This window comes from Candidatus Limnocylindrales bacterium (assembly GCA_035559535.1).
In the GTDB taxonomy this organism is placed as follows: domain Bacteria; phylum Moduliflexota; class Moduliflexia; order Moduliflexales; family JAUQPW01; genus JAUQPW01.
This window is the reverse complement of the sequence record DATMBG010000043.1, coordinates 115,343-173,013: the sequence shown is the minus strand read 5'-3', so window position 1 is coordinate 173,013 and position 57,671 is coordinate 115,343. Positions and strand designations below refer to the sequence as shown.

45 protein-coding genes and 1 tRNA gene (2 of these 46 running past the window's edge) are annotated in these 57,671 nt (G+C 45.8%); 10 read left to right on the top strand and 36 right to left on the bottom strand.

The features are described 5' to 3' along the window. The 3 genes from VNM22_16365 to VNM22_16355 form a co-directional block, all read right to left on the bottom strand. Window positions 1-868, bottom strand: the 5' portion of a protein-coding gene (locus VNM22_16365) for a TonB family protein (protein ID HWP48731.1). Its footprint begins 1,403 nt before the window's first position; the window shows 868 of its 2,271 coding nt (coding positions 1-868); the start codon lies at window positions 866-868; the stop codon falls past the left edge of the window. 250 nt (window positions 869-1,118) lie between these two features. Next, a complete protein-coding gene (locus VNM22_16360; GenBank protein HWP48730.1) occupies window positions 1,119-2,267 on the bottom strand; it encodes a hypothetical protein in 1,149 nt (382 codons plus the stop codon). Further along, complete coding sequence (locus tag VNM22_16355) at window positions 2,268-2,822, bottom strand: hypothetical protein (GenBank protein HWP48729.1); 555 nt, start codon at window positions 2,820-2,822, stop codon at window positions 2,268-2,270. 186 nt (window positions 2,823-3,008) lie between these two features. On the opposite strand from VNM22_16355, the gene VNM22_16350 reads away from it, so the two are divergent. Beyond that, window positions 3,009-4,412 carry a hypothetical protein gene (locus tag VNM22_16350; GenBank protein ID HWP48728.1) on the top strand — a complete coding sequence of 468 codons (1,404 nt, stop codon included), beginning with the start codon at window positions 3,009-3,011 and terminating at the stop codon, window positions 4,410-4,412. A gap of 213 nt (window positions 4,413-4,625) precedes the next feature. Further along, complete coding sequence (locus VNM22_16345; protein ID HWP48727.1) at window positions 4,626-5,411, top strand: prolipoprotein diacylglyceryl transferase; 786 nt, start codon at window positions 4,626-4,628, stop codon at window positions 5,409-5,411. On the opposite strand, the gene VNM22_16340 is transcribed toward VNM22_16345, so the two are convergent. The 8 genes from VNM22_16340 to VNM22_16305 all read right to left on the bottom strand — a co-directional run bounded on the left by VNM22_16340 (window position 5,336) and on the right by VNM22_16305 (window position 16,509). Beyond that, a complete protein-coding gene (locus VNM22_16340; protein HWP48726.1) occupies window positions 5,336-6,862 on the bottom strand; it encodes a S8 family peptidase in 1,527 nt (508 codons plus the stop codon). The genes VNM22_16345 and VNM22_16340 overlap by 76 nt on opposite strands. Before the next feature lie 170 nt (window positions 6,863-7,032). Then, a complete protein-coding gene (locus VNM22_16335) occupies window positions 7,033-7,656 on the bottom strand; it encodes an amino acid synthesis family protein (GenBank protein ID HWP48725.1) in 624 nt (207 codons plus the stop codon). Window positions 7,657-7,718: 62 nt separating this feature from the next. Next, entirely contained in the window at window positions 7,719-8,645 is a 927-nt protein-coding gene (locus VNM22_16330; protein HWP48724.1) for a hypothetical protein, read from the bottom strand. A gap of 35 nt (window positions 8,646-8,680) precedes the next feature. Beyond that, complete coding sequence (locus VNM22_16325) at window positions 8,681-10,051, bottom strand: hypothetical protein (protein ID HWP48723.1); 1,371 nt, start codon at window positions 10,049-10,051, stop codon at window positions 8,681-8,683. Between the two features lie 108 nt (window positions 10,052-10,159). After that, a complete protein-coding gene (locus tag VNM22_16320; protein HWP48722.1) occupies window positions 10,160-12,955 on the bottom strand; it encodes a molybdopterin cofactor-binding domain-containing protein in 2,796 nt (931 codons plus the stop codon). Between the two features lie 35 nt (window positions 12,956-12,990). Beyond that, window positions 12,991-13,878, bottom strand: a complete 888-nt coding sequence (locus VNM22_16315; protein ID HWP48721.1) for an FAD binding domain-containing protein — start codon at window positions 13,876-13,878, stop codon at window positions 12,991-12,993. Continuing rightward, window positions 13,879-15,039 carry an amidohydrolase family protein gene (locus VNM22_16310; GenBank protein ID HWP48720.1) on the bottom strand — a complete coding sequence of 387 codons (1,161 nt, stop codon included), beginning with the start codon at window positions 15,037-15,039 and terminating at the stop codon, window positions 13,879-13,881. It lies immediately after the preceding gene. Window positions 15,040-15,276: 237 nt separating this feature from the next. Further along, on the bottom strand, window positions 15,277-16,509 hold the full coding sequence (locus VNM22_16305; GenBank protein ID HWP48719.1) for an NAD(P)/FAD-dependent oxidoreductase: 1,233 nt from the start codon (window positions 16,507-16,509) through the stop codon (window positions 15,277-15,279). A 77-nt stretch (window positions 16,510-16,586) separates the two neighbouring features. Between VNM22_16305 and VNM22_16300 the strand changes: the two genes are divergently transcribed. Both VNM22_16300 and kdsA read left to right on the top strand, forming a co-directional pair. After that, window positions 16,587-17,186 carry a Maf family protein gene (locus VNM22_16300; GenBank protein ID HWP48718.1) on the top strand — a complete coding sequence of 200 codons (600 nt, stop codon included), beginning with the start codon at window positions 16,587-16,589 and terminating at the stop codon, window positions 17,184-17,186. Between the two features lie 93 nt (window positions 17,187-17,279). Next, complete coding sequence (gene kdsA, locus VNM22_16295) at window positions 17,280-18,122, top strand: 3-deoxy-8-phosphooctulonate synthase (GenBank protein ID HWP48717.1); 843 nt, start codon at window positions 17,280-17,282, stop codon at window positions 18,120-18,122. Window positions 18,123-18,167: 45 nt separating this feature from the next. On the opposite strand, the gene VNM22_16290 is transcribed toward kdsA, so the two are convergent. From VNM22_16290 to VNM22_16250, 9 genes are all read right to left on the bottom strand, one after another. Next, a tRNA-Ile gene (locus VNM22_16290) sits at window positions 18,168-18,241 on the bottom strand. A 52-nt stretch (window positions 18,242-18,293) separates the two neighbouring features. Continuing rightward, window positions 18,294-20,051, bottom strand: coding sequence for an RNA polymerase sigma factor RpoD (gene rpoD / locus VNM22_16285; protein HWP48716.1), 1,758 nt, complete (start codon window positions 20,049-20,051; stop codon window positions 18,294-18,296). 97 nt (window positions 20,052-20,148) lie between these two features. After that, entirely contained in the window at window positions 20,149-21,948 is a 1,800-nt protein-coding gene (gene dnaG / locus VNM22_16280; protein ID HWP48715.1) for a DNA primase, read from the bottom strand. After that, window positions 21,938-22,375 carry a YaiI/YqxD family protein gene (locus VNM22_16275; GenBank protein ID HWP48714.1) on the bottom strand — a complete coding sequence of 146 codons (438 nt, stop codon included), beginning with the start codon at window positions 22,373-22,375 and terminating at the stop codon, window positions 21,938-21,940. The genes dnaG and VNM22_16275 overlap by 11 nt, the downstream gene beginning before the upstream one ends. 95 nt (window positions 22,376-22,470) lie before the next feature. Next, on the bottom strand, window positions 22,471-24,852 hold the full coding sequence (locus tag VNM22_16270; protein HWP48713.1) for an endonuclease MutS2: 2,382 nt from the start codon (window positions 24,850-24,852) through the stop codon (window positions 22,471-22,473). Between the two features lie 429 nt (window positions 24,853-25,281). After that, on the bottom strand, window positions 25,282-26,076 hold the full coding sequence (locus tag VNM22_16265) for a hypothetical protein (protein ID HWP48712.1): 795 nt from the start codon (window positions 26,074-26,076) through the stop codon (window positions 25,282-25,284). A gap of 308 nt (window positions 26,077-26,384) precedes the next feature. Further along, a complete protein-coding gene (locus VNM22_16260) occupies window positions 26,385-26,840 on the bottom strand; it encodes a GatB/YqeY domain-containing protein (protein HWP48711.1) in 456 nt (151 codons plus the stop codon). A gap of 209 nt (window positions 26,841-27,049) precedes the next feature. Continuing rightward, window positions 27,050-28,099 (bottom strand): class I fructose-bisphosphate aldolase, encoded by a 1,050-nt coding sequence (locus tag VNM22_16255; protein ID HWP48710.1) that lies wholly within the window; start codon window positions 28,097-28,099, stop codon window positions 27,050-27,052. Between the two features lie 153 nt (window positions 28,100-28,252). After that, window positions 28,253-29,626: a sigma-54 dependent transcriptional regulator gene (locus VNM22_16250; GenBank protein ID HWP48709.1), complete on the bottom strand. Its 1,374-nt coding sequence runs from the start codon at window positions 29,624-29,626 to the stop codon at window positions 28,253-28,255. 532 nt (window positions 29,627-30,158) lie between these two features. Here VNM22_16250 and VNM22_16245 point away from each other — a divergent pair. Genes VNM22_16245 through VNM22_16235 form a run of 3 tightly spaced genes read left to right on the top strand, consistent with a single transcriptional unit; the run spans window position 30,159 to window position 34,703 of the window. Then, window positions 30,159-32,189, top strand: coding sequence for an MJ0042-type zinc finger domain-containing protein (locus tag VNM22_16245; GenBank protein HWP48708.1), 2,031 nt, complete (start codon window positions 30,159-30,161; stop codon window positions 32,187-32,189). Further along, a complete protein-coding gene (gene rsmA / locus VNM22_16240) occupies window positions 32,189-33,022 on the top strand; it encodes a 16S rRNA (adenine(1518)-N(6)/adenine(1519)-N(6))-dimethyltransferase RsmA (protein ID HWP48707.1) in 834 nt (277 codons plus the stop codon). Before VNM22_16245 ends, rsmA begins: the two co-directional genes overlap by 1 nt. Beyond that, window positions 33,009-34,703, top strand: coding sequence for a ribonuclease J (locus tag VNM22_16235; protein ID HWP48706.1), 1,695 nt, complete (start codon window positions 33,009-33,011; stop codon window positions 34,701-34,703). Before rsmA ends, VNM22_16235 begins: the two co-directional genes overlap by 14 nt. 22 nt (window positions 34,704-34,725) lie before the next feature. Here the strand turns inward: VNM22_16235 and accB are convergent, their stop codons facing one another. The 12 genes from accB to ligA form a co-directional block, all read right to left on the bottom strand. Next, on the bottom strand, window positions 34,726-35,226 hold the full coding sequence (gene accB / locus VNM22_16230; GenBank protein ID HWP48705.1) for an acetyl-CoA carboxylase biotin carboxyl carrier protein: 501 nt from the start codon (window positions 35,224-35,226) through the stop codon (window positions 34,726-34,728). Between the two features lie 60 nt (window positions 35,227-35,286). Beyond that, window positions 35,287-35,730 (bottom strand): type II 3-dehydroquinate dehydratase, encoded by a 444-nt coding sequence (aroQ, locus tag VNM22_16225; GenBank protein HWP48704.1) that lies wholly within the window; start codon window positions 35,728-35,730, stop codon window positions 35,287-35,289. Between the two features lie 2 nt (window positions 35,731-35,732). Next, window positions 35,733-37,514 carry a tetratricopeptide repeat protein gene (locus VNM22_16220; protein HWP48703.1) on the bottom strand — a complete coding sequence of 594 codons (1,782 nt, stop codon included), beginning with the start codon at window positions 37,512-37,514 and terminating at the stop codon, window positions 35,733-35,735. 243 nt (window positions 37,515-37,757) lie between these two features. Next, a complete protein-coding gene (locus VNM22_16215) occupies window positions 37,758-39,020 on the bottom strand; it encodes an Ig-like domain-containing protein (protein ID HWP48702.1) in 1,263 nt (420 codons plus the stop codon). A gap of 18 nt (window positions 39,021-39,038) precedes the next feature. Then, window positions 39,039-39,668 carry a hypothetical protein gene (locus tag VNM22_16210; protein HWP48701.1) on the bottom strand — a complete coding sequence of 210 codons (630 nt, stop codon included), beginning with the start codon at window positions 39,666-39,668 and terminating at the stop codon, window positions 39,039-39,041. 16 nt (window positions 39,669-39,684) lie between these two features. Further along, the gene (gene pilQ, locus VNM22_16205) at window positions 39,685-42,045 is read right to left on the bottom strand and encodes a type IV pilus secretin PilQ (GenBank protein ID HWP48700.1); all 2,361 of its coding nucleotides are present in this window, start codon (window positions 42,043-42,045) and stop codon (window positions 39,685-39,687) included. A gap of 137 nt (window positions 42,046-42,182) precedes the next feature. After that, the gene (locus VNM22_16200; GenBank protein ID HWP48699.1) at window positions 42,183-42,728 is read right to left on the bottom strand and encodes a pilus assembly protein PilP; all 546 of its coding nucleotides are present in this window, start codon (window positions 42,726-42,728) and stop codon (window positions 42,183-42,185) included. A 206-nt stretch (window positions 42,729-42,934) separates the two neighbouring features. Further along, complete coding sequence (pilO, locus tag VNM22_16195; protein HWP48698.1) at window positions 42,935-43,498, bottom strand: type 4a pilus biogenesis protein PilO; 564 nt, start codon at window positions 43,496-43,498, stop codon at window positions 42,935-42,937. Window positions 43,499-43,516: 18 nt separating this feature from the next. Then, a complete protein-coding gene (locus tag VNM22_16190; protein ID HWP48697.1) occupies window positions 43,517-44,086 on the bottom strand; it encodes a PilN domain-containing protein in 570 nt (189 codons plus the stop codon). Then, window positions 44,074-45,141, bottom strand: a complete 1,068-nt coding sequence (gene pilM, locus VNM22_16185; protein ID HWP48696.1) for a type IV pilus assembly protein PilM — start codon at window positions 45,139-45,141, stop codon at window positions 44,074-44,076. Before pilM ends, VNM22_16190 begins: the two co-directional genes overlap by 13 nt. Before the next feature lie 243 nt (window positions 45,142-45,384). Then, window positions 45,385-45,567 (bottom strand): hypothetical protein, encoded by a 183-nt coding sequence (locus tag VNM22_16180; protein ID HWP48695.1) that lies wholly within the window; start codon window positions 45,565-45,567, stop codon window positions 45,385-45,387. Window positions 45,568-45,924: 357 nt separating this feature from the next. Then, window positions 45,925-47,958 carry an NAD-dependent DNA ligase LigA gene (gene ligA, locus VNM22_16175; protein HWP48694.1) on the bottom strand — a complete coding sequence of 678 codons (2,034 nt, stop codon included), beginning with the start codon at window positions 47,956-47,958 and terminating at the stop codon, window positions 45,925-45,927. A gap of 156 nt (window positions 47,959-48,114) precedes the next feature. Between ligA and VNM22_16170 the strand changes: the two genes are divergently transcribed. Both VNM22_16170 and mtnP read left to right on the top strand, forming a co-directional pair. After that, window positions 48,115-48,258: a hypothetical protein gene (locus tag VNM22_16170; protein ID HWP48693.1), complete on the top strand. Its 144-nt coding sequence runs from the start codon at window positions 48,115-48,117 to the stop codon at window positions 48,256-48,258. Window positions 48,259-48,317: 59 nt separating this feature from the next. Next, entirely contained in the window at window positions 48,318-49,184 is an 867-nt protein-coding gene (gene mtnP, locus VNM22_16165) for an S-methyl-5'-thioadenosine phosphorylase (protein ID HWP48692.1), read from the top strand. Between the two features lie 28 nt (window positions 49,185-49,212). Here the strand turns inward: mtnP and VNM22_16160 are convergent, their stop codons facing one another. The 4 genes from VNM22_16160 to VNM22_16145 form a co-directional block, all read right to left on the bottom strand. Beyond that, on the bottom strand, window positions 49,213-50,685 hold the full coding sequence (locus VNM22_16160) for a hypothetical protein (GenBank protein HWP48691.1): 1,473 nt from the start codon (window positions 50,683-50,685) through the stop codon (window positions 49,213-49,215). 89 nt (window positions 50,686-50,774) lie between these two features. Beyond that, on the bottom strand, window positions 50,775-51,542 hold the full coding sequence (locus tag VNM22_16155) for a glycosyltransferase family 2 protein (GenBank protein HWP48690.1): 768 nt from the start codon (window positions 51,540-51,542) through the stop codon (window positions 50,775-50,777). Between the two features lie 196 nt (window positions 51,543-51,738). Beyond that, window positions 51,739-54,861: an efflux RND transporter permease subunit gene (locus tag VNM22_16150; GenBank protein HWP48689.1), complete on the bottom strand. Its 3,123-nt coding sequence runs from the start codon at window positions 54,859-54,861 to the stop codon at window positions 51,739-51,741. A gap of 34 nt (window positions 54,862-54,895) precedes the next feature. Continuing rightward, a complete protein-coding gene (locus tag VNM22_16145; protein HWP48688.1) occupies window positions 54,896-56,122 on the bottom strand; it encodes an efflux RND transporter periplasmic adaptor subunit in 1,227 nt (408 codons plus the stop codon). Between the two features lie 199 nt (window positions 56,123-56,321). Here VNM22_16145 and VNM22_16140 point away from each other — a divergent pair, with 199 nt between their 5' ends. Next, window positions 56,322-57,671: the 5' portion of a glycosyltransferase gene (locus VNM22_16140; protein HWP48687.1), read on the top strand. The gene runs 1,314 nt beyond the window's last position; only the first 1,350 of its 2,664 coding nucleotides appear in the window; its start codon is at window positions 56,322-56,324; its stop codon lies beyond the right edge, outside the window.

Genomic DNA, 57,671 nt, shown 5'->3' with positions numbered 1-57,671 from the left:
TATCCTCCAAACTCGACTCTGGTTTCGGAGATCTCAGGGTTTCTTGCTTCAAGGCCGTTTTTTCTAATTGGATCGAGGCCATGTCTTTGAGTTGAGGAATTTCTTTGTCCGATGCCTGACTCTGTAAGACTTCATCCCGGGTCACTTTACTTTCGGATTTTGATTGGGCCAACTCAGAGTTCGATACGGGATTGTCCGATATTTGTGCTTTAGCACCCTCTTCCTTTTGGGGTGTGGGTACCTTCTCCGCAAGATTCGTGATCAATTCTGGTGCCGAAACAGCCGGAACAGGATCTTGAGTAGGAAGGACTAAACCCGGCCGTTTGAGATCAGGCTTTAGGTTTTGTTCCGGTACTGTAGAAACAGAATCCTTCAAGGGAGGTATTTCTTTATCTGTGGATTCTTCCAGACCAGCTACAGAATCTTTTTGGGACTTTTGTGTAAACCTTTCAGATAGAGAGGGTTGTTCGGGTAAAGACTTCAATGGCAGAGAAGGAGAAAGTTGTTTTTCTCTCGGAGTATCTTCGGAAGCCCTTCGCTGGATATCTGGGGGCTGAGCTTCTTCAGTTTTAGCCAAAAGATCTGGTTTTCTAACAGGTACGGGCCCCTCCGGCTCTTTTACATCCAGATCGGTGGGTACCTCCCGGGTTATGGGACCAGTCACACCCTGAACACCTATTAACAGATCTTGCTGAGAAGAAGCAGGCTCCCGGACCTCTTCCGACTCTATCAACCGGACTTCTGTATATTCCTCCGAAGTGGAAGGAACTACCTGAACACTGGGAATAGCCAGGATAAAGGCGACATGTAGAGCCAGAGAGATGAGTAAAGCCACACCGAATAAGTGATTTTGAAGAAAAGACTTCAAACTATCAACTCCTGTCGATTCAATTAATAATGAAAAACCTTCCTTAACTCTGTATACACTAAAGTAATTTGACTGTCAAGGTGGTTTTAAAGATTGGTAACTGTAACCATTTAGTAGGTGTCACTTTTTCTGTCTGAACACCCCCTGGCTCCCCTCCAGGGGGGACTGACGTGGGGTGGCTGCTGCTGAATCCCCCCTGGAGGGGAGCCAGGGGATGTTTCTTCTTCCACCTACCAAATGGATACCGATACTAAAGCTCTGTTTGATCCGAAGAAACAAGATGAGAGGGATTCGTATAAGCCCGTTGACTCAGGGCATAATAACTCATCTGGGAACCTAAAGCAAAGAGCTGTATGAACGATTGGAAAAAGTTCCAGATCAGGTACGTCAGGATTAAAAAGATCACCTTAAATAACGGGTTTTTCTCTGAAAGAATGGATCCCACCACATAGGTTACCGTCACGTCTCCCAGTTCCAGCATCAACGTGAGTACTCCCAGAAGCCCTAAAAATATGAAAAATAATCCTAAAACCCCTTCCAGATGATCCATTACAAACCGGATACCCTGCCTGAGACCTCTAAAACTCCGGAGGTCTTTTAGAACAATAATAATGCTGGCGTAAGGCTGAGCCAGTATGATCCCTATGAACAGTAAAAAGAACAAAAATGAGGCAGATCCTAGAATCATCATCCCAACCCCTTGTTCAAATTCTGTGGATTGATTCAAAAGATAAAAGGCCAGAGAGGATGAAGCCAGCAGAATTCCCAATGAGAGAATTAAGATGAGACCTAACCAGGCTTGTAAGGCCAGCATCCGGAGGAGGAAATAAACTCCATATCTTATAAAGCGCCTCATTTTAAAGGCTGGCTGGCCAGATAACCGAATTTTTTCCAGGCCGTCTGAGGAATAGCCCGATAGAGACGACTCCGAACGTTCAAGCTCTTTTAAAAATGGAAAAACTTCCTGGCGGTTCTCCTGAATAAAGCCCTCCGGATAAGTAGGCGACTCACTTTTTGTAGAAAAGGGACTTAACCGATCCCGGGGATTCATTCCCATCCCCGCAAACAGGGCATCTTTAAGAATTCCTCGAATTCCACCTTGAATGAAAAATAACAAAATACTCCAGATTAAAAGCATGGAGAAAAGATAAAACCCCAGGGCAAGAAAGACATCTAAACGTTCTTTTAAGAATACCAGAAGTTCTTGTAGAGCCTTCAGCAAATTTATACTTGCCTGGTTAAAAACTTTCTCCCATTCATTAAGGAAATAAGCCTTACCCAGTTGAGCCGGGATCCCAATGGCTAAGGTTAGAGCGCCATTGAGAAGGATCTGAATTAAAATCAAAGGCCAATTTTGTAGAGTCAGGTTAAACCCTTTCTTTAAAGATTCAGGTATCATTTACTCAGGATACTGGATCTCTCCTTGCTTTTTAAGTTCCTCGATCCAGTTTTCAAAGAGTTCTAAAACCTTTTCGGGATCTTGAATATCCGCTGTAAAGCGATTTTTTCTTCGGATATACTCTATTCCACGGAGTTGAGGTTCCAGTAATTGCTTCAGTTCCTGGGTGGAAATGCCTTTTTCTTCTAAGGCTTTTTGGAATTCCTCCCGGGTAAGAAGAGAATGACCCGGCTGAATATAGGCTTTTATTATCCATCTCAAAGCAACCTCTAGCTCGATAGGTTCCACATTCCGATGGGAAAGATAACCAATTTCATGTAATATCAACCTATTTTCTATCAAATATTCAAGAACCTTCTTTTCATCGGGAGTTCCCTGAAGATCGAGTAAAAATCCTAAAGATTTAGAATTTGCCGCTTCTCTCAATTCACTCCAGGTGATAATGTCAGTATTTTGAACGATAGCTACAATTTTATCGACCAAAACCCTCTGAGAAAAGGGAATTTGCAAAAGAACACTCTGGAGAATTCCCAAGGTAAGCAGTAAGAAGGTCATATAGTTTCCGTGAGAAACAGGATAATATATAAAATTTTTACGCAAAATAAGGAGATTGTCAAACAATTTACAGTAATTTTTGCTTGACTTTAAGGTCTTTCATTGTTAAGTTATCGCCTCAACTTATCATAATATCTATAGTTTTGCTTATACTTTGCAACCTATTTAAAATAAAGGAGAAAGCGCATGAGGGCCTGCCATATAAAAATTTTTAAGCTATTCTCAATTAAAATTCCTGGTAGATTCCGCCATTGTTTTTACTTCGGTTTAACAGGTCTCCTGATAGGAATAACTTTACTCCCATCCCGGGCTCATGCTGTCATAGACTGGCATCTGGAATGGATCCGGGGGAATGACCATGCCCAGCTTTTTGTATTTAATCCGGAACCCAGGGAGCAATCTTTTGTTTTAGAAACCGGAGATCGGGTTAGATTAGATAATATTAATGCCCTCAATCTTGCCATTGAAGGGGTCATCCTGGATGATCTTGTAAAAACTTTTGATTTACTCATCGGAGAAGATGTGCGGTTTAAGTTACCCCCCCATAACCGAAGGTCCAAGATCGATGTAACAGTCTATGTGATCGACACTGCCGCTTTAGGGGGTACTTCTTCTTTACCTCCTCCTCCGGGGTCCTATCCAGGAGGAATTTATCAGCCTTATCCGGGTTATCAACCTTATCCCCCCGGAACTTATCCGTCTTCTCCCCCGGGATCCTATCCGGGGGGAACCTATCCACCCTATTCCGGTACCTATTCATCTTCCCCTCAAGTTCAGGGCGGAGTTACGACCCGAGATCTTGTGGTTACTCCGCGAGATTCGAGAATTCCTTCCCTTATCTACCGTAAGGTAATAGATCATGAGTACGATGCGGAGCAGTTAATTCGAACCGGACAAAAGTTAAATTCCCTTTACACCGATGTCCAGGATGCTCTGTTCTATCTCTTTCAGAGGGTATCTACCTTGAGTGCAGGTGCCCAACCTATTTGGGAAGCTTCTTTTCCTGAGCTCATTCCACCAAGTGCTACCCCACTCCCAGGCGGCGGCGGAGGTGCACTGATTGTCACCTTTTCTACCTCTAATCCAACGGTTGTACCGCGTGAAGTAACCCTGAGTGCCGGAGATATTTTAGAATCTTTGGACCGTCAGGCCCCCCAGGTTGTTATGGGTGAAGATATTTCCTTTTTTGTCGACCCTAACACAACCAATTTTACCCAATTTATTCGGGTTTACCGTACCCGTAGTGCCGGTCCCAATCCAACACAAAATACAGTTTATACCAACGTTGTGAATCATGACAGGCGTCTGGAGCGGGTTATTCGCGTAGGAAATGAAAAGGGTTTCTCGGAGTTTGCCATTCAAAGCTATATTTATCATATCACAGAAGGTGCTCCTTTAATAGGAGAGGCCAACGCTTTAGCCCAGGAGTTAGAAAGACCTGAAACCCGACCTTATCAAGGCTCTACCTGCTTCGGTCCATTTTTAAGCAGTAATACCACTTATTCTACCGGAGCCAATCTGATAGTACTGGCCGGTGTTTTAGTTCCCTTCCGGGTATTTATACGGCACCGAATCAAAAACAATAGGTAATGGATCGTGGGCAGTAGACAGTGACACGGGGGGTGGAAGACACGGGGGGGGGGGAACGCGGGGACGCGGGGACACGGAGATGTGGGGAGTGGGAGACACGGAGAGTGGGAGATATGGAGACAGAATTCTCTGTCTTACCATCTTACCATACCCCATTATCCCCCGCGTCTCCGCGTCCCCCTGTCCAAAAAAGTATAGTTCAGGATTCTCTTCATGTATCCTGTTTTATTCAACATAGGAGGCTTTGCTTTATATACCCAAACGGTATTGCTGGTCGTTGCTTGTCTGGCCGGACTCTGGTTGGCACTCCGGTATGCGAGGAGATTATCGATTCCTCGAGATGTGGTTGTGGATGCAACCTTCTGGGGATTTTTGATTGCCGTTTTAGGGGCTCGCTTGCTTTTTGTCCTTTTAAATTGGTCCTACTACCGCCTTTATCCCACCCAGATTTTAACCCTGGAGGGGGGAGGACTATCCTTTCAGGGCGGACTGATAGCTTCTGGAGTGACAGTTTTATACCTGGCTCGAAGGCGTGGTTTGGATATCTGGAAGGTAGGGGATACCCTGGCCCCGGGTCTGGCTTTAGCTTTACCCATTATGCGCATAGGATGCCTGATGAATGGGTGCGATTCCGGAATTATCACAACGGTTCCCTGGGGGATTACAATAAACGGCGCTGTTCGACATCCTATTCAACTTTATGAGGCAGGTCTTAACCTTCTCCTCCTTCCATTACTATCCTACATGGCAAGCAATTATCGGCAATTGTCCATCCCTTCCGGTTCCCTGCTTCTCACTTACCTCTTTTTATCTTCCCTCATCCGTTTCGGTGTAGATTTCTATAGACCTTCAGAGGAAAAACTTCCCCTAGGTTTTACAATCCCCCAATTGATCTCTCTGGGAATTATGATGATAGCCTTGTTTTACCTCTTACACCGACGGTCTCGATTCCAAAATTTCCAGCCGGCGATCAAAAAAAATATAGCCCCCAGGGTATGAAGAAAGGGCCCACAGATCCCAGGGGTCGTTTTACCGGGAGGTGGCGGAAGGGAAGAGGAAGGCGGTGTAGGAGTCGGAGAACCCCCCGAACCTGGTTTGGTAGCTTCTGTGAGGGCTCTAAAGGCATTGATTCGACCGAAGCCAAAAAAATCGTCTCTTCCCGGATCTCCCAGATCGTCTGCCGTGGAAGTTAAGATAGACCGTACCTGAGTATTAGATAAAGAGGGATTTTTGGAAAGAATCAAACCTACCAGGCCTGCAACGTGGGGGGTTGCCATGGAAGTCCCGCTCCAGGCCTGATATCTATTGTTGGGAAGAGAGCTATAAATGGCCTGACCGGGAGCGACTACGCTGAGATAAGCTCCGTAATTGGAAAAACCGGCCTTTATGCCTTGTTGATTGGTAGCTCCAACGGCAATAACCTCAGGAAATGCCGCCGGATATTCCACCGTATTTGAATTATCATTCCCACTTGCAGCTACAATCACGGCACCACGACGATAGGCATCTTGAATGGATAGCTCCATAGTCCTCGACGGATTGGATCCTCCTAAGCTTAGATTAATGACCCGGGCTCCGTGATCGACGGCATAAGTAATACCGTTGGCAATCCAGGTATTGGCACCTGAACCATCCATATCTACCGACTTGACTGCTAAAATCTTGCAATTCCAGCAAACCCCTGCAATTCCCTTATGATTATTGGAAATAGCCGCTGCAATCCCACTGACATGGGTTCCATGTCCGTTATCATCCATGGGATCTTCATCGTTATTTACAAAATCAGAACCTTTGAGGACTTTACCTGCCAGGTCTTCGTGATTATAATCCACACCGGAATCCACAATTCCGATAATTACGTTAGAACTTCCCCTTTCCAGATCCCAGGCTTCCACGGCATCAATTCCATTCTTATCAGTTGTTTGGAGACCATATTGGAGGGAAAAGAAGGCATCATCTGGAATAGCCGAAATAAAATAAAAATAGTTCGGCTCGGCATATTCTACCTCTTCCAATCCCGCATATTCCCGGGCAGCCGCTTCTACATCCTTGCTCTCATCAATTTTCAGTTTTAAAACATTGGAAAGTTCATCTGCTATCAGGGTTCTGGACTCCTGGGCTCTCTGCTTAAATACAGGTTCAACGGCACGTACCTGATACTTGCTATTGAGGAAATCTAACATTCTGTTCCCCGTTTCGGTTGGCCGTTCCATCATCTTTTGCTTTGAAACCACGGCCTCCGACTTCAATTTGATAATAACCTCACCGGGAACATACTTTGGCTTTTGGACCCGAGAAGTTGGAGACCTTTCCTGAGCCTGCGAAATAGAGGGTAAAAGAAAGACTTCCAAGGCAACAGGCAAAAGGGAGCAGGTGAAAGATCCAACGCAAATGATAAAAAACAAAACGTAAGATACTTTACTTCTTTTGTAAAATCTTTGCTTTTCCATCACAAATATCCCAGGTCGCTCCTCCAGAACTTGAAAAAATTCTGAATGACTGGATCCCCTGACTTACGTCAGGGGCTACCGACCGTTCGCCTCTGACGGGGCTTTTCAGCTTATCCTGGCAGCTATGGGGACCGGGGGGTAAGGGTCCATCCTTTTTTACCCATCCCTTTTTATCTCAGACCGTCTTCTTTCCTGGCCTCTTCTTTCCTTAAACCTCCAATTCGGGCCAGAGGTCTTCCTCCATCGGTCACAGCCAGGGCCACCAAAATTTCTGTAGGCCTTGGAGAATCCGCTACCCGCACCTCCATGGCATCGAAGTGGGAACGGACAAAGGCGGCATCTTTGTAATGGAGAGGAATATCAATAGGAGTAGCCGGAGGTCCGACCTTTTTGGCTGAAGGAATAATTGCCTTTCCTCCTCCTACCTGTTTTCGAAAAGGATCTCCAAACTTGGGATGGAGGATAGCTGCCGCATGCTCCAGTTCTCCAAATATTCCCACGACAGCTGCTTTACCATAGCTCTCTACCTTATCTGGAGAAATCCCCAGAGCCTCCACTGCGCGCTTCCCCAATAGATCTCCCAGTTCTGCCCCGATTTCAATGAGTTCGGTTAAATCTTCGACATATTTTCCTGCAAACGGATTTTCTATCACAGCAATGGCCGCGGCTTTCTTGATCGGTTTTGGAACTTCCCGGCCTAACTCGCTTAAAACCTCCTCAACGATGGTAACGAATTTTCTGATTTTCATTTCTTGAATCTGTTGTCCATCATTCGTTGCCTGTTGCTTTCTCATCTGTCAAACAAAGACGTTTAACCTACTCTATCATCGGTAACGGACAACGAACAACAGACAGGTTAACAGTAAATTATTCTTTCTCGTAAACCCTCTGTCATGAAGATATCCTCCTGAATGGCAATCAGTGCATCTTGAATGGCTCTTCGGGTTCTCAAGAGTTCTGCTGCCTCCAATCCGTTTTGTAGAGCCCTGAGTCTCTTTTCCCTGCTAAGAGTTCCTACCCTGTAAGTAACCAGATGACCCGGAATATCAGTTAAGGGATTTATCTGCTCAGCCGGTCGGCGTTCAATGGCCGGATCTTCGATATTTGTTCTATTTCCAATGAATGTTGCCGCCGCATCGGCATAACCTGCATTCTCCGCAAACGCTGTAGCGGCAGTGGCAATTCCCTTGGTAAAGCTGTGTCCTCCCAGTCCACTGGTCGCTACGCCACCAATTCCATCGGATTTGAAAAGGGTTACTTTACAGCGTATATGGTGGGAAGCCAGAGCGGTTCGAATTCCAACTACGATACTCTCCTTATTTCCCAAGCGAATGGCGATATCCCCTCCGTTATCCACCACCACTTTCTGTCCCCCTTTTTCTACCAGAAAGTCGGCCACTTTATCCGCAATACATCCGGCAACCGCCGCCATGGGGGTAAAGGTCGGATCATCCAATCTGGCTACCGACTGAATCATATGATTGACGACGTCGGGATAATTCGGGCCCTCTCTAACCTTGCAGATATTCTGGAAAACCACCTGTTTATAACGGGCAACTTGATCGAATACCTGAGTCCCCTTTTTAACACCTTCCAGGGCCAGAGGGGTATTGGGCCCATGGATATCGTAGACGGTGACCACTAAAAACATCGGCCCATACTGAACAGAAGCCTGACCTTCCTTTATCAATCGAAACTCTTTCATGGAAAGGAATTGCTTTCCACCCCAAGCAGTTATAGGAACATCGTCCGTCAGACCCCACAACTCTAAGGGAAAGTTCATAAACCCGGAGAAGAAGGGGCCATATTTTGTTTCCCCTAAGGTCTCTGGTAAAAGACTACCGGATCCCTTAGTTCCTTTAAAGGTACGATCGAGTCTGCAAATCCTCCCAGTTCTAAATAGAGATCCAGCGGCATGGTATATTCAATAGGAGCTACCATAGCCGGTGTGGGAATCCAACCAAAGGAACCCTTCATGATTTTCTCCACATCTACCAGGTAGGTAATTCCCCCCCCTGGATAAATGAATACGGGAGCACCTCCGGAGGTCATTTTAACCCTACCCTGATGTACTGCTTCGGTAAACTTCAAGGGTTTAGAGGCAACTCCTACCCGGGCACTTCCACCGGCTCCTCCGATAAAAAGGGCCGATACCCGGGAAGGTTCACAGTTTTCCTGAATGAGTTGAACAACCCGGGAAGCCTGGGGAGTCAATGGAATTTCTATCAGCTTGCCTCTCTGAACCTGAAATAAAGCGCTTCGCTCACCGGTAGCCTCCGTGATCAAGATGGTCATCCCTTCTTTATCCCGGATGTTTTCGATATAACTGATAACGTCTACGGGATTCTGAATGGAGGTTCCTCCCCAACCCTCTCCATCATCACCAAAATACCGACCTGGAGAGCTTCGACGGAATTTAAGATGAATACCGGAAAAACCCGAAGCTAAATCCTTACCCACGGGATGCTCTGTATAGATCGCAGTTAAATCTGAGTCGATTACAATGACCTCATCTGCGGCTTCTCGGAAAGGATACGCAAATAAAGCCATGGCTGCGCTTCCACAACCCACCCGCATCTTTTGGATTTTTTTCCCATTGATAACAGGAGCTTCCCCCACCCGGAATTCAATATGGGCTCCCCTTTCTATTTGAACCTCCACCTTTTCTCGATTGGCAATGGCTTCCATGAGGAGAACGGTTTTCAACCCGGATTTTTTCTCCTTGATGAAATTAATTCCCCCCAGGCTGAGCATCTTGGATCCATACTGTTCTTGTGCTACAAACCCAACCTGAACTCCCTCGCTATGAACCTTGGCACACTCCTCCCCGATATACTCATCGGTATCCAGTTTAATTTCCATCCCACAATAACTGAGCGGCACTTCCGATACCACCGTAACCACTTCGACACCACTTTCCTCGTATTGAACGATAAAGGGAGCTCTTTTATAATCCGGATAAGTGGTTCCCGAACCGATCCCTGTAATTTCCGGTTGTAGTTCGTGATTTGTTATCGGCTGGTCGTTATCTGCCGCAACCTCCTTGATAGCGTCATAACGTACCAGTGGGATCGTCCGGCGAACCTCACCGTTGTAATTTTCATACCGTAAACAGGCTCCCTTCTGGCCGGGCCGAATTCGGCAGAAAACAGGGCAACATTTGCAGGTTACAATATTTTCCTCGGACATCTGTCCGCCGTCCGTTGTCTGGGGTCTGTTGCTCTCTTGACCTCCATAACCCTGAACCCAGAGAGATAAGCCAGAAAAATGGTCTTCGGATTCTCTGTATCCGGAGTTTCAACGGGCCCCGGACAACGAACTATTTTTTAAGGCATTAAAAACCTTCTCTGGAGTTGCCGGAAGGCTATAAATCCGGGCCCCTGTGGCATTATAAATGGCGTTAATAATGGCCGGGGCCGTGCCGATCATGGCCAATTCTCCTACCCCCTTTGCACCAAAAGGACCTGCAGGTTCTTCACTTTCAATGATAAGGGGATAAATTTCGGGAGTTTCCTCGAAGGTTGGAATTAAATAAGTGGAAAAATTGTGGGTTTTCTCTGGAACAAACCGTTCTGTAAGGGCAAATCCTAACCCCATTACAACCCCTCCTTCAATTTGACCCTCGACGCCTTTGGGATTGATCGCTCTGCCGACATCGTGGGCTGCGATAAACTGAAGGACCTTAACTTCCCCCGTACGGGTATGGACTTGAACATGGGCCAGATGGGTTCCGAAACCATAAGTTTGGTAAGGAGATCCCTGTCCAAGCTCGCTGAGAGGGGTTGTTTGAGGATCAAAGTAGCCCATAAAAGAGGTGGGAGACCGGGTATCTCGAAGATAACGGGCAACTTCGGCAAAGGATACAGATCGTTGTTGATCCTGAGAGAAGATATACCCACGACCCACGTTTAAGCTATCTATTGGGCATTTCAAGAGTTCTGCTCCTCGTTTCAGCAAAGTCTCCTTCAGTTGTCCTGCTGCATCCCGAATAGCATTTCCTGTGATAAAAACCTGGCGGCTGGCCGAGGTTTTTCCGGAATCAGGGGTAATTTCTGTGTCGGCTGTAGTCAGGCGAAGTTGATCCATAGAGGTTTCCATTTCATCGGCCAAAATTTGAAGAAGAACCGTGCTTGAACCCTGTCCAATATCGGCTGCACCGGTATAGAGATGGATTTTCCCATCGGGCTCCAGTTCTAATCTCACGCGGGAAGGGTTGCTCATGGCCGTATTTCCAATTCCATACCACATACCCGCTACCCCAAATCCATAGGCGAAATCTCCTTGCCGCCCCAGAGGATATCTTCCCTTGATCTCCTCCCATTTATTCCGGACGGCCAGCAAGGTTTCCTCCATTCCGACACTCACACCCAAGACCTGTCCGGTAGCTGTAACCGAGCCGGGTTTCAAACAGTTTTTTAACCGAAGTGCGATAGGATCTATACCCAATCTGGTCGCCAGGATATCCATCTGGGATTCGGTTGCAAAGGCCATTTGCGGCGTGCTGAATCCTCTCATGGCTCCGGCAATGGGATTGTTGGTGTACACAACCTTACCCTCACCCAGGTAATGGGAGAGGGAGTAAGGACCACTCCCGTGGATAACCGCACGCTTAATGACAGTTGGACCCCACGAAGCATAAGCCCCGGTATCTCCTACAATGTTTACCTGAGCCGCAACCAGGGTACCATCCCGTTTAGCACCCAGTTTACAAGTCATGACATAGGGATGGCGTTTTGTGGTACTGAGAAAGGATTCCTCCCGGCTGTAAGTCAATTTAACCGGTTTTCCAAACTTATGAACGGCCAGAGCCAGGAAAGGCTGAACGGAGATATCCAGTTTACCTCCAAATCCTCCCCCCGTGGTTGCCTGGATAACCCGAACCTGATGACCCGGTACTCCCAGGATCCTGGCAGTCGCTTCCTGATCCATGTGGGGGGTTTGGGTCGAAACCCGCAGGGTAATGCGACCCTTTTCATCCAGGTAGGCAATTCCGGCTTCAGTCTCAAGGTAAGCATGCTCGATGAAGGTAGTCTCAAAGGTATTCTCCACAATAATTTCAGATTGGGAGAACCCTTCTTCTACATCACCTCGCTTTACCATGGGATTCGAAAGTATATTTCCGGAGTCATGGAGTTGGGGGGCATCCGGTTTCAAAGCCTCAAAGGGTGAGAACAGGGCAGGTAGTAGTTCATAGTCCACCCGGACCTTTTCTGCAGCCTTTTGAGCTCTTTCTCGAGAAGAGGCAACCACCATAGCCACGGCTTCCCCTTTGAACCGGACCCGATCTTCGGCCAGAACCGGCTGATCTTCAACAATAATACCAAACCGATTACGACCGGGAATATCTTTAGCCGTTAGAATCCCCAGAACCCCCGGTTCCAGGAGAGCCTCTTCCATTTGAATCCTCAAAATCCTGGCATGGGCATGGGGACTCCGCACCAGGTGAAGGTAATGCATATCCTCCAGATGATAGTCATCTGCATATTTGGCTGTACCTGAAATCTTCTCGGCACCATCCACCCGGGTTATGGAGCGGCCAACCAGGCGGATAGGGGAGGGGGAGAAGGCAACTGCCCCATCTTCCCTACTCCCCTGCTCTTCTACCCGGGCATCTCCATTTTTTGGATCTCCCTGCAGGAGGAACGCTGCAAACTCCACTGCTTCCAGGATCTTCACGTATCCTGTACATCGACAAAGATTACCGGATAAAAAGGTTTTAATCTCTTGTCGGGAAGGATTGGGATTTTTATCTAACAGAGCCTTGGTTGCCATGATCATCCCAGGAATACAAATTCCACATTGAACCGCCCATTTTTCCAAGAAAGCCCGTTGGATAACGGGAAAGTCCGGGTGCCCGGCCAATCCTTCGATGGTTATCACGGTACTCCCCTGTACTTTACCTACCGGTATTAAACAGGAATTAACCAGAGTTCCGTTAACAAAAACACTGCAAGCTCCACATTCACCTTCCAAGCACCCCATTTTGGTACCTGTTAATTTTAGATCTTCCCGTAAGACCTGTAGCAATGACTTGCCGGGATGCGAAAAAACACAGACAGGCTGTTCATTAAGGGTAAAACGGATTTCAAACATGGATGGTTACAGTTGTTAAGCTAAAATAGGGACGGTCAGGATGAATAGGCAGCTTTTCTGATTGCATGGATCAACACATTTTCTACAATCGCAGGGACTACTTCCCGGCGATAGGTAGCCGTGGCACGGATATCGTCGATAGGCGCGATAACCTGAACGGCGGCTAGCGCAGCTTCTTTGATAAGATCCCTGGAGATTGGACGCTCCTGCAGGATTTCCTCGCTTGGTCGGGCACGAACTGGTGTAGGAGCCACAGCTCCCAATACCAATCGGGTCCGTTCTATGCGGGACTTATCCTTGCTTAACTGAACTACTGCAGTAGCACTGACCACCGAAATAGCCAAACCATGCTGACTCGAAGCACGGTTAACTAACTTGTAAAACGAACTTCCAACATAACCCTGGTAAACAGGAACTAAAAGGCGCGTAACCAGGTGATTTTCAGGCAGCCCTGTTTTTTTAGGCCCTTTAAGGAAAGTTTCGATATTTTGCCGATAATATTCCTGCCCATAAGCTATCTCAACTTCCCCATTAAGGGCTATCAGGGCCGTCAAAGCATCTCCGGCCGGGGAAGCATTTACCACATTCCCCCCCAATGTTCCCACATTACGAATCTGGGCGGAACCGGTTCTCTGGGAAGCTTCTACCAGAGCTAAACCATAACGCTGGACCGGTCGACTCAACAAGACATCTCGATAGGTTACCACACTTCCGATGACCAGTTGATGATTTTCCAGCCGGATGTTTCGCATCTCCGCAACCCGAGAAACATCTAAAATCGGATTTTTCCGTTGTTCGGCCTCTGCGATCAGGTCCCTATTGAAAACCATCAAATCGGTCCCACCTGCCAGAATAATAACCCTTTCCGATGCTGCAAAGAGAAATTCAGTCGCTTCTTTAAGGGACCTGGCCAGAATGTACACTTAAGATACCTCCGCCATACGAGCTGCTGGAGGAGTATTTCGACTTTTCTGGACCTTAATCTCGCCGTCGACGAGAACCATGGAGATGCCGGGAAGGTCGCCTGCTTTAAGGGCCGAAAGAGCATCTTTTCCGGCGGAGCCTATGGGAGCATCGATAATTATCAGGTCTGCTTCGTAACCCGGTTTGATAAATCCTACCGGAAGGTTATGGACACGAGCCGTATTTCCCGTGGCCATAGCAAAGATCTGTTCGGGAGCCACCTCTTCAAAGGACGAAAGAAAGCTCAGAACCCGTAAGATGCCCAACGGTATGACACCTGTTCCGGAAGGGGCATCATTTCCGATAATGATACGGTGCAAATTTCCCGTCTCTCGTGCCGTGGTTAAAGTATGCAAAGCGGCTTTGATATTACCACAATGGACTATCTCCAGGGCCATGTCGGTTTGAGTCACCAACTTCTCAATATCTTTTAAAAGCATCGAAGTATGGCCTCCGTTGATGTGTCCCACGATATGGGGGCTTGCTTCCATAACGGTATCTGCAGTGATCGCATTACTTCCTGCAATGGACGGGCCTCCGGTATGGATCGTAACGGTCATATCGTATTTCTTGGCCCACCGTACCATCGGTGCAGCATCTTTCCCTTCTTTCACACTCCCCAGCCCGATCTCACCGATAAGTTTCACCCCGGCCCGGGCCATTTCGGCAAAGTCTTCCTCAACCATCCCCAGTTCCAGAATGGGAGCCCCCGCATGAACTTTGACTCCGCTGGGTCTCAGATTTTTAAAAGAACGGGCGGCTACTATGGCCAGCGCCTTCACACCTACAATATCCTTAGGCCGACCCGGTAAATGAACTTCTCCGGCAGAAATCATGGTCGTTACCCCACCGTGGAGCTCACTATCGATGAAATCAACCGTTCTCTGCCTGGGCGTAAAATCTCCAAAAACTGGATGGACATGGGAATCTATTAAACCCGGGGCTACCGTACTTCCTTTGGCGTCAATGATTTTCTGGGCACCTTCCGTCTGACAATCTTTCCAATATCCGGTTTGGAGAATCCGACCGTTCTCAATCACCAGCGTATCCCCCTCCAAAAGAGGATTAGAAAAATCTCCCGAGATCAGCGTCCCAATATTTTTTATCACCGTCTTCGCCATAACTTTTAAGCCTTATCTTAGGCAGTAAATTGTTTTATATTTTTTACTTCTCTGTAGGAAGAATTTAACTCCTTTTATCGATAAACAGTTCCCTTGTCAATATAAAAATCAGCAAGAATTCACGTTTTTGATAACCCCTATAAGGGGGTAGATATTCGGGTTTTGTATTGAGAAGGGGGAGGAGTTTGGATGAGACAGGTTTTTCGCTATGCCTGGTTCCCGGGGATTAAGTAGATTTTATTTTCCCACCGATATGCCGGCCGTATAGCCGCTTGCCCAGGCCCATTGAAAATTGAAACCACCAACGCGACCGTCTACATCGCAAATTTCCCCACAGAGATATAACCCGGGACAAACTCTCGATGCCATGGTATTGAGGTGCAGTTCGTCGAGGGGTACCCCACCGGCTGTAACTTCGGCGAAGTTGTATCCACGATGACCGGTAAGGGGTAACGGTAATCGGGTAACCGTATGAACCAGGGCCTTCCGCTGGGTTCGGGTCAGTTGATGACCCGGGGTACCCGGTTCAACACCGGCCTGTTCACAGAGAGTACGTGCCAATCGTTGGGGTAAATAGGTATGAAGATACCTTTGCAGAAGGGTCGATCCCAAGGCTTGCAACTCCTGATCCATCTGTTCTGGAGTCTTTCCAGGTAGCCAATTAATGGTCAGTGTGGTCTTAGGATCCTCATACCTGGCTGCGATATAGTATCGGCTTATATCGAGGACGGAGGGTCCGGAAAGTCCAAAATGGGTACAAAGCGTGGAGTCGGTGAACGAAATTAACTTTTTGCCACTTCCTGACCACAAATCCAGGGTGGCCGGTACGGTGATTCCACTCAGGGCGCAGATAAAATGATCCTTTGGTAAGGTCAAAGGCACGAGAGCCGGAAAGATATGGGGTGTGAGGCGGTGACCCAGAGATTTAGCGATTTCATAACCGTGTCCATCAGAACCCGATCGGGGAAGGCTTTTTCCTCCGGTAGCCAGGACTACATAGCGTGCATGGATCTGGCCCCACACCCCCCGGATGCAAAAACCTTCCTTTGTTTTCTCAACCCTCTCTACCCGGTAAGGATATTTGATTTGTACATTAGCTTTCTCTACCGCGACGAGTAAAGCCTGGAGAACGGTTTTTGCGTTATCGGTAACAGGAAAGAGTTTCCCGGTTTCTTCTCGTTTGAGATCAACACCCAACTCTCGGAAGAATTCAACGGTTTGAGGGACATCAAATCGACGAAGCACCTTCTTAATGGCATTGCGGGAGGAACCTGCATAGGCATATTCGTCGACCTGATCATGGGTTACATTGCACCGTCCCCCACCAGATACAAGGATCTTTGCTCCGAGCTTACGGGCTCCATCCAGGATGATAATAGAGCGGTTTGGATCTGTCCGTCCTGCCCAAATGCCGGCCATAAGTCCCGCTGCCCCTGCTCCAATGATGACAATGTCCGCCTTTTTATGCATAGGGATTGGCAACCTCTACACGGTTTTTATATTTTCTGAGTTTTCTTGGTAGCCTTTGTGGATTATATTTCTCTTAGATGAAGGATCTGAATATTATTCTCGCATCTGCCTCCCCAAGACGTCAAGAGCTCCTCCGGCAAATCGGGGTGAAGTTTGAGGTCATTCCGAGTTATATATCGGAAGACTTTGAAATAACCTTACCACCTGGAGAAGCCGTCAGAATACTTGCTGAACGGAAAGCTACAGCAGTGGCACAAATCCGACCTGAGGCCCTTATTATTGCAGCAGATACGATTGTTTATTTAGACGGGAATATCTTAGGTAAACCCGACTCCCCTGAAAAAGCTGCCGAAATGTTACGGCAATTAAGTGGGCGCACCCATCAGGTTATTACAGGTGTTGCCTTCCGTTGTGTAGAGCGAGGAATTCAGGAATCTTTAGAGGTCACGAGCGATGTAACCTTTGGAGTGCTTTCGGAGGATCTGATTACCCGGTACGTTGAAACAGGAGAACCTCTAGATAAGGCTGGAGCTTATGGTATTCAAGGAATGGGTGCTGTTCTGGTAGAGTCTATCAAAGGCTCTTACTCCAATATTGTTGGACTTCCTTTGTTTGAGGTTGCCAGGGTTTTGAGACGTTATATGGGTAGCTGGGATTATTTAAATACTCTAAGGTAAATGGCAAATGGTTTGGAACCCTATTTAAACCCCTTTTAAAAATTCTTTTTTAAGATAAGTCATTTAGTCCTTTATAAGGAAAGGAGAGAATCCATGATGAACCTCAGTCAAGAAGTCAGGGTAGGTCCGATAAAAATAGGTGGTGGGAATCCTCTGGTTCTTATAGCCGGTCCTTGTGTGATAGAAAGTCCCGAGCATACTTTACGAGTAGCCGAGAAGCTCAAGGAAATCACGTCGGATTTGAGAATTCCTTTGATTTTTAAAGCCTCTTATGATAAGGCCAATCGAACCTCGATCCATTCATTCAGAGGTCCTGGATTAATTCGAGGGCTTGAAGTGCTTCAGGCTGTCAAAGATAAATTTAAGATACCGGTTTTGTCGGATGTCCATGAGACGAATCAGGTAGAGGTAGCGAAAGAGGTTTTGGATGTTATTCAAATTCCTGCTTTTTTATGTCGGCAGACGGATCTGGTTTTGGCAGCAGCCGAAAGTGGGCGGGTCGTAAACGTAAAGAAAGGTCAGTTTTTGGCTCCTTGGGATATGGAACATGTGGTCAAAAAAATAGAATTTGCAGGGAATCGAAAAATTTTATTGACGGAGCGGGGAACTTCCTTCGGCTATAACAATCTGGTGGTAGATATGAGATCTATTCCCATCCTGCAGAAGTTCGGTTATCCGGTTATTTTCGATGCCACCCACAGTGTTCAGCTCCCAGGTGGAGCCGGATCCAGTTCTGGGGGACAGCGGGAATTTATTCCCCACCTTGCCCGGGCTGCGACGGCCCTTGGATGTGAAGCCCTTTTTATGGAAGTCCATCCAGAACCCCATGAGGCTTTATCCGATGCAGCCACAGCCTTCAAACTGGCAGAACTTCCAGGACTCTTGCGACAACTGATAGAAATCCACGCTTTGGTCCGGAGTTTCCCATCTGGGTAGTTTAAAAGGGTAGGGGAGGGTTTAAATGAGAGGGATCAATGGTTATGGGCCGTGAAGGATTCGAACCTTCGACCTACGGATTATGAGTCCGCTGCTCTACCAGGCTGAGCTAACGGCCCTTTTAAATCTAAGAAATATACTTATGTTAAGCGTTGTACCAGGTAGTTTATTCTAAGTTCTATCCAGAAAAGCTCTTAACTTTCGGCTTCGGGTAGGATGGCGGAGTTTTCGGAGTGCTTTTGCTTCGATTTGGCGGATACGTTCTCGGGTTACATTGAAATCCTGGCCTACTTCTTCCAGGGTATGTTCCCCACTTTCTCCAATTCCAAATCTCATACGCAGCACTTTTTCCTCGCGGTAGGTTAAGGTGCTTAATACCTGGCGAGTTTGCTCTTTGAGGTCCATGCTTACCACTGCATCCGATGGGGCTATGACCCCTTTATCCTCGATGAGATCTCCCAGGTGACTATCCTCTTCCTTACCGATGGGTGTTTCCAAAGAGATAGGTTCCTGAGCTATTTTCATAACCTTACGAACTTTCTCTACCGGAAGCCCGACCTTTTCGGCGATCTCTGCAGAAGTCGGTTTTCGTCCCAGTTCTTGAACTAAATATCGAGAAGTTTTAATGAGCTTATTGATGGTTTCGATCATATGAACCGGAATTCGGATTGTTCTGGCCTGATCAGCAATAGATCGGGTAATAGCCTGACGAATCCACCAGGTTGCATAGGTACTAAACTTGTAACCCCGGCGGTATTCGAACTTATCTACGGCTTTCATCAAGCCGATATTCCCCTCCTGGATGAGATCCAGAAATTGTAATCCACGGTTTGTATATTTCTTAGCAATACTGACGACCAAACGTAAATTGGCTTTAATAAGCTCACTTTTAGCACTTTCGGCCTTAAATTCTCCGGTTCTAATTTTTTGGAGGGCACGTTTCAGCTTAGCTGCCGACATACAGGCTTCTAATTCCGCTCGTCGAATTTTTCTTCTTCCATTACGGATCACCCGCTCAAGCTCTTCGACCATCTCCAGAGAGAGGCTGGTCTGCCTTTCCAATTCTTTTCGTTCGGCTTCATTACTCTTTCTCAACTTGCGGGCGTATTTCTTTAATTCACTTACGCTCATCTTAGCCTGTTCTTCACAGGCTTTGATTTCACTTTCGCCTTTTTCAATACGATCCACGAGTACTTCTATTTTCTTAACGATTCGGTTAATTTGCATGGGATGCAGATTCATCTGCTGCATCACTTCGGCAGCTTTGGCCAACTGCTCCTTTTTAGCCATTTCCAGCTCTTTCTTTTTAGCCGGATCCAAATCACCGGCCATCAATAAGCCTTCAATCCGGGTCATTTCTTTCTCATGTTTTTTCAACTGATTGGCCAATTCTACAAAATTTTCTGCCAGTTGCTCAATCCGATTCTCCTGCAGTTCGTCTCCCTCGCTAACCTGAATAATCTCCCGGATTTTAATTCGATTGGCCATGTAACGCTTGGCTAAAGCTAAAATCTCCCTAACCGCTATCCGGGTCTCGGTAACCACTTTAAGAACTTCCTTTCGACCGCTCTCGATTCTTTTGGCAATCTCAACTTCACCCTCTCGAGTTAATAAAGGAACCGCTCCCATTTCCCTGAGATACATACGTACCGGATCATCGGTTTTACCTACATTCTCCGAGGTTACAATCTTGCCAACCACCCGGGTCTTCTTACCCATGCCGTTGGACTTCGGTTCTCGAGGGTGTCGATCATCGACGATATCGATGTCAAATTTCTCTAAGAGGATCAGAATATCATCTATTTGCTCAGATGATACAATTTCGGCGGGAAGAATATCATTAATTTCTTCGAAGGTTAAAAACCCTTTTTCCTTGCCAAGATTTATCAACTGTCGCTTTATCTCGTCAAGGGGTACATCTTTAGTCATAGCACGTTTTCCTCCTGTTTATGAGGGATTACGCTTACCGGGGGGAATAAATATACCGTAATATAAGCTCTAAATCTTTAATTTGCAAGAGGTAGTCTCACTCTTTTGAAAATATTTCCTTGGTTTTCCTAACAATCTCACGTTTCTTTTCGAGCAACAAAATGGTTTCTTCGATAGCCTTTTTCTGATAGGTATCTAACATCTGTCGGGTTAGAGCCGGCCAACTACTTCGAAGCTGAAACTCTTTCAAACGTTTAAGGCAATCAGAAACGATGATCTGGACGTTTTCATCTGTAAAAGACCGATTTAACTTCACGAAAAGGCTGGAAAGATAATTCCGGTCCTCTTCTCGATCCAGAAGATCCAGGGCTTTGGATTGAAGGGAGGAAGGATAATCCTCTAAGGCAAGGACCTCCGAAATTACTTTCTTCAAAACGGGATCTGTAAAATAAGCAGGATCTAACTGATCTTTAAAAGTAACGATAAGATCCGGTTTCCAAAGAAGTGCGGCCACCAGATATTCCTCCCGGGAAGGGGCTCTTCGTTTTTTAGAGGTAATTTTAGGAGTTTCCGAACGGGAAAAGGAAATTTTTTTCAGTTCCTCCAGCAAGGCCTGATCTGAGATCTGGATCTTAGTGGCAGCCAATTTAAGATATTCGATCCGTTCCACTTCATGGGAAATTTTACTCAAAATAGGAAGAATTTCGTTCACACAGGCAATTTGATTATCCAAAATCGTTATATCCCACCGGGCCACTATTTGATCGATCACAAAATCCACCAAAGGTTTAGCACTTTTCAGGCAATCCTTAAAACCCTCTACACCCAGTTCCCGGACGGCTACATCGGGATCACGTCCTCCTGGAAGGGAAACCACAGAGGCTCGAATATCCGAGCTCAGAAATAAATCTAAGGTTCTCTGAACCGCTTTAACCCCGGCCACGTCAGGATCAAATACCAGATATACCTTCTGGGTATAAGGACGTAGCAGCCTCAAATGCTCGGCAGTTAGAGAAGTTCCCAGGGTAGCCACCACATTTTTGATCCCCCGACTAAAGGGCATTATGAAATCGAAGTATCCTTCTACCAGGATGGCAGAGCCTTCTCGTCGTATCTCTTCCTTGGAAAGATGTAATCCAAATAAGGTATTGCGCTTGCTGAAGAGGAGGGTTTCCGGAGAATTTAAATACTTAGGTTCCTCTTCTCCAAGGGCACGTCCCCCAAAGGCAATCACACGACCTTTATCATCGCAAATAGGTATCATCAAACGCTGACGAAATCGATCATAGTAACCTCCTCCTTTCTCTCGCTGAATAACCAGGCCGGCTGCTAAGAGAACTTCATCAGAATATTCGGAGAATTTCCGGCGGAGTCGATCCCATCCCGGAGGGGCATAGCCCAGGAGAAAACTTTTTATAACGTTCTCGTCCAATCCTCGCTTCTTTAAATATTCACGGGCCACTATCCCTTCTTGGGAACCCACCAGATAATGATGAAAGTGATAAGCCACTTCTCTATGAAGGGTATAAAGTTTCTCCTGAAACTCCAGGGCCTTCGTATCGGTAGTAGGAGCATGGCGCGTCAGGTCCCTACCAGGAGGTAAGCGTACGCCGGTTTTTTTAGCCAGTAATTCGACGGCTTCAGGAAAAGTGTACTGCTTATGTTTCATGAGGAAGGAGAAAACATTTCCCCCAACGCCACAACCAAAGCAGTGAAAAATCCCTTTTTGCGGATTAACAGTAAAAGACGGGGTTTTCTCAGGATGGAAAGGGCAGAGCCCCTTATAATTCCCCCCCACCTTTTTAAGGGGTACATACTCGGAAAGGACTTCTACAATAGAGGCTCGCTGACGGATTTCCTCGATAAGATTTTCGGGAATATAAGATTTACTCTCCATCTAACAGGTTAATTAAATTCCTCCGGAATCGTTGATCATCTTTTAGATCCCGTTTCCTGGGTCCTTTTATTTTAAAACCGGCTCGTCTGGCCGTAGCCCGTAGATGCCTTTTCTCCAGCAACGAATCCATGGTCCTCTCGGTAAAAATATATCCGGCTGGAGAAATGGCCTTTCCTTTTTTACCCAGAACCAAAGCCGCAAGACCGTAATCCTGTGTCACAACGATATCCATGGGTTCAACCCGATTGATAAGGGCTATATCTACCGCTTGAGGAAGCGCATCAACCACCACAACCTGGACAGGATCCTCTCTTCGGGAATAGTGGTTGAGGGAAACCACCCAGATAACTTTCAGATTTCGTTGCTTAGCCAGATCCAGAATAATGTCTTTGACCGGACAGGCATCGGCATCAACCAGGATTTTCATGGCTTTAGAGATCGGGAACCAGAAGTCGAAAAGAACTCACGTGAGGATCACCTTCACATTCCCTTCTGAATTTTAGTTTTCGGTACTTCTTGAAATTACTTCAACTTAACGAGGGTTATCCCCCCATAATGTTCGGCTGTATTATAGGCCGCCACATGGGGATGGGTTGATAGCATTTTTTCAACGGCCGCTTTTAGCTTACCGGTCCCAATGCCATGAATGACAGCTACACTGGACAAGCCGGCTAAAACGGCTTCGTCTAAAAACTTATCCAGTTCTTCTAAAGCAGTAGCTACCGGCTTTCCGGCTAACGTGATTTCTCCCCGGACTATTTCATCTTTAACAGGTTCTATTCCCAGGGTAGGCTGAACCTCTTCTACCGGAGGAGAGATCGGCTTGCTCAGGGGAACCAATTGGGAAGTAGAAATCTGTAATTTAACCGAACCCACCTGAACTTCTGCCGTCTTTTTATCTTTATTTAATCCAAGAATTGTACCTTTCTGATTTAAGGAAGGGATTTGAACGAACTGACCAATATGAAGCTCCCCGGATGGGGAAATATTTTGCAAAACTTTCGAGGACTGCTGAATGCGATTTTTTAGTTTTTGGGAATCCTGCTTCAAGGTTTCCAGGAGTTTAACCGCTTGCCGTTCTTCTACCGTCTGCATTTGAGTCAGAATATATTTTGCTTTCCTACGGGCTGCGTCAACGATTTCTTTAGCCTCCGTGGTGGCTCGATTTAAAATATCCTGACGTTCTCGTTCAAGGGTTTGGACGGTTGTAAACCATTTCTCCTGGGCTTGTTTTGCCAGAGCGTAGCTTTGCTCCGCCTCTTCCCGGGCTTTTTCAATAAACTCACTATCCGTCGTAAGTTTCTGGATCAACTTTTCAAGCCGAATAAATTCAGAACCCATCAAGCTTCGGGCTCTTTGAACGATATTCTCCGGTAAACCCAATCGAGAGGCAATGATAAAAGCATTGCTTTTTCCAGGCAACCCAAACAACAACCGATAAGTGGGGGATAGGGTGTTGATATCAAATTCGACACTGGCGTTTAAAGCTCGCGGATGGGTATAAGCAAAGGTTTTTAAGGAATCGTGATGGGAGGTTACCACCACTTTAGCTCCAATCTGGTCCAGGTATTCCAGAATAGCGATGCCCAAAGCAGCTCCTTCTGCTGGATCGGTCCCGGCCCCTAATTCATCCAACAAAACCAGAGTTCGCGCATCGGCATGACTTAGAATATGCACTATTCGACTGATATGGGAAGAAAACGTACTCAGATTTTGCTCTATACTTTGTAGATCCCCGATATCTGCGAATACCTTCTGAAATAAAGGAAGTTCGCTGTGGATATCCGCCGGAATATGAAGGCCTGCCTGTGTCATCAGAATAAGGAGTCCAATCGTTTTGAGGGATACCGTCTTACCTCCGGTGTTAGGACCCGTGATTAAGAGCATATTAATCTCGTTTTCTATCCGAACATCGATGGGAACAACCTTATGCTCTTCCCCCTCATGTTGAATCAACAATAACGGATGTCTGGCCTGGATCAGACTGATACATTTATCTTCACAGATCCTGGGTTGAGTTCCTTTCCATTTCTCACTTAATCGTGCTTTGGCCTGGATAAAGTCAATCTCTCCCAGGATATCGGTCGTTATTTGGATGGCTTCCAGATGTTCTCGAACTTTGGTGGAAAGTTCTAAGAGAATTTTATAAATTTCTTCCCGTTCCTCGGCATCCAGAGTGATGAGCCGATTGTTCAGTTCTACTATCTCTATAGGTTCCAGAAAGACGGTAGCTCCACTCAGGGATTGATCCTGGATGATGCCGCGAAGTTTACTTTGAAACCCGGTCTTAACCGGAATCACATACCGGTTATTTCGGATGGTTATAAGGGGTTCCTGGATGATTTTTTGCAGATCGCTCCGTTTAAATAGATCTTTGAGGGAATTCTGAATCCGATCCCGGGTCAGCCTTAGATCTTGACGGATCTTTTTGAGTTTTAAGCTGGCACTATCCAATATTTCCCCCTGATCGTTAATGGCCCTCCGAATAATCTGTTCAAGATTTTCCAGAACGTGAATCTGCTCGACTTTTTTAAGGAGATGAGGATAGGGGGTCGTTAATCTTGTAATAAACCTCTTGGTCCGCTTTCCAACCTCCAGGGCCCGACAAATTCCCAGGAGTTCCAAGGGAGTCAGCAGGGACCCCTCTACTTTGACTTTATACAAGGATTCTCGTATATCTTCCAGCCCTTCCAAGGGAAGGGGACCGTGTAGGGATCGAATTTCCTTAACCTCGCTGGTCTCAGTAAGCCGGGTTTCTATGACTCCCTTATCCGAGGAAGGTTCCAGGGCCTGTATCCAGGATCTTCCCAACTCTGAAGTTACAAAATTTTCGAGGTAACTTTTAACTTTATCGAATTCGAGGGCTCGAAATGTCTGGGCATCTGATAAAAAACTTTGGATCATAATTTCAAACTTTTAAACTTGCAAGTCCTAACACCAACAGGTCATTCAACTTATTTAATATAACCTCAAAATTCTTATTTTTCGACAGAAAATATTTACAAAGTCGCCTATCTATAGGTAAATAGAGTTATACAGCGAATTTTTTGATCGTAGAGATAGTCTCGGTTTTTAATACTTAGAATACTTAAAAGGTAAAAAAATTTATGAAGGATATTACAAGCAAATTCGTAGTTCTTGTTTTGTGCAGGACCACTTGAAGGAGGGTTAATGAACTTCGGGGGATTTATAAGGCTTAGTACAAGGTTATAGGAAAACATAGAAGTAATTGACCTGATTCTGAACGCCACTGCAGATGCCCACTCAAGAGCTTTCTAAATCTGAGTGCTCTTGAATAGTAAAAGCCATTAAAGTTTCCTCCTCGTTCTGTCCTCAGGGAGTTATCCAGGTCTGTAGGGCTTCATCCCAGAAGGAAATTCTTCCATCCTGCAGCACGGCTATCTTATGAAGGCGGGCTTCATCTTCTGCTTCGGGAGTAATCTGTTCTCCAGCCACTACAGGAATTACCTGATAGCCAGCTCGACGGAGCAGAGCAGCTCGCCGCTGAGCGCGATCCAAATCTTTTTGATCCACAACGGTAGAGATTTCTACAGCCAATAATACCTCGGATATATGGGGATAAGAGCGAGGTTTACCCTTAACCAATAGGTCGAGTTGCAACAGGTCCTTAAACTCTTCGGACGATAGTTGGGTTTCCAGTACCTCTTCCAAAGTGTGGAACGCAATTACTCTAGGTTTTCGTAGAAAAGGGCCAAAATAAGCCATAGCCTTTTCACGATAGGCTGCTTCCAAGGAACGCCCTGCGATATCACCAACCCTGTCAACCAAAGTTTTAGTAGTAGACTCCAGCTTCTCTAACCTCCTTTCTGCCTGACGCTGGGCCTCAATCAGCTCTCTTAGCTGCTCCTCGGTCTGTCGTTGGGCCTCGGCTAAGGCTTCCAATCGCTCCTCGGTCCGTCGTTGGGCCTCGGCTAACTCGGCCACAGTAGCCTCCAGTCGCTCCAATCGCCCCTCAGCCCGCCGCTGAGCCTCAGCCAGCTCTCGTACAATCTGCGGTAGCTCCAGTAGCTCTTCAGACAAAAGCAAACGCCGTAACTCCGAGCGCCATTCTGGATGCTCGGCTAGGAGCCGTACCAAATCTAAATACTCTTGAACTGTGAAAGCCATCTGCGAATCTTCCTCTTTAGGATCAAATTAAATCGATTTTAAAGACTCTTTCAATCTATCACAGCTTACTACCCTAGAATCATTCTGTCAACCCGATTAATTCTGTCAAAACAGACCGGTCCAGATACAGGTAATGGTTGGTGGTGCTGGAAATGATCCCGGCCGGGAAACCTGATTGGGTTTATCTCGATGCTGTGATATCTGAAATGAAGGGAGTGTGTGTGCAATAAGCTAAAGAATAGGTCGAGATTTAAAGAGGCTTATAGGGTGATGTTGGCGGTGAAAGGTCATTTCACCCTGTTATCCCTTCAGCCTAACTTTCTTCTCACAATCTCATTTACCATCCTGCCCTCCGCTCGACCGGCTACCCGGGACATCACATGTTTCATGACTTTGCCCAGATCCTTTATAGAAGAAGCACCCAACTCAGCAAGGGCTTTATCAACGATAGCTTCTACTTCTGCTTCGGTTAATTGTTGAGGAAGAAATTCTAAAAGTACATTCAGTTCACCGGTTTCTTGCGCAACCAGATCTCCACGACCTCCTTTAGAAAATTGCTCAATGGAATCTTTGCGTTGTTTAACCAGGGTGGCAACGACGTCCTGGATTTCTACATCGGATAATTCTTTGTGGAGGTCGATTTCCTTGTTTCTAACAGCCGATTTAATAGATCGAAGCGCCGAAAGTCGCGTTTTATTTTGAGCTTTCATGGCAGCTTTTATTTCTTCGTCTAACCGTTTTCTAAGGGAATTCTCTTCAGTCATTGTAAGGTTATTCTTCTATCTAAAGACGTGTAGGGCGAAGCGTTCCTTCGCCCTACCTAACCTTCCCGTCGAGCCATGAGGTTAAGTTAAGGTCTCCTTCCCAGTCCCTTCCTCTGCTACTGCAGGGGAAGGGAAAGGGTGGAGCGTCTTCTTCCATTTTTAACTTAATGGCATTACTTCACCGGGAGTGGCCACTCTAAGATAGAGTACTAAGCTATGGTAATATCCTTATTCAAATAAACATCCTGAATAGCGTTGAGGAGCTTAACCCCCTCTTCCATAGGCTTCTGGAAAGCCTTTCGTCCGGAAATGAGCCCCATTCCACCGGCTCTTTTGTTGATAATCGCAGTTCTCACCGCCTGAGCCAGATCGTTTTTACCTGATTCGCCCCCGGAGTTGATCAATCCGGCTCTACCCATATAGCAATTGGCCACCTGATACCGTGTTAAATCAATGGGATGATTGGTGGTGAGCTCGGTATAGACTTTTTCATGGGTTTTTCCAAAGTTAAGGGCCTTAAATCCTCCATTATTTTCGGCCTGCTTTTGTTTTACAATATCTGCCTCCAGGGTAACCGATAGATGATTGGCCTGACCGGTTAAATCCGCTGAAACATGATAATCGGCTTCTTTGGTTTTAAAAGCACTATTTCGCAAATAAGCCCATAATACTGTAAACATACCCAGACTATGGGCATATTCAAAAGCTTCTCTAACTTCCTGAATTTGTCGGCTCGATTCTTCAGAACCGAAATAAACCGTGGCCCCAACGGCTACGGCCCCCATATCGAAGGCTTGCTCTACACTGGCAAAAAGAATCTGATCGTACTTATTGGGATAGGTCAATAATTCATTGTGATTTATCTTGAGGATAAAGGGAATTTTATGGGCATATTTCCTGGCCACTGCCCCCATCACCCCCAAGGTAGAAGCTACGGCATTACATCCACCTTCGATAGCCAGCTTCATAATATTTTCGGGATCAAAATAAATAGGATTAGGGGCAAAGGCACTTCCACCCGAGTGTTCAATACCCTGATCAACGGGAAGAATAGAAAGATAACCCGTATGGGCGAGCCTTCCATGATCAAACACAGTTTGAAGATTTCTCAGAACGGGAGCAGGCCTATCACTGAGAGCTACAACCCTATCTACAAAATCGGGTCCTGGGATATGAAGGAGCTCTTTAGGAATACCTTTACATTTATACTCTAAAAGATCCTTGGCTTCAGTTCCTAATAATTCTTGTAGATCTATCATTGTTCTCCTCCTGTTTATATTGACAATATCAAATTACGATTAAATTACAGGGAGAAGTATAACCCTCTTGATAAGAGTAATTTTAATCGTAACCTAAAATTGTCAAGTCCTTTGTAGAAGTCTAAAGGTTAAGAACAATGCCAGTTTTGACTTCTACAGGTGATATTCCTTTAGCTTATACATCAACGCCCGGTGACTGATCTCCAGAAGTTCTGCTGCACGGGTACGGTTATTGCCTGTCTTCGCCAATGCCCGGGCAATGAGCTCCTTTTCGGCCATCTCCACAAGCTCTTTAACCGTTGTCTTGATCGAGATCCGAGATTCCGGAATTTTTAGGATGATATCCGAGGCGCTTTTAACCAATCCCTCCGGAAGATACTCTGTTGTGATAATCTGCCCTTCAGACATTACAACAGCCCGTTCGATAACATTCTCCAGCTCTCTAACGTTGCCCTTCCATTCGTATGCTACCAGGGCATTCATAGCATCTGGGGTTATCTCTTTGATCTCTTTGCCGGTTTCTGCACTGTATTTCCTGAGGAAATGCCAGACCAGCAAAGGTATATCTTCTCGGCGCTCCCGTAATGGGGGAAGATAAAAAGGAACTACGTTAAGCCGATAGTACAGGTCTTCACGAAAATTACCTTTTTGCACCTCTTCTAATAAATCTTTAGCCGTAGCCGCAATAACCCGCACATCGACTTGAAACGTTCTTGTATCCCCCACCCGGCGAATTTCTCCTTCTTGCAAGACCCGTAAAAGCTTGACCTGTAAATTGAGGGGAAGGTCTCCAATTTCGTCTAAAAAAATGGTTCCTTTATCCGCCTCTGTAAAAAGACCTTTCTTAGCCGCTATAGCTCCTGTAAAGGCACCTTTTACATGACCGAAGAGCTCGCTTTCCAACAACTCTCCAGGAATCGCTCCGCAATTTACTGCGATAAAAGGAAGATCCCGTCTGGGACTACTATAATGGATGGCCTTGGCAACCAGTTCTTTTCCGGTTCCACTCTCGCCAGTAATTAAAACCGTACTCTTATACTCTGCGATCTTTTCTATTCTCCGAAAGATTTCCTGCATCTTGGTACTTTTTCCGATGATATTGTCAAAACTATATTTTTTCTCAACCTCGCGGCGAAGCAAAAGATTTTCCTTCCGAAGTCGTTCCCGCTCCTCGGCTTTTTTTAAAGTTAAAAGGATTTCATCCTGTTTAAAAGGCTTAGAGACATAGTCGTAAGCTCCCAGCTTCATGGCCTCAATGGCGGTATCTAAACTCCCAAAGGCAGACATCACAATGACGGTAAGATCGGGACGAACCTCTTGAATGGCCTTTAAAAGTTCGAGTCCGCTCATCTCAGGCATTCGCACATCACTGATGACACAATCAAAAACACTCTCTGTTAACTTTGCCAGTGCGGTAATACCGTCTGAAGCTAATTCCACTTCATAACCTGCCTCCTCAAGAGCCATCTTTAGCATATACCGAATACTCTCTTCGTCATCAACAACAAGTATTTTCTGATACTGCATATGGCTTGGCCTCCTTTCTTCCATACGACCGGAAGAAATACTGTAAAACAGTACCTTTACCTTCCTCACCTGGAACCTCTATAGTTCCATCCAGAGAAATCATGATCTTACGACTAAGGGTTAATCTAAGCATACGTTTAAAAAATGGATTGAAAACTTTAGTTTAGGCTCTTCTCAGGAATTCCATATCCAGTATCAGAAATCTGTAGCCACCGTCTGGATATCTTCCTCTTTTCTGTTTAAAACTTCGATCCTCTTCCCCCTGGGAATATAAAGTCATCTTCTGCATTTAAAAAAATGATTGCAAATAGAATAAACCCTGTTACACTTAGTATTATTAAGATATTAACCCAGACCAAACTATATAAATGGCCGCTTTATTTCCTGAGTCGCCGGTATGAATTTTGTATCACTGCGTAAAGTATTACAATATGGAAATGTTATATAATTAATTCACCGGGAATTGTCAATCACATTTATCTATATTTAAAACCTTATAATAAAACCATCTTCTTATTGAGGAGCCTTAGTTATGACAATCAATTGCCCAAGTTGTAACGCCTCACAGGTTATAAAAGCAAGTGAAGCTGACCAGAAAAAGGCAATCCGATGTAGCCAGTGTGGAACTTTATTTAAACCAGATCAGGAAACCAAAAATCATTTTGAATTGGATATGGATTTAGACGCGCTTCTTATACCCCCGGAGAATTCAACATCTGAATCTGTAGAAAAAGTAGAATCTAAGGATCGTCGAGAACCTAAAACTGAAAATATACCTTCTTTAGACCAACTAAATTTTGAGCTGACTCAACCTCAAGAAACCCTGGTGGATCTTAATTTGGGACCGTTAACTCTAGAAGAGAATAAATCTTCCCCGTCAAAGGATGAGGAGATATCCTCTACCCAACCCCTGGAAGGACCTGATAAAGATGTACCTCTAACTACTCAAACCATGGAAATGACAACCAAAACTTACATGGATCGTTCTGAAGATGAGACCCCCCGAATTTCTTCCGGGGAAGAACTCGACCTCCGCAAGACTTCCCTGGACCCCGTAGCTAAAGAACCGCCCCTTATGAAGGATACTCCCGATACAGGAACAGCCAGAAGGCAACCCCTGACTTTGTGTTGTATCCAAAGTCTTAAGTTGGGAAGGGATACCTGTTATATTTGTGGTCGAAGGCTGGATCCCCAGGATCCAGAGGTTGAGAAAGAATTGAAAAAAATTCAGGTTCAACCCCTACGGGATAAAACTAAAGTCTCAACCCATGCTGTGACCCCTTCAAAAGAGCCAGGTAAAACTCTCATCCAGGAACCGGGTAAAACCATCAGAAACCCTTCAGTACCAGGCTCAATAACGGAAGATTTCTCTGATCTAGAAAAAGCTTTGGATGCCCTGACCGAAAAAGGCCCTGGTTCCGATTTACAGAAGAAATTGGCAAAACGAAAAAATATCCTGGTTCAAGGTTTGATGGTCTTGGTCGGACTTTTGGGTTTAGGGGTACTGGCTAAAGTTATTTTGCCGTCCAACCATGAAAAACTTTTAAAACAATATTCTCAGCTTATCGCCCAAGAGGAACCCGGTCCAGAAGAAATCGTCCATCTGGGTTTGGCGGCTGCCAAATATGAGGATCACGAAATTCTTAAGTTGATAGCTACCACGCCCAACTTTCCAAAAATAGAGGAAGGTAAGCTGTTGCAAATAGATAACCCCTATGATCAGCAAAATCTGGGAAGCCTTATCCAGAGAAAGGCAGAACTTCAACAAACCATCCGATCTATAGAAGAACAACTTAACTTAAAAGCTGCTCAGATTAAACAGTATGAGTCCAATAAAGTCCCTTCAAAGATCCTTAAAGATTCTTTAGAAAAAGCAAGGGCAGACCTCCGGGATCTACTCCTTGAATTTGAGAGTAAGAAGAAAGAAAGTCTTGCAAAGGTCGCGGCCTTCCAGGAGAAAGGGAAGGCTTTACGCGAAGATCTGGCCAAAGCTATCCAGATCCAAAGGGAAAATATAGATCGAACCGATCCTTTTGGTAAATCTCTTTATACGACCAATGTTCAAAAAGAGAAAAAATTGCTAGATCAAATCTCCAGGAATGAGGATGACCTTAAAGCGGCACAGATTGAACAGCAGAAATATATCAATAATCTGGAGAATCAATATAATCCTCAGATCGAGGAACTCAGAAAAAAAATAGCCGAACTAGAACAACAATACGAATTGGCCACAGATCTCGAGGATCCGACCCGCTCTCCCGTGGAACGGTTAAAAGCTGAGATGGCCCAGTTAAATGTCGATTTACCTTCTATGAAGAAACAACTCGAAGAAGTAGAAAAAATTTTTAAAGATCTCCCGCTCTATTTTAAAAACCCGGCGCATCTCCAGGATTTATCTACAAATCCGAAATGTATATTTTCTTCTGTAAAAAGAAATGCCTTTGTTGAGCTTCAAGAAAAGAACAATCCAAATGAAAAAAGAACCTGGGTTCTCAAAAAATATGAAGCTCAATGCCAGGATAAGCTTTTTAAAAGTCCCTGGTTAGTCAGCGAGCTTAAATAATGAGAAAACGATTGGGACAACACTTTTTGGTCAACCCCTGGGTGATCCAAAAAATTATCCAAACCTCCGAAGTTCATCCCGAAGATACTGTTCTTGAGATAGGTCCCGGTTTGGGGGCCTTAACGAAACCTTTATCGAAAATAGTATCCCACTTAATAGCCATCGAGTTGGATGAATCACTTTACCAACATTTAAAAACTATCTTCGCCGATGTACCCCACGTTCGAATCATCCAGGCAGATGCCCTCAAGATGGACTATGAAAAATTGGGACTTCAAAAAAAGGTAAAAGTCATAGCCAACCTTCCCTACTATGTGGCTACTCCTATTCTTCTTCATCTTTTGGAGAATAGAACCTTTTTTTCCACCATGACCCTTATGTTTCAGAAAGAGGTGGCCGAACGAGTAATAGCCCAACCGGGAGGAAAAGCGTATGGATATTTATCCATCGTATGTCAGTTATGGAGTGAAGTTAAATTCTGTTTTACGGTCCCCCCGGAAGCCTTTAATCCACCTCCTGAAGTGGATTCGGCAGTCCTTAAATTTACCGTATTGGATGAGCCGAGATTTAAAGTTAAAGATCTAAACCATCTTCTTAAGTTAATTAAGCAGGCGTTTTCCCAAAGGAGAAAGACCCTCCGGAATACTCTCAAGTCGCATCTTAATCTGATTTATTCACCCCTTTTACTGGATAAGGCTTTAGAGGAACTCCATATTTCACCTCACCTCCGAGCAGAAGCTTTATCCGTTGAAAAATTCGTCCTTCTCAGTAACTATCTAGTAGAACAGAGAAAGGAATTTGAATACGGAGACCCTATACATGTTAGAGCTTAATAGTATTCAGTTACTACAAGGAGATGAATCGACCGTCTCTATAATTCCGCTGGGAGGTCTGGGAGAAATCGGACTAAATATGATGCTCCTGCAACATCGGAATGAGATCATCGTGATCGATGCAGGGCTCATGTTCCCTGAAGAAGATATGCACGGTATCGATCTGGTCATTCCGGATATGACTTACCTTCTGGAGAACAAAGAGCGAGTCAAAGCCGTTGTTTTAACCCATGGACATGAGGATCATATCGGTGCACTTCCTTTCTTATTAAGAAGTATAGAGGTTCCCGTATACGGAACCCCCTTAACCATCGGATTGGTTGACTCTAAACTCCGGGAGTATAAGCTTTCCAAAAAAGCGCAATTAATCCCCTTGGAGGCCGGGGAAAGTTTTAAAACAGAACACTTTCAGGTGGAGCTTATTGGGATTACCCACAGTATTGTCGGGGGCGTAGGACTTGCCATCCAGACCCCCATTGGGCCCATCATTCATACCGGGGATTTCAAACTAGATCAAACCCCTATGTATGGAGAATCTACCCAGTTTCATCGGTTTGCTTTATATGGCGCAGAGGGGGTTCTTCTCTTATTATCGGATAGCACCAACGCAGGACGTAAGGGCTATACACCTTCGGAAAAGGTGGTAGGAGATGCCCTGGGAAATATCTTCCAGAACGCCAAAAAACGTATTATCATCGCCTGCTTTGCCTCTCATATTCATCGCATTCAACATATCATCGATATCGCCCATCGCCTCAATAAAAAGGTCATTATTAGTGGTAAAAGCATGATTACAAATGTGAATATCGCCCTGGAACTCGGATACCTGCATATTCCAAAAGGAACACTGATTAAATTTCATGAAATTGATCATTATCCCCCCAATGGGGTGGTGATCCTTACCACGGGAAGTCAGGGCGAGCCTATGTCCGCCTTATCCCGAATGGCCGTAGATGAGTACAAACAATTTAAATTACAACCGGGAGATACCGTAATTATTTCGGCCCGCATCATTCCGGGTAATGAAAGGTCTATTGCCAGGGTCGTCAATCACCTTTTTAGAAAGCAGGTGGACGTTTTATACGGAGAAGCCTCAAATACCCATGTTTCAGGACATGCCTCCCAGGAAGAGTTAAAGCTCATGATCAACCTGGTTCGTCCCAAATATTTCGTCCCGGTCCACGGGGAATATCGCCACCTCGCCTGGCATGCCCAACTGGCCGAAAGCGTGGGAATTCCCCCCGATCGTATCTTATTGGCAGAAAATGGGGACGTCATTCGGATAACCAAAGAGACGGCCACCATTGCCGGAAAAGTTCATACAGGACGGGTATTTGTCGATGGAAAAGGTATAGGAGCCGCCAGTGATATTCTGCTCCGGGATCGGCAGCGGTTGGCCGATGAGGGAATTGTTATCATAGGTCTGGTTTTAAGTAAGGAAGATGGTAAAATCATTACAGGGCCGGAAATCGCTTCCCGCGGTTTTATGTTCGTCAAGGAATCCACCGAACTCATTGAAGAAGCCAAACAACTTATTATCAAAGAAATTCAGGAAATGAACCCGGAACTAAAACTCGAAGTCCCTGAAATCGAGGCCAGGATTCGTAGCCGGTTGACCAAATTTTTCTCAAAACGCATTGAGAAACGTCCCATGATCTCGCTCCTTATCATGGAATTGTAAATAAGTACTGAGGGCTGAGTATTTATTTTGGTTCGATCAAAAAAAGCTCCTGATCATACTCCACAGGTTGTTCATTCTCAACCAGGATGGATATGATCCTTCCATCGTATTCACTTTCGATCTCGTTCATGATCTTCATGGCTTCTACGATGCAAAGAACCTGTCCTTTAGATACCATATCTCCTACCTTGACATAGGGGTCTGCGTCGGGAGAAGGAGATCGATAAAAGGTTCCAATAATCGGGGATCGAACCGTAACAAGCTTATCCCTGCTCTCGATTTTAATTTTTTCCGCCGGAGGTTCTACCGGAGTTTGCAAACCTGCCGGAGCTGCTACAGGGAAAGCAGGCTGTCCTACGGGGGATAGCGTAGAAGAAATGGAGGGGGTCGGCAAGGGCGGTAAAGGCGATAAACCGGCAGGTTTCTTAAGCTTAAGTTTTAAATCCTCCATTTCCAGCTCAATCTCGGCTAGATTCATCTTATCTACTATCTCTAAGATTTTACGCAACTTATCCAGATTCATAGTAGGTTAATCGTGTCGATTGATGTGGTAAACAACCTAAGTAGTGAACAAGCCGTATAGTTATGTTTTACGCTTGATCAGTTCAGCCGCCGCTTCAATACCGAGTATATAGCTATAGGAACCGAAGCCGCTTATTTGCCCAACGGCTACCGGTGATATCATGGATTTGTGACGAAATTCTTCACGACTGTAGATATTCGAGAGGTGAACTTCTATAACAGGAATTTTAACCGCAGAAATTGCATCTCGAATGGCCAGGCTTGTGTGGGTATAAGCCCCTGCATTAAGAATAATTACATCTACCGCAGGATAAGCTTTTTGTATGGCCTCAACAATTTCCCCTTCATGATTTGATTGGATAATTTGAAGGGAAAGACCCTTAGAAGTCGCATGGCGACGGATTTGATCATTAATCACTTCAAGGGTTTCGCTTCCATAGATGCCGGGCTCCCTGATCCCCAGCATATTGAGATTAGGTCCATGAATAACCAGGATATTAGGCACTTTTAACTCTCTTCTTCCAAGTAGGATTTAAGGGCCAGAGTTTCTTCGAGACGTTGTCGAATGGTTTTATTGCCGGGAGAGGTTTTCAATAAAGTCCTGTAAATATGAATGGCTTTCTCTAAAAGATTTTGCTTTATATACTGATCTGCCAGGGGAGCCGACGGAATTTCTTCGGTACCGGAACCCTTCAAGGAGTTCCTGACGGGCTTTTCTTCTTCTGTATCGGTTGCAAACACTTTTTCTAACTCCGTCGATTCAATCTCTTCTTCCCGGGCAATTTCCTCTTCTTCAGAAAAGGATTCTAGGGTGTCTTCTTCGATTTCAGACTTCCTGGCCGACGCGGGTTTGGCAGCACTTTTTTCCGCCATTAACTCTTTTTCGAAGGCATCAAAATCAAAATCTTTAAATACATCTCCCTCTCCCTCTTCCAAGGTTACGGACTCCCCTTGCTCTTCCGGGCTGATCCCAAAGTCCTTAAATATGGAAGAGGTCTCTTCCTCTTCCTGCAATTCCCCAGAAGATTCAACTTCTACCTCTTCTAAAGGTTCGACTTCTTCCAGGTCCTCGGTGATACCTATTTCTTCCCTCTCTTCCCCTTCTTCTACCTCATCGATCACTCCGATCTCCTCTTCGAAATCTGCCTGCTCCGATACTTCTGCCTCTTCAAATTCTTCTATCTCACCAACTTCTGAAGTTTCTTCGGTATCCAATTCTTCTTTGAACAAGCCCAGAGTTTCGGCCAAATCCTCTCCTTCCGGGACAGAAATTTCTTCATCTGTTTCGTCCCTTTGCGTATACTCGCTTTCGGATAAGTCCTGGAAGATCTCGGCGACGATATCCTCTTCAGCAACCTTCTTACCCGATCCCTTTATTTGATCAGAAACAGAAGCAGCTACACCTTCTTCAGTTTCCTCAGGGGGTTCCATCTCTTCACCGAAACCCTCATCGGAACTCACCGTCTCAAGCTCAGATTCTTCAAACTCAAAATCCTCTTGCTCCTCCCCAACGGTTATTTCGTCGAACCCCTCCTCTGCTTCAGCAGGTTCAAACTCTTCCAGCTCTTCCACGTCAACCCCTTCCACCTCTTCAAGGATTTCAGCCTCTTCCAACTCTTCTGTAATTTCAGGGGCTTCTTTTTCCGGTTTCACCGAAGCTTTGGACTTTTCTATTACCGGGGCTTCTTCGGCCATACCCAGCTCATCCAACTCCTCAAACTCTTCCACAATGGGTTTCTTCTGGGGTTTAGAAGGTGGAGGAGGTGGTTTACTGGGAGTTGTCTTTTCTGCAGGTTTAGGGCTTTCTCGTGGGGGAGTTTTTTCCTTAGTTGGGGTTGTGGAAGTTGCTATCTGAGGGAAAACATTTCGACCCAGGAGGCTTCCTATATAATCTAGCATGACTTTGCATTCCTGATCATCGGGCTTGATTTTATAAGCAGCTCCAAATCGTTCTGCCGCCTTCTCCAGGTCGTTTTTCTGCATGGCAATTTCACCCAGCAACTTATAGGACAGGAAATTTCCCGGATCCTGGCGAACGACCGTCTCAAACTCCTGGGCTGCCTTGGCCGTATCTCCCTGGGTCAATAACAATCGGGCCAAAGCGACCCTGGCTTCCACGAAATTCGGATGCCTTTTAAGCCCCTCCCGAAGAACCCTATGGGCCTCTTCGGCAACCCCTAACCTTCGATAAAGCTCCGCCAGATTCAAAAACTCCTTGGAGTTGGGATCTTTCTGTAAAATCGCTTTATATTTGTCAATCTGAGCAACCAGCTCTTGATCTAAGGCCATAGGCACTTACAATTTACTAATATTTAAAGACAATACTTTAAAGAACCCCTCATACTGATCCAAGTAACTGGAGGAAGTTCTTCTCCTCAGATAACTAATTAAAAGGATAAACCCTTTTATTCTCTAAAGTCAACTAAAAAGTTTTATCATCATTGTTTTGTAGACCTCTCGCTTCAAAAGTGGGAATAGGGCAGTTAGAATAACTGCCCTATGATTTGCTTCCCCTAAGCTATCTTACTTCTCTTAGGGTGTTGGAGTTGCCGTAGGTGATGGACCCGGTGTCGGAGTTGGTTGTTGTATAAGAAGGGTTACCGTATTACTGGCTGGGATACCTGGAGAGCTCGCAATAAATGTAATCTCACAGCCTGAAGGAGCATTGATACTAATAAACGGACTGGTTGCTACGCCCGATTGATTGGTTACTCTTGTTAGGGGTAAAGTTGGAGAAGTTGAAAATCTACATGTTGCAGAACTGCTTTTGAAAGTTACACTTGTGTTAGGAACTGGGCGACCCGCTGCATCTGTAACCGTGGCAGTTAAGGTAAATGTACTGCCTGGAGATAATATGTTTGAACTTATTTCCAGATCTATTGCTTGAGCTACTGGAAAAGGCGTAGGTGTAAACGTCCCGGGTCCGGTTACTTCGACACTTACCGTAACCCTACTTGTAAAGGTTCTTCCGTTGATGACCGTACTTGCTGTGACCACGATATCTGTGCTACTGGTAATGGGAGGAATTACCAGGGTTGCGGTGGCCTGACCGGATTCATTGGTGGTACTAAAGGGTGTAATGGCTCCAAAGGAGGTGGAGAATTCCACCGTAACTCCTGCACCGGCTCTCTGACCCAGTTCATCAAAAACTGTTGCCAGGATGGTCACAGGCTCTGGTTCAGGAGGTGTGGTGCCTGTGAATTCGACGGTTTGAAAAACGGGATCTGCGGTAAGGACGATACCGGCCACACCTGGACCTGGGGCACCGGGAGCTGCCGTGAATTCCACAAAGGTTGTGGCAAATAGATCTCCGAAGGTATCTACCGAGCCGTTCCGGTTAATATCGGCTATGGCCGTGACGGGAGAACTTCCGGGCTGGGTACTTACCAGAAAGATAGAGGCTTTTCCGTTGGCATCGGTAACGGCACGTCCTTCCCCCGGGGTTGTAGTGGTTACACTTCCTAAAGGAGGTGAAGGGGATGCGGAGAAAGAGCCTAATTCAGATCGAAAGAAAATATCGAATCCACTTACCGGCCTTCCCGAGGTATCGATGAGCGCTGCAACGATTAAAATGGAAGTAATTCCATCTGCAGGTGCGGAAGATGGGGTTGCATTGGCTTCTAAGGAGAAGGTTCCAATCTGGGATCTGGGGCCGATAGGCAACGGAATCCCTCCACCCGAAGAACCCACCGGTTCAGCCCTTTCCGGATCTTCAAGCTTTCCACACCCAGAAAACAACACAAAAATAAAACCCAACAGTCCTACTAAAGAAACCGCAAGAGTATGTGGCTTCATGGCTCCCCCCTTAGTTAATTATGGGAAAACATCCCTGGCAGTTATTCCCATTGTGCCTTTGACCGATACCGGGTTACCTGCCAGATCTTCACCGAAGAGTTCTATGACGGCTGTGAGAAAAATTTGGCCTTCGCCCCCCCCAAAAGCCAGGTCACTCAAAGGCGGTTTTAACTTAGCTGAAGCCGGCAGGACCAACAAATTTTGAGTCACCGTTCCACCTGCCGGAACGAGTATATTTCCAATAAAACGGGTAAATGGAGCCGGAACCTCTGGATTGCCATCCGGTCGAAAGTAGGTAACATTTTGCTGATTTAAAATAACGTCGGAAGCAGGAGAGGTCGCCCGGCTATTTTTAGGAACCGAAGTAATCTCAAAGTCGGCAAAATCATCGGTTACGTTACCGGGAACCGAGGGATCAAAGACATCTGACACAATGTTAACCGGATTTCCCGAGCCGACCGTCAGGGTCAGGAATACTTGTGAATTACCATTACCTCCAAAGGGCTCCCCACAGGAATTCAGGAGAGTCAAACTTACCGTAATCAGTACAAAAATTCTTACAGAACTGCAACTTATCTTGCCCATCAGATATCGGGGAATGAGGAATGCAGAACACCCACTTCTCCATTCCCCATCCTCCACCCACATACCCCATTTTTGTACTTCACTGAGCGGATAGTTGTCTAATATTCCCTGCTTCGCTTTGTTCAACGGTAGCGGCGTTTAAAAGTTTCGGGGTTATGAAGATAAGTAATTCAGTTTGATTTTTGCTATCCGGAATAGTAGATCTGAAAACTCTTCCTATTACAGGGATCTTATAAAGATAAGGTACTGCTGTAAGATTCCTTCTGGAGTCGGTTTGCAAAATCCCACCCAAAACCACCGTCTCTCCATCTTTAACCAGAACCTCGGTATTAACGCTTTGAGTATTGATCGGTGGAACCCCTCCGGCGGTTGTAATGGGAGAGGCAAAATCAGGCGAATTATTCTGGGCACTAACCGTCATGAGGATATGCCCATCGGCTGAAACCCTGGGAGTGACGTTTAAAGAAAGCGTGGCATTAACTTGCTGGAGGGTGGTCTGGGTTGTGTTATTAACCAGGATCGTGGTTGCCAGGGTAAAGGTCACGCCGGTCTGGATAGAGGCTGCTTTATTATCCACGGTAACCACCTTCGGTTGAGACAGGATAGTAGCCAGTCCCTCGGTTTCGGCAGCGGCCAGATTCAAATCCAGAGAAAATACATCATCAATACTTCCCAGCCGGATTCCCGTTGACCCCACACTCGCCCCCAGTGGGAGGTTGACGGCAAAGTTACCGTTAATGGAGTTGGGGAATCGAAATCCCGTTGTATTACCGTGGGCAGCATCGGCATTAAAGGAACCGGCCCAGTTGATTCCCAGGGATTTACTGAATTGTTTACTGACCGTAACAATGCGGGCTTCGATGAGAATCTGCGGGGTTCGCTTATCCAATTTGGCCACCAACTCCCGGATGAGTCGGATATTTTCTTCGGTGTCTTGAACGATGAGAGTTTTCGTTCTGGCATCTACGGTAATGGTTCCTCTGCGAGGACCTGCCGGTTGCCCTTCTCGACGACCTGCAATCACCCCTTCTATAACGGTAACAATTTGAGCAGGATCTGCAAAGTTGAGGGTAATAATCTCGGTTCGCAAAGGCTCCAGTTTTTTCTGAGTTTCAAGGGCCGCCAGTCGTTGTTCTTGTTCCAGGCGTTTGGCTTCAATTTCCCTTTGGAAGGAAGTGCTGGATCCCACCCGCATGATATTGCCTTCTATCTCAACGGCCAGATTATTCAGCTTAAGGATAATATCCAGGGCCTGATCCCAAGGAACGTTGATCAGCCTGACGGTTACACGACCGCTGACTTCGGGATGTAAAACCAGATTAAAATCATTGATCTCGGCAATAATACGCAATACATCCCGAATGTCTGCATCTTTGAAATCCAACGTAATAGGTTGGCCCCGGTATTTGGCCTCTTCAGTTGTTTGGGGAGTTCGAATAGAGGGAGCCTGAGCGGCAGGCAACTCTGAAGCAGGGGCTTCGAGTTCTTCAACTTTTTCCCCTTCAGGTTTAGCGGTTGAAGGAGCCTCAGCAACTTGAGTGGGATGGGCCATATCTATAATAATTTTGCCATCCTCGGTTTTGATCTGAGGATCCACGGCCTGAGTAAGGTTGAGAATAACCCGAACGAGATTATCGGCTCCTTCCGGACTCCGTTTTAGCTGAAAAGAGGAGATTCGCTTGAGGACGCTGGGCGTTAAGTGGACATCTGTAATCTTCTGGGCTTCCGGAACGATTTTACTTTTTTTCAAGTCTAAAACAATACGAGGAGGCTCAGACTCCTTTTTTACCTCATATTCCGGTAAAGTATCGGAGGTAATAGTAACTCGGGTTTCCTTGGGGAGTTGAGAGACTTCAACCTCCTTAATGGTAGACAACTTAACTTCCGGAGCAGAGGGTTTCGACATAATCGCCGGAGCGGCCTTGGGTTCTGTTTCAGCCGGCTTGGCAGCCTTAGGTTCTGTTTCAGCCGGCTTGCCTTGGGAGGGCTCGACTTCAACAGGTTGACCTTTGGGAGGTTCGGTCTCGGGAGCCGCAGGCGCTACCTCTGCGGGAGCCTCCTGGGGGGGCGGCGCTTCAGGAAGTTGTACGACTTCTTCGGATGGACGTGCCGCAACCTCTTCGATACCATCTTGTAAGTCCACATATAACTTATTCTGATCGGGAAATACCTGGTAACGTACCTGTTTAGAGAGTTCGATTTCTATCCGGGAGTTGATCCGGCTACCTTCTTTAGGAAGTTGAATGGGATTAATGCTGAGGACCGCTCCTTTATTTACCGCAATAGGCTCTTTAAATTTCAATTGCGCATTGGGTAGATCAAGAACCAGTCGTAAAGGATCGCTCAGGGTGAAAGCCGTATAACTTAGATTATCGGAAGATTCAATTGTTACCCGAACCTTTCCTTCAAGAGCTTCACTACTGATATGGGTTATTTTCACAGACCCGGGAACTTCTCCCTCCGAGACAGCCTTCGGAGTTTTAATAGTCTCCTTAGGCCCACCACAACCGCTTAAAATCCATAGAACAACAGAGACAAAAAAGATAGATGAGACACACCTTAGGGGATAATTGCTCATTATCGGGCTCCTTGTTCATTAGGTTTGTTCAGAGACAGGGTGGTTTCGACTTCTTTGGTATCACCCGTATCATAGCGAATAATCTCTTTGATTACAACCTCACCGTCTGTTATCTTTTGAACCACACCCTCTCTCTTACCTATACGGGTTCCGACCTTAAAGTTATAGGTTTTGCCATCGGGAGATTCCACCATAGCATAATCTCCACCACGTCCAGCAATTACACCCACCAACTTATATTCATGGGTATCATACCGCTCCAAAGGAGTAAGAACAGCCTGGGGACGGGAGACTGCCACGACCTCTTTGGGTTCAATTTTTGGACTGATTAAAGGTTTAAAAGGATTGCGGCGATTTTCAGCATTATACGTAAAGGCTACTTCCTGCTCTGCTGGCGTGGGTTTCACATCTTTATTTTCTTCCTGAGCCACCTCCTTCTTTTTCGGTGGATTAACAGGCTGTTCAGATTCCAACGGTTCTTCATTGCAACCCATTAAACCAACCATAGCCAGAAGTAATAAACCACAGACACGTTGCTTAATCATAACCAACTGCTCCCAGCTTATGAACAGGAACCGGCGATAAAAACAATCCTTTTTGGAATATCTCCAGGATTTGAAAATCCCGTAAATATCATTTTCCACCAGCCCTTGTTCAAAGCCTTCAATAAACTTTTCTGCCCAAAGTCACCCGGGGACTTTCAAGCACTTTTCTTACCGGGTCTTTGGAAGCCTATTCAGAAACTTAAATATCACTTAGAAGTATAGGTCATAGCCTGAGCAACAATAGATAAACTATCCTCACCGGTCGGGGTTTTAATGGGCGTCATATTAATAGTACCAATCGTTACAATCCGATCCAGTTTACTGACCGTATCTGTAAAGCGGGCAAACTCGTGATATCCACCGGTCATGGTAATATTAACAGGAAATTCACTGTAAAGCCCTTTATCGCTCAAGGCCCCGGGTTGAAAGGTGGAAATGTTTAATCCAGCCGTTATAACCGACTCGTTGATTTTCTCCAATAGAGAGGGAATTTCTCGCCCTTTCGGAAGTTTTTTAAGCGCCTCATTGAGTTCAGCCTCCACTTTCTCTTTTTCCTGTTTAAACTTATCGTAGTTCTTGACAATTTCTTCGGCCTCTGCCACCTTGGCACTTTTCTCTTTCCGCTCGTTCTGCAATCTTTTTATTTGTTGCATCGAAGGATCATAAATAAAGTACCAGAAAACGCCTCCTAAAATGGCCACAAAGGCTATCAGACCTATGTATTTGTAGTTATTGGGGATTTCTGCAAATTTATCCAAAGTTCCTGCCATAACTTGCCTCCTGAACCTCTATTTGGCTTTGGCCTCTTTGGTCTCACCCGGACTCTCGAGTTCGCAACTAATCTGGAAATTCCTTACCGTCCGATCAAACATTTTACTTTCGGTACTGATAATTAACTCTACATTTTTTATATAAGGAGACTCCTCTAGTTTACGTAAGTAATTAGAAATAGCCGGGTTAGAAAGGGCTACACCGGATATGCTGAGTTTGTCTCCGGCCTTATTAAAAGCCGTCAGCCATACTTCTTCTTTCTCAAGGGTTTTATAAATTTCATCTAAAAGTCGAACCGGAACCTTTTGATCCTTTTCCAGTTTAAGGATGGCTTCGCGTTTCCCTTCCAAATCTTTCTTATCCGCCTTAAATTTCTCGATCTCCGCGATTTTGGGCTTAAGTTCCTCGAGTCGGGCCTCCAATCTCCGAATATCCTTCTTTAGACTATCAATCTGATTACCGAGATAGATCCATCCTCCTACAAATGCTAAAACAGAAAGGATCCCAATGAAAATAAATAGAACAAGCTGCCCGAGAGCTCCGGTTCGTTTTTGATCTTCTTTAGGTAATAAATTTATTTTGACCATTTGTCACCCACCCTCCTTAATCCTAGGCCTACAACTACCGATGCCCTGGGAGCAATACTTTCCATGTACTCCATGTCAAACTTTTTCTGATTAACCTTTATATTCCGGAACGGATTAATCTTTTCTACCGGAATACCTAATTTTTCCTCAAAAAATTTATCGATATTCTCGATCAACGAACAACCCCCACCCAGGACGACTTTGTTAATATTGACATCGGGTGCCGAAGCCCTAAAGAAATCAAAAGACCGTTGAACTTCCACGACGATATCCTCCGAAACCGCATTGATAACCGAAAAGACACTGTCCGGGCTAATATTATCGGGTAACTGGTTTCTCTTCATTTTTTCGGCGGTTTCATAGTTCACATTAAATTCCTTCTGTAAGGCTTCGGTATACTGATTCCCACCTACCGAGATGTCCCGTACAAAGGTGGAAGCCCCATCCTGCATAATGTTGATTTTCATAGTACTGGCACCAATATCGATCAGGGCTACCGAGCCAGGCTCCACTTCATAGTTGAGTTCAAAGGCATTTTCAAAGGCAAAGGCATCTACATCAATGATGACCGGATTTAAACCGGCTTCCCGGACCAGGTTGATATGCTCATTGACTTTTTCCTTCTTGACGGCAACCAGGAGAACTTCCATTTCTCCGGGTTGAGCGGATTGCGAGCGTTCTAGAATTTGAAAGTCCACATTGACATCCCCAATGTCAAAGGGTATATATTGCTGGGCCTCTGTTTCGATGGATTTCTCCAGGTCTTGCGGGGTCATCTCCGGGACTACAATTTTTTTCACAATCACCGAATGTCCGGAAACGGAAATAGCTACATTTTTGCTGCTAATCCTGGCCTCTTTAAAAACTTGCCGGATGGACTCTTTAACAACCTCTGCATCCATAATCGCTCCATCCACAATCACTTCCGGTTGTAGAGGAACGACCCCAAAACTCTTAAGCTCAGCACCTTTTGAACTCAGATTCAACTCAGCGGCCTTAATGGAACTGGCTCCAATATCAAGGCCGGCGATTTTATTTTTAGAACCGAACAACATGGATAAACTCCCTGAGGGTGATGACAACAACCTCAAGTTTTCATTTTAGAAACCTAAAATTTAAACTTTTTGGTGTTACCCTCGACCTACCCACCAGAAAGGTTAGTCTGGCGAATTCTATGTAAGTTATTGATTATTAAAGGGTTATCATAACTGCCCTTTAACTTATTGCAATTAGAGCATATAGGGTTAGCCTTGTCAAGTTAAAAAAAACCAAAAATTAGGGAAAACCCTGACTACTTCTCAAAAGTGAAAGCTCATAGAATAATCTCCGGGAACCGGTATATCGCTAGAATCTTCCCAGGAATAGGATTTGGTTTCACCGGAGGAATTCAGCATATGCCGGGTTCCTTCAAAGGATCGAAAGACCGCCAGATCTGCTTTCCCATCCCCATCGTAAACCAGGTACCCCGTAAAGTCTGACACACTAACACCGGGTAGATGATCTTACCAGTATGCGGGATTGTGAATATGCCAGGTGTAACTCCTGCGGTAGGTAACATCATTTTCTCCCTCCCGCCTTCTGTTGAACAGCAGCCTGTTTCAGGATCTATTGGCCAGGACAGGGCAAAATCAGAACTACTTTTAACGGGGATCTCTGCCGACAACAGATCTCGGCTTGAAACCTTCTATGTTATTTGGGCTGGTTAACTATGATAGATGTGTAAACGGTAAGACGCTCTTCCTCAGGTATCGGTTAAGTAACAATCCCTTTGATTTTATTTTGTGCGTCTATAAAACAAACTGCTGAAACTGTCAAGAAAATTCTTGCAAATTTCCAGTCTAAATCTGAAGCATTTTTTCGAATTCTTCCTCGTTTAGAAGCTTAATATCCCATTGTTTTGCCTTATCCAGTTTAGAACCCGGGTTTTCTCCCACCACCAGAAAATCCGTTTTTTTACTCACCGTTGAAGTCACCCGGCCTCCCTGTTCTTCTATGAATCTTTTTGCTTCTTCCCGTGTAAATCTTTTCAACTCCCCGGTCAGAACAAAGGTTTTTCCTTCCAGGTTCTTCAATTTTTTGGTTTCAGCAGGTTCCAGGATCACGACGTTGGCCTGCTTGAGTTTTTTGAGGACCTGCCGGGTTTCTTCCTGTTGAAAGAATACCCAAATGCTTCGGGCTACTTGAGGCCCTACTTCATAGATTCCTTGTAATTCCTCCTCGGAAGCCTGATGGAGGGTTTCCAGATTTTTAAAATGATCGGCCAGAATTTTAGCCAGATGCTCTCCCACATGTCGGATTCCCAAAGCATAGATAAATCTGGCAAGGGAAGGACGTTTACTTTTTTCCAGGGCTTCCAAAATATTTCGAGCCGATTTTTTACCCATCCGATTCAAACTCAACAACTTTTCTTCGGTTAGAAAGTACAAATCCGCTACATCTGAGACAAGTCCTTCCCTTACCAGTTGATCCACCAGCTTTCGACCGATCCCCTGGATATCCAGGGCGCCTTTCGAGGTGAAATGCAAGATTCGTTCCTTTAATTGAGCCGGGCAGGAGATCCCGGTGCATCGCGCTACGGCCTCTCCCTCGCTTCGGAGAACATCGGCTCCACAAACCGGACATTTTGTGGGAAAAACAAACGGTCTTTCATTCCCGGTTCGAGCCGATTCAAGGACCCTCACCACGTCCGGAATCACATCTCCCGCACGCTGAACCACCACCGTATCCCCGATCAAAATCCCTTTTCGTTCGATTTCATCTTGATTATGTAAGCTGGCCCGACTGACCAGGACCCCGCCCAGTTGGACCGGTTTTAGTTTTGCAACAGGCGTCAAAGCCCCGGTCCGTCCCACCTGAACGAGAATATCTAAAATCTGGGTAACAGCTTCCCGAGGGGGAAACTTATAAGCCAGAGCCCAACGGGGACTTCGAGAAACTTCCCCGAGTTCTTCCCGGAGCCTCAGATCATTGACCTTGATTACGATTCCATCGATCTCATAAGCCAGGGTTTCTCGCTTCTCCTGCATGTGAAGATAATAATCGAAGCTCTCGGTCAGGTTTTTGCAAATCTTATTTTCAGGATTAACCCGAAGCCCCCATTTCTTGAATTGTTCCAACATCTCCCAGTGGGTTTTAAAGGTACACCCTTCGATGAGACCGGCTCCATAAAAAAAGATTTTCAAGGGACGTCTGGCCGTTATCTGAGGATCAAGTTGCCGAAGGGAACCTGCGGCGGCATTCCGTGGATTGGCAAAGACAGGCTCCCCGTCCGTCTCCCGCTGTTGGTTTAGTTTTTGAAAATCTTTGGTTTCTATATAAATTTCCCCTCGAACTTCTAATCGGGTCGGGATAGGACTTCCAGGGAAAGTTAAAAGACGTAACGGAATGGAAGGAAGGGTCTTCAAATTCTGGGTCACATTTTCCCCGATTTCTCCATCTCCCCGGGTCGAACCGGTGATAAGGATTCCGTGCTCATAAACCAATTCTACGGCAAGACCATCGATTTTAGGCTCCACAACATATTCCACAGGCTGCTCCCATCCCAGGATACGCCGGATGCGGTTGTCAAATTCACGAACTTCCTCCTCCCGAAAGGCATTGGCCAGACTCAGCATGGGAATGGTATGGCGAACCGTGTCAAACTTATCCAAAGGTGGAGCCCCAACCCGCTGAGTAGGAGAATCCGGTGAGATCAGGTGGGGGTATCTCCCCTCTAATTCCATCAATTCCTGCATCAACCCATCGTATTCCGCATCTGAAATCTCAGGGTCATCGAGAACATAATAGCGGTAATTATGATACCGAATTTTTTCCCGAAGTTGTTCAAGGTACTGCTCAATGGAAGGAGTCGGTTGATTTTTAGAATCATTCATGAAACTCCTGAATACCATAACCGTCGGTCAGAGTCAATAATTTTATAACCTGAATTAATTAAATCCTATCTGTGGAATTCGTTCACCTCTACCCTTGACAATCCATTTTAAATTAAATAGAGTCTCAAAAAAGTGGGAGTATGGGAGGGTGGGGGTATGGAGGTATGGGAGTATGGGAGTAGGGGGGTAGGGGAGTATGGAAGTATGGAAGTATGGAAGTATATACTCCTATACTCCCATACTTCCACACTCCCATACTCCCACACCCCCATACTTTCCTATCCCTTCGTGGATACATAAAATCAATAACTTACGAGAAAAGGCAAAGTATAGGTATATTTAGAAAAGGAGAAAAGAATATGGCTGAAGTCAAAATAGGTGTTATTGGAGGAAGTGGTTTATATGAAATGGAAGGACTTACCGATATCGAGTCGGTAGAGATAGATACTCCCTTTGGAAACCCCTCGGATGAATATGTTCTGGGAACTTTGGATGGGATTCGAATTGCTTTCCTTCCAAGACATGGACGGGGGCATCGAATTCTTCCCAGCGAACTGAATTTTCGGGCTAATATTTACGGTTTTAAAAAATTAGGGGTAGAGTGGTTACTTTCGGCCAGTGCCGTGGGAAGTATGCGGGAAGATATTAAACCCCTTGACATTGTCATTCCAGACCAGTTTTTTGATCGAACCAAAAGTCGGGTTAGTACTTTTTTTGGAGAGGGGTTCGTGGCACATATTGCCTTTGCAGACCCTGTATGTCCGGTTCTAAGCAAGATCTTATATGAGGCCGGGATAGAAGCCGGGGCCACCATGCATCAGGGAGGTACCTATCTCTGCATTGAAGGGCCACAGTTTTCTACCCGGGCAGAATCCAGAATATATCGGCAATGGGGAGTAGATGTTATCGGAATGACCAATATTCCAGAAGCCAAGCTGGCCAGGGAAGCAGAAATTTGCTACGCAACTATGGCTCTGGTAACCGATTATGATTGCTGGCATGAAACCGAGGAGGATGTAACCGCCGAAGCCATCATCGCCAATTTATTAAAAAATGTAGGAACTGCTAAAAAAATCATCAGAGGAGCGATCGCCAGGATACCTAAAGAGCGGACCTGCCCTTGTGCGACGGCTCTGAAAGACGCGCTGATTACATCACCCAAACTGGCTCCTTCCCAAACCCTTATGAACCTTGAGTTATTGATCGGTAAATACATCAATAAGTAATTTGCCAAAAATTTCAAGGAGGGTTAAGCTATGGCCAGGGTTTTAAGAAGCGAACGTAACGGTGTTGGTTTTGCCAGATCAAGGCCGCATCATAGGCCGTAGGGGCGTCCGTAGGTAATATGACGAAACCCCCCTGGATATGACCTACAACGGTATAGTTAGGAGTTTTGGTTTCGTCTAAGGGAGCTATCCCATACAGGGGTCCACCAACAGGCTCGAGGACATAGGACAGAAGTGCAGCCCAGTCAATAAGTCCGTAGGGATCCAGATGACGTGGATAGTAAAGCTTAGGAATTCCTTTGGAATCCAGAGCAAGTTCGAAGAGTGGATTCTCATTTTCCAGACGGACGGCGACGATCAAGCGATCACGGGGAAGGGAAGGTAGAAACGCCTGGGCTTCTGTGAGTAATCTGGTATGGAGGTCCGTATATCTCTGGGCATCTATCATATCTCCCTGTAACCCTGCTAAGTTTGCAATGAACTCAAGCAACACCACAGCCCCAACAAGGACTTTGGCTACCCGTTGCTGCCAACCTTTCAAAGATAGGAGGAGTTCTCGTACCCCGGCGCAAACCATCATCAAAAATCCCATGAGCGGGATAGACGTATAGCGGGTGGTCATGAATCCTACGGGGAGGATAGGAAGAAAAGGCAACAGAAAAAAAGCAAATCCAATTCCCATCAAGGGCTGAGATCGTCGCCAACCGAACCAGGCCAGGGAACCCATCATCAGCAAGGAAAGTACTTCCCTACTTCCAAAGGGGAATTCCAAGGGATGGAGAAAGGTCAGGTTAGAGAAGACGGCCCAGGCATGGGGTACTTTAGCGGCCGCTTTCAAACCCCCCGCGTAATAAATACTCCTGTCTATGGGAGGATGGAGAAAATAAATAAAGAGATACATCAACGGTGCTATTCCCGCCCACAGCGTATGAAGGAGCGCCCTGCGCAGGTGGATCTGGCTCAAACAAAGATCGAAGCAGAGGACAAAAGCGGGAAGTACCACCCAGGTTTCAACCGTAAAGAGGGTAAGGCCGGCAAGGACTATAACACCTGCCAGGCGGCCTCGATTCCAGGATTCCCTGGGTCCAGGCCAGATCAGTGCCAAAGCAAGCCAGCAGAGAGGTAGAATGAGATCATAACGGGTATTGACAATCTGCGCCGGTTCCAGAGAGTAAGGGGAGCAAAGCCAGAGAATAACAACTATCCAACGGACCTGGACAGAAAGGGAAAAACGGCCCAGGAGAAACCAGAAAAGTACCCCGCAGAGAAGGTGAAGGAAAAGATTGGTGGCATGATAGCCCAGGGGTTTTGTACCGAACAGGAGATGATTAAGGGAAAGCGTCCAGGTATTGACAGGACGGTAACCCCCTCCCGGAGCTAATAACAGAGAAGGCTTGTCCAGTGCCATACGAGCCTGTTGCCACCACTGAAAATCGTCACCTGTAAAGCCCAGATATAGGGACGGAGCATGGACATAGATCGTAATCAGTAGGACGGACATCAATCCGAGCCAGCTCCGGCTCCGATCCTTAGTTGATGCAATCAAACCAGGGAAAGATAAGATGAATTTCTTTACTTTCCACACCACAGTCAGGATCCTATCCATCGACCGGTCCGCTTCTTGATAATACCTTTAATCAAGATCCGGGCATATCCAAACCCCTGTTTAGAAAAGAGAAATTTGGATTCTCCTGCAATTCTACGGCCTTGACGCCCTTTAATCTCACAAATTCTTCCCCCAGATAGCCAGGTTTTCAAGGTGATTTCCGGGGAAATTTCAAACCCGCCGGATTCCAGATTAAGCTGCCGGATATATTCAATATCAAAACCCCGAAAGGCATATGTAATATCTTTAATGGTTATACCAATCAGGGAACGGCAAAAAAATCGATACCACCATTGATAAAATTTGTAGGAGAAAGGAATATTGGCAGAATCCTCAGGGTCCAAATATCTGGAAAGCAAAGCCAGGTGATAACCTTCACCGAGGATTTTTTTCCTGAAATCTGCAATGGCCATAAGCGGATCCACACAATCTCCCATCACCACAACTCCCATTCGTCCTCGGGCATGTTGGATACCAAATCGTATGGCATGGCCTATCCCTCGAGGTAGTCCTTTATGCAGGGCTTTAACTCTGGGATGTTCATTTTGTAAGATAAAAGCTTCTCGAAAGGTATAATCATCGCTACAATCGTCTACAATAAGAATTTCCGCAGACAAATCGTAGTGCTGAATAACCGATTCCAATTTTTGTACCAGTATGGGAATATTTTGCTCTTCATTTAAGCAAGGAACAATAATACTAATTTCGGGAGATTCTGGCAGTTTATGTGAGTTATTCAAATGTTTAGACATACTTTCCTTTATTTATTCTTTCTATTTATTCTTTCAGGTTACTTTCGTGCTATAAAATTCTTTCATTAACCCTGTCCTTCCGGGACCGTCTTTTTAACAAGTTAGGGGTTTCCCCTGTTTGGGATGATCCATCGTATACCTTGGGGGAAACAGGATCAAGATATTTTTACAGAAAGGACCTCTGAAGGTTAAGGGGCTAGTAAACGGGTTGGATAGATCGGGAAGCCTGTTCTTTTTGAAGGGGCCTGGAAGTTCGCTCTCCGAATTTGAAATAAAGGGCCGGAATAACGATCATATTGAGTAAAGTAGAGGTGACGAGTCCACCTAAAATAATAACTGCCATAGGTTGTTCCAACTCCCGACCGGGTTCCCCTACGCTGATAGCAATGGGAAGAAGACCTAATCCGGTGACTAAAGCGGTCATCAAAATAGGAGAGAGGCGCTCCATGGCTCCCCGTATGATCAATTCTTTTCCGAAAGACATCCCTTCCTCGGTCAGGAGATGGTGGTAATGGGAGATGAGCATAATACCATTTCGGGTGGTAATTCCAAACAGAGTCACAAATCCGATCATAGATCCGACGGAAAGGACGCCACCTGAGAGGAAGGCCGCCACAATACCTCCGATAAGAGCCAAAGGAAGGTTGGTCATAATGAGGAGGGATAGTCCCAGAGAGCGGAAGGACATATAGAGAAGAAGCAGAATACCAATGGCGGAGACGATCCCCAGCAACAAAATTTCTCGCTTGGCCTGCTCCTGACTTTCGAATTGCCCGCTATACTCCACATAATAGCCTGTTGGGAACCGAACTTTTTCACGGACCTTTTGTTTAACTTCATTGACAAATCCCACCACATCTCGCCCGGTCACGTTGCACTGAACCAACATTCTTCGAGAGACATTTTCCCGATTAATGGTATTGGGACCATTCTCCACGGAGATTTCTGCAACCTTACGAAGGGGAATTTTGGAACCCGAAGGGGTATCAATCCAGGTATTTTGAATCTCATCCAGACTAAATCCGCTGGTATCTTCGTATCGGACCACGAGATCATAGACCCTTTGTCCTTCGTAGACTTGCGAAACGTGGACGCCCCGGAAAATGGCGGTTACAATATCGGCCAGATCTCCAACACTTAAGCCATAACGGGCGGCCATATCTCGATTAAATTTAATTTTGATCTCGGGTACATCGACCTGTTGTTCCGCCTGTAAATCTGCAACCCCTGGAATTCCTGCCAATACCCCTTGAATTTCAGCTACCTTCTCCCTCAGAACGGAAAGATCCGGACCGAAGACCTTTACAACCACCTGAGCTGTCGTACCGGAGATGACTTCATCAATGCGCTCTGATAGGAATTGCATAATATTAAAGTAAAAGCCCGGAATACGACTCAACCTTTCCCGGATATCTTTCAACACCTCCTCCATATCCAGTTCTGTGTCTTTCAAGGCCACGACCAGCTCACTATAATCCGGGCCCCAGGTATCATCGGACAGTTCAGCCCGACCGGCCTGTTGGCCCACCGAAGCTACGGCGGGATTTTTCAGTAACTCCCGGGCCACTATTTTTCCCATTCGTACCGATTCCTCTAAAGAAGTTCCCGGAAGACCTGCCATATGGACAATAAAATTACCTTCATTGAACTCCGGAAGAAATTCCCCTCCCAGGAAAGGAAAAAGGGACAGAGCTCCCATGAACAGGAGAAGGGAGGCGAGGATTACCCGGACCGGATGTCGGAGTACTCCACTAATAAGGGGTCGGTAGAATTGTTTAAGACCTCTTACCAGAAAGCTTTCTTCAACCTTTTGGGCTGCCCCGGGTAGCAACAGAAGGCATAGAGCCGGAGTTACCAGAATAGCTACCAGCAGAGAAGCCAGGATGGAAAGGATATAGGCGTAACCCAGGGGAGCAAAGATCTTTCCCTGGATGCCGCTTAAGAAAAAGATGGGAAGAAAAACCAGAACTACGATGAAGGTGGCATATACCACGGAGTTACGAACTTCCAAAGAAGCTCTTAGAACCACTTCCAGGCTCGGCCTGGGGTATTCAGCCCGTCGATTTTCCCGCAATCGCCTGAAGATATTTTCCACATCGATGATGGCGTCATCGACGACCTCCCCAATAGCAATGGCAAGCCCACCCAGGGTCATGGTATTCAATGTGGCTCCGAAGAGTCGAAGGATAATAATTGCAACGAGAAGAGAGAGGGGAATTGCAATCAAACTGATCAAAGCCGAGCGGGTATTAAAAAGGAAAAGGAAAAGAACCACAGCGACCAGAACCCCTCCTTGCCAGAGGGCCTGGGTCATATTGCGGATGGAGGTTTCGATGAAACTGGCCTGCCGGAATAAGGCCGGATAGAGGACAACTTCCTGGGGGATGGCTTCTTTCAGTTCAGCAAGTGCTTTCTCCAGGCTTTCCGTGACCGACAGGGTATTAAACCAGGGTTGTTTGGAGATCATCAAGATGACCCCATCTTCCCCGTTGATGGTGGCTTCTCCAACCTTAATTCCAGGTCCAAACTGGACCTTAGCGACCTGTTGAAGGGTAATAGGAACGCCGTCCCGACTTATGATGAGGGTATTTTTTAAATCTTCCAGGGAGTTAATTCGTCCATCTCCCCGAATAACCAGTTGTTGATTAGGAGAGAAGGCGAATCCGGCCCCGGCCATGGAATTAGAGCGTCTGGCAGCTTCAATGACTTGTTGAAGGGTCACGCCATAGGTTCTGAGTTTCTTGGGCGATACTAAAACCTGATATTGTTTAACGCCACCTCCATACACAACGACTTTAGCAATTCCCGGAACTGCTAACAATCGAGGCTTGATGATCCAGTCGGCTATGGTCCGCAATTCCATGGGAGGGAGGCTTTTGGAAGTCAAACCGATCATCAGGATGGTACTACTCGAAGAGGTTATGGGGGCCATCTCCGGGGAGCCGACCCCTTGGGGCAATCGGGAAGCGGCCAGGCTCAATTTCTCTGCAATGAGCTGGCGGGCGGTAATAACATTGGTCTGATCCGTAAAAACAACGGTAATGACCGAGAGTCCCACCGCCGAAGAGGATCGTACACTGACTACGTTACTCGTCCCGTTGATTTCCTGTTCCAGGGGAATCGTCACCAGGGCCTCCACTTCATCCGGGGAAAGCCCGGGAGCTTCGGTTTGAATGACCACCTGAGGCGGAGCAAATTCTGGAAAAACATCTAAAGGGGCTGTTTTGGCCGCGAACAATCCATAACCAAATAAGATACCTGCCAAAACCAGGACAACCACCCGATTATGAAGGGACCAAAGGATGATATGGTTGAGCATAGGTAAAAAGGATTATTCGGGTAAAGTTCTTCACTTAATCGGCCACCGATATTCGATATTTCAAGCTCTCTGCTAGCAGCTCCTGAGCTCCTACCGCCACGACCTCCTCTCCAGGTTTCAATCCCTCTGAAAGAGCCATCTGATTTCCTTCCCTGGAAAAGAAGGTTACATTTCGGCGAACAAATTTCTCCTCACCGATTTTAACAAACACCAACTTCTTGCCTCCTTCCTCTAAAACCGCCGAGGCCGGTACCAAAACAGCCTGAATCTTTTCACCCATGGGAATCAGGACATCTGCCTGCATACCCAGTTTTAATTTTCGGTCCGGGTTTTTGACTTCAAAAATAAGTTGAACGGTTCGGGTTTCCGGATGAATGCTGTCTCCGACATGGATCAATTCTCCTTCAAAAACCTCATCGGGAAAAGGTGTAAAGCTCATTCGAGCCTTCTTGAGACCCTGGATGTAGGGAAGATATTCCTCAAAGAGTTGGGCTTCAACCCAGACCACAGATAAATTGACAATGGTAAAAAGTTTTTGAGATGTATCGACCTGTTGACCTGGGGTTACATCGACAAACGTAAGGGTACCTGCAATGGGGGCTTTGATGGGAAACTGGCGGATGCGGCTGTTATTACCGTGATTGGCAGAAGTATAAATCTTTCTCTGCTGGAGAGCATTTTTATATTTTATCTCGGCAAGTTTATAAGCCAACTCAGCTTCCTGAACCCGTTTGAGCGGAGCGACATGCTCTTCATATAAGTTTTTCGCCCGGGCGAGTTCGGCCCGATAAATTTCCATCTCCTCTTTAGCCTGGGCTATATCTGCTTCGACTTTGCGGGTGTCCACGTCCATCTGGATTTTTTCAGGAGCATTGAGAATTTGCTCCACCTGAGCCAAAAGCTGGCCTTCTTCTACCTGGGAACCTACCGGGGGAATAAACTGGGCACTCTCTGGAATAATCCGACCTGCTACCGGAGAAGAAACTTCTGCTTCAGCCTGGACTTTTGGAATGACCTTACCAAAGCTTTTAACCGTTTTTTCTACCTCTTTCTCGACTGCCGTTTCGACCTTGAGATCAATCAACTCCTGTTTTTCTTTTTCAAGTATCAGGAATGTCTCCTGAGTGTCCGGAAGGACTTCGGTCTTGACCTGTGACTTTAGCCCTTCTTCCCGTTCTTCTCCCCTTTCCGATTTAAGCCTCTCACAGCCGGGAAGTAATAACAAAAGTAGCCAAATATACAAAAAGTAAAAATTTTTCATGTAAATCTTTATAACCCCCTCCATGGAAAATTATCACCTATCTAAGGTTAATTGTCAATTATCAATTCTAGAATCTCTTACATCTTCCACTTGCAAGAATTTTTGTATTGAATTATCGTTTATAGTTGTAACTGGGTCTCACGCAGTTTTATTCTATAATTCCCACGAAGTATACTAGAAGAATATAGGAGTTTTCTTTATGATTGTTATTGCTGTTGTCTTGGCGTTTGTCTATATTTTTTCGCTATTTTTACTTTTTCTTTACGGCATTAATAGCTATATTCTCATCTGGTTGTATATTCGGAATAAAAAAGGACAACACGAGAGAGATCAGGAAATTATAGAAAGGTTCTGGCGAAGCAAAAAGACCCAAGACCTTCCGGTTGTTACCATTCAACTTCCCATTTATAATGAAAAGTATGTCATTCGACGACTCATTGAAGCGGTTACCCGCATAGAATATCCCAAGGAGCTATTAGAAATCCAGGTCTTAGACGATTCCACAGACGATACGGTTCATATTGCTCGGGAGATCGTTGAAAAATATCGGCGAGAAGGTTTTGATATCTCGTATATCCATCGTACCAATCGATCTGGCTATAAAGCCGGAGCATTAAAAAACGGTCTTGAAAAGGCCCGTGGAGAATTTGTGGCTATTTTTGATGCGGATTTTGTTCCCGGCAAGGAGTTTTTGAGAGATACCATTCCATTTTTTGAAGATCCACGGATAGCCATGGTTCAAACCCGTTGGGGGCATATCAATTGGGATTATTCGTTGCTTACGTTAGGACAATCCATTGGTATTGATGGACATTTTGCCGTAGAACAGGCAGGCCGTGTCTGGTCTGGACTTTTCATGAATTTCAATGGCACGGCGGGAATATGGAGAAAACTGGCCATCTACGATGCAGGTGGCTGGCAGGCCGATACCCTGACAGAAGACCTGGATCTCAGTTATCGAGCCCTCCTGAGAGGATGGAAGATGAAATTTCTTCAAAGGACGGTCTCCCCTGCGGAACTTCCGGTTCAGATTAATGCTTTTAAATCTCAACAACATCGATGGGCTAAAGGTTCTATCCAAACAGCCAAAAAGAACATTCCTCGAATTTTAAAAGCCCAGGTCCCCTGGTTTACGAAATATCAGGCTGTTTTACACCTGACCCATTACCTGGTCCATCCTCTCATGCTGACCGTTGCCTTACTCTCCATTCCCCTTTTAAAAATCAGCACTCTTTTTCAGAACTTTTCGACGGTCTTTGTGATTGCGGCCTTTTTTGCCCTGGCTACCTTTGGTCCCTCTTCCCTGTATGTATTTTCCCAACGAGAACTTTATAAAAACTGGTATCGAAGAATTTGTTATCTGCCGGTTTTGATGTGCCTGGGAACCGGTATAGCCATCAGCAACACCAAGGCGGTCTTAGAAGCCTTGTTTAATATCGAAAGTAGTTTTCGAAGAACTCCCAAGTTTAAGGTAGAATCCAAAGCCGATGATTGGAGAAATAAAAGTTACCTTCCCCCGGTGGATTTTCTGATGATTCTGGAATTCTTC

What these genes read in the sequence shown, in the direction of transcription:
- VNM22_16335 (HWP48725.1), bottom strand. Translation starts at nt 7,656, where the DNA reads ATGAGAAAGCAACAGGCAACGAATGATGGACAACAGATTCAAGAAATG.
- VNM22_16245 (HWP48708.1), top strand. Translation starts at nt 30,159, where the DNA reads ATGACAATCAATTGCCCAAGTTGTAACGCCTCACAGGTTATAAAAGCA.
- VNM22_16300 (HWP48718.1), top strand. Translation starts at nt 16,587, where the DNA reads ATGAAGGATCTGAATATTATTCTCGCATCTGCCTCCCCAAGACGTCAA.
- VNM22_16330 (HWP48724.1), bottom strand. Translation starts at nt 8,645, where the DNA reads ATGAACTTTCCCTTAGAGTTGTGGGGTCTGACGGACGATGTTCCTATA.
- VNM22_16265 (HWP48712.1), bottom strand. Translation starts at nt 26,076, where the DNA reads ATGGCTTTCACAGTTCAAGAGTATTTAGATTTGGTACGGCTCCTAGCC.
- VNM22_16190 (HWP48697.1), bottom strand. Translation starts at nt 44,086, where the DNA reads ATGGTCAAAATAAATTTATTACCTAAAGAAGATCAAAAACGAACCGGA.
- VNM22_16320 (HWP48722.1), bottom strand. Translation starts at nt 12,955, where the DNA reads ATGTTTGAAATCCGTTTTACCCTTAATGAACAGCCTGTCTGTGTTTTT.
- rpoD (HWP48716.1), bottom strand. Translation starts at nt 20,051, where the DNA reads ATGACTAAAGATGTACCCCTTGACGAGATAAAGCGACAGTTGATAAAT.
- kdsA (HWP48717.1), top strand. Translation starts at nt 17,280, where the DNA reads ATGATGAACCTCAGTCAAGAAGTCAGGGTAGGTCCGATAAAAATAGGT.
- VNM22_16270 (HWP48713.1), bottom strand. Translation starts at nt 24,852, where the DNA reads ATGATCCAAAGTTTTTTATCAGATGCCCAGACATTTCGAGCCCTCGAA.
- VNM22_16250 (HWP48709.1), bottom strand. Translation starts at nt 29,626, where the DNA reads ATGCAGTATCAGAAAATACTTGTTGTTGATGACGAAGAGAGTATTCGG.
- VNM22_16155 (HWP48690.1), bottom strand. Translation starts at nt 51,542, where the DNA reads ATGTCTAAACATTTGAATAACTCACATAAACTGCCAGAATCTCCCGAA.
- rsmA (HWP48707.1), top strand. Translation starts at nt 32,189, where the DNA reads ATGAGAAAACGATTGGGACAACACTTTTTGGTCAACCCCTGGGTGATC.
- VNM22_16340 (HWP48726.1), bottom strand. Translation starts at nt 6,862, where the DNA reads ATGGAAAAGCAAAGATTTTACAAAAGAAGTAAAGTATCTTACGTTTTG.
- VNM22_16220 (HWP48703.1), bottom strand. Translation starts at nt 37,514, where the DNA reads ATGGCCTTAGATCAAGAGCTGGTTGCTCAGATTGACAAATATAAAGCG.
- VNM22_16150 (HWP48689.1), bottom strand. Translation starts at nt 54,861, where the DNA reads ATGCTCAACCATATCATCCTTTGGTCCCTTCATAATCGGGTGGTTGTC.
- VNM22_16325 (HWP48723.1), bottom strand. Translation starts at nt 10,051, where the DNA reads ATGTCCGAGGAAAATATTGTAACCTGCAAATGTTGCCCTGTTTTCTGC.
- ligA (HWP48694.1), bottom strand. Translation starts at nt 47,958, where the DNA reads ATGAATGATTCTAAAAATCAACCGACTCCTTCCATTGAGCAGTACCTT.
- VNM22_16255 (HWP48710.1), bottom strand. Translation starts at nt 28,099, where the DNA reads ATGATAGATCTACAAGAATTATTAGGAACTGAAGCCAAGGATCTTTTA.
- accB (HWP48705.1), bottom strand. Translation starts at nt 35,226, where the DNA reads ATGAATCTGGATAAGTTGCGTAAAATCTTAGAGATAGTAGATAAGATG.
- VNM22_16215 (HWP48702.1), bottom strand. Translation starts at nt 39,020, where the DNA reads ATGAAGCCACATACTCTTGCGGTTTCTTTAGTAGGACTGTTGGGTTTT.
- VNM22_16235 (HWP48706.1), top strand. Translation starts at nt 33,009, where the DNA reads ATGTTAGAGCTTAATAGTATTCAGTTACTACAAGGAGATGAATCGACC.
- VNM22_16360 (HWP48730.1), bottom strand. Translation starts at nt 2,267, where the DNA reads ATGATACCTGAATCTTTAAAGAAAGGGTTTAACCTGACTCTACAAAAT.
- VNM22_16170 (HWP48693.1), top strand. Translation starts at nt 48,115, where the DNA reads ATGGAGGTATGGGAGTATGGGAGTAGGGGGGTAGGGGAGTATGGAAGT.
- VNM22_16305 (HWP48719.1), bottom strand. Translation starts at nt 16,509, where the DNA reads ATGCATAAAAAGGCGGACATTGTCATCATTGGAGCAGGGGCAGCGGGA.
- VNM22_16145 (HWP48688.1), bottom strand. Translation starts at nt 56,122, where the DNA reads ATGAAAAATTTTTACTTTTTGTATATTTGGCTACTTTTGTTATTACTT.
- VNM22_16345 (HWP48727.1), top strand. Translation starts at nt 4,626, where the DNA reads ATGTATCCTGTTTTATTCAACATAGGAGGCTTTGCTTTATATACCCAA.
- VNM22_16355 (HWP48729.1), bottom strand. Translation starts at nt 2,822, where the DNA reads ATGACCTTCTTACTGCTTACCTTGGGAATTCTCCAGAGTGTTCTTTTG.
- VNM22_16210 (HWP48701.1), bottom strand. Translation starts at nt 39,668, where the DNA reads ATGTGGGTGGAGGATGGGGAATGGAGAAGTGGGTGTTCTGCATTCCTC.
- dnaG (HWP48715.1), bottom strand. Translation starts at nt 21,948, where the DNA reads ATGGAGAGTAAATCTTATATTCCCGAAAATCTTATCGAGGAAATCCGT.
- mtnP (HWP48692.1), top strand. Translation starts at nt 48,318, where the DNA reads ATGGCTGAAGTCAAAATAGGTGTTATTGGAGGAAGTGGTTTATATGAA.
- pilO (HWP48698.1), bottom strand. Translation starts at nt 43,498, where the DNA reads ATGGCAGGAACTTTGGATAAATTTGCAGAAATCCCCAATAACTACAAA.
- VNM22_16310 (HWP48720.1), bottom strand. Translation starts at nt 15,039, where the DNA reads ATGGCGAAGACGGTGATAAAAAATATTGGGACGCTGATCTCGGGAGAT.
- VNM22_16200 (HWP48699.1), bottom strand. Translation starts at nt 42,728, where the DNA reads ATGATTAAGCAACGTGTCTGTGGTTTATTACTTCTGGCTATGGTTGGT.
- pilM (HWP48696.1), bottom strand. Translation starts at nt 45,141, where the DNA reads ATGTTGTTCGGTTCTAAAAATAAAATCGCCGGCCTTGATATTGGAGCC.
- VNM22_16160 (HWP48691.1), bottom strand. Translation starts at nt 50,685, where the DNA reads ATGTCCGTCCTACTGATTACGATCTATGTCCATGCTCCGTCCCTATAT.
- VNM22_16275 (HWP48714.1), bottom strand. Translation starts at nt 22,375, where the DNA reads ATGAAAATCCTGGTTGATGCCGATGCCTGTCCGGTCAAAGACATTATT.
- VNM22_16350 (HWP48728.1), top strand. Translation starts at nt 3,009, where the DNA reads ATGAGGGCCTGCCATATAAAAATTTTTAAGCTATTCTCAATTAAAATT.
- VNM22_16260 (HWP48711.1), bottom strand. Translation starts at nt 26,840, where the DNA reads ATGACTGAAGAGAATTCCCTTAGAAAACGGTTAGACGAAGAAATAAAA.